Source organism: Methanoregula sp. (genome assembly GCF_041645475.1).
GTDB lineage: Archaea > Halobacteriota > Methanomicrobia > Methanomicrobiales > Methanospirillaceae > Methanoregula.
In genome coordinates, this window is the sequence record NZ_JBAZQA010000002.1 from 286,330 (window position 1) to 327,829 (window position 41,500).

Sequence of the window (41,500 nt, forward strand, 5' to 3'; positions counted from 1 at the left end):
TTGAACGCGGCGACCGGAGCAACTGACCCGGTATTCACGGTGATGAAATTCGTGCTCTTCTGGCTATTGCTGCCGGCAGCGTTCGTTGCTGTCAGGTCTACTGTATAGGTTCCAGCCGATGCGTAGGTGTGGACCGGGTTCTGCACCGTAGCGTTGGTTGCATCGCTGTCCCCAAAGTCCCAGAGCCAACTGGTCGGCGAATTGGTCGAAGTGTCGGTGAAGACAACCGTGAACGGTGCGGTACCGGCGGTTGAGGCTGACGTGAACGAGGCAACCGGTGCTGTGGCTCCCGGGTATTTCACCGCAAGCGTAGCGAGCGTTGTCTTGAATGAGTCTGATCCGAGGGTATACTGGAATACATTATCGGTTGCAGGGTTGACAGCACTGGTCACCGACCAGGTGTGGTTCTCGAAGTAGTTGATCGGGCTGACCGGGTCTGCATTTGGCTGGGTCACTCCGTTAAAGGTATATGAACCGTCTTTGCTCGACAGCGCCACATTATGCAGGGTTGCATCGGTAAATCCTGAAGGAATACCGGCGGTTCCGAAGGTTGTCGACGAACTTCCGGAATTGATCCAGTCCCCGCCGTGATTGACCCAGTATTTTACCTGGTCTGCGTCGCCATCGTTATAAGCAACAACGAGCGTGACTGCCTTGAGCCGCCCGTCAAACTGGGTCCCGGTCTTCTCGATTCTGACATGGACGGCCGGGTTCCGGGAGGTGATGAGGCTCGTGACATCGTACTCGGTCTCGTAATCCGAGTAGACCCGGTTGGTGTGATCGTTGAGCCAGTAGACCCTGCCATCCTTGGAGTAGGTGCTCATGCTCATGTTCTCCACGCCAAGGACGGTCTCGTACGTGCCGTCGCCGTTGCCGTCAAGCGAAGTGGTTGTCCGGGCGGGCATGTTCTGGGATCCGGAACCGGAGTAGACATTGACGTAGACGTGTGCCCACTGGATGTTCGTATACGCCGGGAGGGCGAACTGCTGGTCAAGATTCCGCGATGTGACCGTGTTTGCCCCGGGCTGGCTGGCGAATGCGACCGGCTGGAACGCACCCACGTACAGGTCACCGGATACCGTACCGTTCTTCGCGTTCGTGAGCGGCAGGGTTGTACCGGTGACCGGGCTGACAGTAACGAAATTCGTCTGGATCGTGGTGTTGGTTCCGCCCGTTCCCGTAGCGGTCAGGGTCACGTTATACGTGCCGGCATTCGTGTAGGTATGTGCCGGGCTCTGCAGGGTCGAGGGTGTGCTGTAATCGCCGAAGTCCCACGACCATGCGGTTATGCTGCCGGCCGTCTGGTCCGTGAACTGGACAATAAGCGGGAAGGTGCCGCTCGTGGGAGTCGCGGTGAAGGTTGGGATTGGATCGGTGGATCCGCCGGACCCGGCACTTACCGTGATATACCCGGATTTCACGAGCGAGTTGCTGCCAGCCGTATTCGTTGCCGTCAGACTGACCGTGTAGGTTCCAGCCGATGCGTAGGTGTGGACCGGGTTCTGGACTGTTGCGTTAACGGAACTGCTGTCGCTGAAATCCCACAGCCAGCTTGTCGGGGAGTTGGTAGACGTATCCGTGAAAATTGCTGTAAACGGCGCTGTTCCGGATGTCGGTGTGCCGGAGAATGCGGCAACCGGTACTGATACAGCCGTACCCTGATACTCAACGTTCAGGATTGCGAGGTATGGTTCCATACCCCAGCCTTCATTCGCGCTCCGCATCAGGACCATGTTGTTATCCGCGGTGAGGTATGGCGTGACATCGGTTGTATTCACCTTCACCTCGCCGGCTCCGGTAGTCCAGTACTGCGGCCATGACGTCCCGTTGAACAGCATTATGCCTTTGGCACTCCCGGCAGTAACTGATGTGATAACCTGTGCAGCTTTCACACGGCTCATATCGATCGATGCACCGGTGAACGGGGCATATGCTGTCGCGGTCTCTTCGGTTGTATAGTAATTGGATGATGCAAAGAGCATGTCGAAGCCTTCGCTGATGAAGATCTGCTTCTCGGTCGCGTTCGCATCTTCGTAGGTGACCACGAGGTTCATTCCCCGGACCGGTGCATATGCATGTGTGAATGCGGCACTGTTCCCGTTGGCATTGAACTGGCTGGTCACATTGAAGATGAACACGCCGTAGGCATAGTCCGAGTACGATCCCCAGCCTTTCTGTTCGCGATAGTGAACCTCATGAGGTACTGTAACCCCGTTGAAGGTCATGGTGGTTGTTCCCAGCATGTTGCCGGTATGGTCCCAGGTATACGGTACATAGAGCCGGACATCTTTTACGGTCGCACCGGCCGGGATCGGCAGGTTGGCTGCGGTCCAGGTTGTCGTATCCGATCCATACACGCTGTTTCCCAGGGAATAGATTGTATCCCCATGGATAGCGTAGGTCCTGTTTGTCGTGATATCCGGGTCGTCACTCCACCGGTGACCGGTGTATCCGTTCCGGATAACCGATGCTGTGTACGAGTATGCATTGTTGCCCTCATTGCTCTCGGCAACGGCACTTTCAGCATCGGCGGTCACCGTGACCGGGACGGATGCGCCGACAGTCCTGTCAACGCTGTCCGTTACACTGACAACGATACTGTTCCCGGCTCCCAGCTCCGTGACCCTGACACGGGTCACGTTCCCGTCAACATTGAAGGAAACATTGAATGATCCGATACCGCCTGTCCCTTGGTTCTTAACCGTGGCACTGATAGAGTTCGCGGGGTAGTGGGCGAACAGGTCCGGGGCCGGGGACGATGACGATGTCGGGATGGCAGAAACGGTGAGGTCTATCGTCGTTGGCACGTCTGCCGGTTCGTTCACGGCCGGTTCGGTATCGGCAAGCTGGCGCACGAACACCCAGTCGTAGTAGCCGGTTCTTCCTGAAGAGGTTGAGGAATACAAGTAAGCGGGCAATGTTGCTTGGGTAAAATTCATACTTCCGGTACTCGGAGGATTCGTTCCAACCGTCAACGTGGTTTGTGTTGAATTCCAAAGCAGTTCCGTGGTCAGATACTGATCGGGTAAAGATCCGATTGAACTGGTTTTGGATGTCTCATCGAAATATTGCGTAACCCCATTGACGTATGTCTTTAACGTTATCGCATGAGAAGATATGACACTAACTACTGTATAATTTCCACTATTGGATTCGCTTTGGAAACCTGCAGCTTGGTTATGTCCATACAGATTCCCATAAAATCGCAGCGATGCATTGTTGCGGAAATATGTATTGGACTGGATACCATTTCTTCCCTTAAGAGCTAACTGCGAATTGCTGACCGTATAAGTACCCGTACCGGAGACCCGTGACCACTTGGTCGTGTCCAAGGAGGATCCATTGAAATCATCGAACAGGGCAAAGGTTGCATCGCCATTCGCTGCACTCCCGATGGTGGCGTTCCCATAATAAATGTCGATGGGGACCGTGTTCGCGTACCCTGCCGGGATTGACGGCATCTTCACCCAGAAGGTGGCGTTGTCCGTGCCCACCGGGGTCTCCATCCAGTAGGTCAGAGAAGTGCCGTCACCGAGGGCGAACCGGACATCATTGAATGTGGGCTGGGCAATGCCCGGCAGGTGGATATTCTCCGAGGAATCCGTGCCGGTCGCGTTATAGAGTACGAATTTCACCGGGTAGTCCGTAAGGGTGGTGGCGGCCCCGTGGATGTTCGCCCGTGTGTGGCCGGTGAAATCGGACGGAGACCAGTCTGCGGCCGATGCGGATGCGCAGAGGAGCATGACCCCGATGAGGGCCAGCATCATGAGCCGGGAGGTGTTCAGATACGGGGCGGGAGGGGTCTCCCGCAGGAGCTGGGTATCATTTGAGGAAAAATTCATAATATTCCGGGTGAGAATTTAACATTTATTCATATATAAAGTAAGACTTTTTGAATTTTGGTAACACTAAATTAGAACAACCTGGTGTAAAACACAATCTGTACCACGGGTTTAACAGAGTGGGCGCCCATAACCCGGGCAGATCCCGTCCCGGTCAATATCCTGTCCGCATGATCCCGCGCTCCCGGAACGGGTAGTGCCGGAATCGCATCTCCGGAGGGAAGCCCATCTGTTCGTGAACTGCCGGATGCCAGAAGGCCCCGAAAAAAAAAGGTGAGGATTAATACTTGACTTTCAGGATGGCAACTGCCAGCTTATACCAGCTGTTGGTCCCGGCCCGGTCATAGGTAAAGTCGTTATCAGTGTCGATGTCAGCAGGATCAATAGGAGTAAACTGGTTGAGCCGGGCATAGCTGTTGGATCCGATCGTGCTCGGCGTCACGGATGCCGAGTTCCACGTGTAAACCCCATTGGCCGATGCAATGTCATCGGTATAGAGGGTGGCACTGGTGATGTAGTCGAGGTCCGGTATTCCATTGAAATTGGTTACCCCCACGTAACTTGGATCATCCTTGGTGCTCGGGTCCTGGCCTTCGTTAATCCAGTACTTTGTCTGCGAACCGCCTGCCTGGTTCCAGCCGTACACAAGTTTGGCTTCCTTTATGCGGCCATCGAACCGGCCGGAGACGTTAGTCGTGCTGATGTCCAGCGTCACAGTCGAAGCGGTAATATAGTTCGTCACATCGAAGACTGCTACATAGTCGCTTGTGACCCGGTTGAGCTTCACCAGGGGTGATGATACAGACGTGTTCGGAGCCATGCCGGTCGAGTTGACGTATGCCAGATCCAGCGGCTGTTTGTTGGCAAGAACTACCGGGGTACCCCCGCTCGGGGTGAGGGTGACGCTCAGGGTTCCCTGCCAGTTTTCAGTCATACTTGCGGTGTACGGCACAATGTACAGTCGCGCGAACTGGACATCGGAAGTTGTCAGTCCCGAGAATGTTGCAGTCGTGTTGTCGTTGTTGATCGGGTTGTCGGTCTTCCAGGTGTTGGCAAACTTTGCATCTACATCACCGGTAACGGTACCGGTAATTGCCTGGCTCGGCGCCGCGCCTTTCCAGTAGTTATCCGCCGACACCACGCCAGCGAACGACAGCATCGCCACGAGCACCAGCGCGATCATCAGCACATGGTTCCTGCGCGGTTTCGCTCCGCCATTGAGCAGGTAGGAGAACCTGCCAAGTCTGCTTTCATTGCTTGTTTTTTTCATTGAGAGTTCCTCGTATCCGCAAAACAAGGTTGCGGACGAAATGGAATCAGCTCACGAGCTATTTAACACTTTTTTTAACATTCTTAACACGAATTTATACAAATATTTTTTTTGTGCTACTAAACAGGGGTGGAATAAAGAAATGGAGAGGAGAGATGTCACCGTCTTTTCAGGAAAGACCTCTCTCCATCACCCGTATTTCCGAAAACTTACCCTTTCCCGAACTATCTGAAAATCTGAATCTGTTGTCAAAAAAAAGATCCCGCTATCCGCATTCCGGCAGCCTTTTAATCCCCTTGTGGGCAAAACATGGTGGCATGTCTCACCCCCAGCCGGAACTGCATTGTGGGGCATTCTATGACATCGTTTCCGCTCGTATTCTGGCAATCGGGGGCCGTATATCAGAGTTTTTCAGGCCAGATCCAATCCGGGCCTTTTACGGGCTTTTCCCGTTCGGTCCGGAAAGCGAGTCGGGAAATCAGGAGCCTGTAAGGGTCCGGAATGCCATTTGTGGGGGTAAATCCGGGTAAGGGCTTCATACCCGGTTTCATCTTTCAGAGTATCATTAAATACACATACATACACAGAGCTGATCATGTCCACAAAAACCATCAGCATAACCGAGGAGGCGTACGAGCGGCTCAAGGCATTAAAAAAAGACGAAAAGACGAGTTTCTCCGATGTGATCGTGCACTATTATCCGGTGAAACGGAAACTCTCTGATGTCCTTACCGAGCTGGGGGACTGCTCGGAGCTTGCGGATAATGTAGAAACGGTATCCCGCGAAATGCGGAAGGGCCGGATGCACGAGGTCACGTTCTGATGCCGGTTGCCGATACCTCGTTCCTTGTCGACCTGATGAGAAGAGATCCTGGCGCACTCCGGTCATATGCCGGATTTGAACAACAGGGGATTGCACTCTCCACAAGCGCAGTTACCGCTATGGAGTTATACAAAGGTGCATATGTTTCAAAAAATCCGGACAATCCCCTCAAGGTCAGGACCATCCTGGAATTATTCACTCTTCTGCCGCTTGACGAAACCGTGTACGAAGTTTTCGGCAGGATTGCGGCGGGTCTGTACCTTGCCGGTACCCCGGTCGGGGATTTCGATGAAGTGATTGCCGCAATAGCGCTTTGTCATGATGGAGAAATTATCACCCGGGACGCCCATTTTAAAAAGATCCCGGGCCTCACCGTCACCGGGTATTAATTTTTCAGCCGGTTCCGGTTAGTTCCCACCCCGTCCGGTTACTGCGCAGATCTGGTTCCTGTTATCCCTCATTTGTACAACGTATATGGATATTGCTGTAATACTGATTAAAAATTTTTCAGATTATCTGTACTCAAATAAAAAAGTTTATCCGAATTGGTATTATTAATTTTATAATACGTAATACAAAACGGGTAACAATTATGAATTTTCGCATTTTCAGTACGCTCGTCATCACCATTATACTCGCCGCAATCCTCATCGTCCCCGTGGCAGCCCAGTATGATTTCGAGGGGATCCCCCTCACGGTCCATGCGCAGGGTGCCGTGAACGGGGATGTTCTCACGTTCGGAAAATACGGCCTCAACAACCCCCCGTGCGAGCTCCAGTTCGAGCTCCCGGCCGCCCCCACGTATGCACGGGTTTATACCGGTGTCTGGGGAGGAACCGAAAAATATACCGGCTGGACGGAGCTCACCATCAACAACCTCCGGAAAGCAAAGTATGTATTAAACGGCGACCGGGACCGGAACCGGGAGGTGTACGAATCCGGTCACGGTATCTACTGGATCGGGTACGACACGACCGGAGTCCTGAAGAAGGGAAACAACGTGATCACGGTTGCGACCAGCAAGAACGATCCCGGCAACAAGCTGGACGGGAGGGTCTACGGCATCGTTGTCGTGGCCGTTGTTGAAGATCCGGCCGGAGGGTCAACCCAGTACTGGATCGCGGAAGGCAACGAAAATCTTCATGGCGAAGGATGGGCCGGGACCAATCCCACAAAGCACGATGAAACGAACGTGACGTTTTTTGGTGCTGACGTTCAGGGCATAACCCGGGCAAACCTTACCCTCCTCCTGCTTGCCGGCGGGAAAGGACAGCCGGATTACGTGCAGTTCAACAACCGCTACTTGGGAACACCTGTCCGGCCGGTCAAAGGTTTCAATGTCACCGATATCGGGGACGAAATTTCATTCAACGCGGACGGGGGAAGCGGCACCGAATCGCGGTACGTGGATGCAGAAACGTTCCGTGTCTCTCCCTCCGTACAAACCACAAATACCGTCCGATTCATACGGGGAATCGACCTGGATGGTGACGGGACCATTACCACTACGGGAGATTCTCCTGAGGGCGAGGATTATATCCACCCCGTGCTTGCAATCCTCTCCATAAAAAAGAGTGGCAACTCCCCGGCAACCGATCTCGCCATTGAAAGCCTGAGTGCCAGCAACGCGTACAACGGCGACGTGGCCACGCTGACTGCGGAAGTGCGAAGCTACGGTGTCCAGCCAAAAGATCCCGTGCCGGTTACCTTCTTCGTGGATGGCCGGGCTATCAACACCACGAAAACCGTCCTGCACCCGAGCGGGATAACCCTTGTCAGCGTACCCTGGGATGCGGTGACGGGATCGTATGCACTATCCGCTCAAGTGTCGGCCCCGGGGGATTCCCGGTCCGGTAACAATGCTGCAAACAACCAGGTCACGATCGGCACTCCGCCGGATCTTTCCGTTTCTGTGGGAGCACCGGCCCATAAGGACGCCGCACCCGGCACCGGTACCACAAAAGCGCCGCTCACCCTCATCCCGGTTGTTCTCGGGATCGGTGTCCTCGCATTCCTCCGGCGCCGGGGCCCGGGATCAGCACTTGTGGTATTTACTCTCACTCTTGCAATCTTTGCGGCCACGATCGGCCTGGTTGCTCCGGCTGAGGCAGTTTCGGATATCCAGGAGTATTCCCTGCCGGTCCAGATTGCCAACAACGGGGGGAGCGATGCCCCGTCCTTCGTGGTATCGGTATATCTTGACGGCGAAAAAATAGCCGACAAGCAGGTCAGCGATGGAATAAAAGCACATTCGTCAGTTTCGATTAACATTCCCATTTTTACCGCACCGGGCACTCATGACCTCAAAGTCGTAGCCGATGAAGCCGGCCTCGTAAAAGATCCGTCCCGGTCGAATAATCTTGTGCAGGGCCGCTATGATTTCCCGAAATAGGATCGCAGTGTCCATGGTTATGGCCCTGGTCCTCATGGCCCCCGTAGTGGCAACGTATGCCGGTGATAAACCGCTCACTACCGTGTATGCGGGAGAGGAGAATGGCGGGTGTATCTTCTCTGTCGGGAACAGCACGTACAGCGGAACGCTCCACCCGGGCGAGCATTACCCGGTCTCGTTTGAGGTAGATCTTCCAAATGATGCAACCGTCCGCTACCAGCGGTATTATCTCTACTGGGCCTGGAGCCGGAAAGACCAGCAGGCCGTCCATCCCGCTATAACGGCAACCCGCTGTCCGGGATCCGACCGCAGTGCAGCGCCGTTCGTGCGGTACGTTGACAACAAGGGGTTTTCGAGCGCAAGCGATTTCTATTCCGGCATGGACGCATTCACCTGCGGGAACCTGTCGCCCGGGAAAAACACGGTAACGTTTGAGATAGAAAATACCGGCGAGGGCAACAGCACGTTTGTTGTCCAGGGAGCCGGTGTCCTTGCCGTATATGAAAGCCCCTCGTCCCCCCCGGGTTTCATCGAGGTCCGGGAGGGATGCGACATGCTCTACAGCAGTTATGGCATAACCCCGGAAATGGCGACAAGCCGTATGGATTTCAGGGAAAACATCGACATTTCCCGGCTCTCGAAAGCAACACTTGAGCTGGTGGCGCCTTCGGGCGGGTATACCCGTTCGGATATCATCCAGAAAAATACCCTTTCAGTAAACAGTAAAAAAAGCGATACGCTTCCCCAGTTCATCACAACTGTCCTCAACCTTGTCTTTCCAGAAGCGCGGGGAAAGGAATGGGTGGATGTTTTTGACTCCGACCAGCAGCAGCAGATCGGGATCGAGACCCGCGACGTAACACCGTACCTTGTTGGCAAATCCAATTTTGCGGCGGTCCAGGACCGGGGGGATTATCTCCTCCTGACAAACGCGATACTGAAAGTAGACTATAATTGAGGAGATACCATGCCGGGAATTATTGAAGCAGACCAACTCACCAAAACCTACAAGGGAACTGTCCCTGCACTTACCAACGCGAGTTTCCATGTGGACAATGGCGAATTCGTAACCCTGATCGGGCGGAGCGGTTCGGGAAAAAGCACGCTCCTCAACATTCTCGGGTGTCTTGACCGGCCGGACTCCGGCCAGATTAAAATTGACGGAATAACAGTAGATTATAATGATCCGGCCCAGCTTGTCAATATCCGCAGATCCAAAATCGGGTTCATCTTCCAGCAGTTCAATCTCCTGCCCTACCTCACGGCCCAGGAAAATGTCGAGTATCCTCTCCTTTTCAATTACCGCGATCCTCAGACCCGGGCCCGGGCTGCAGGGGAACTGCTCCGGCGCGTTGGGCTGTATGACCGGCGGACCCATCACCCCTCGGAGCTGAGCGGGGGCGAACAGCAGCGGGTATCCATTGCCCGCGCCCTCATCAACAATCCCCCGATCGTATTTGCTGACGAGCCGACCGGGAACCTTGACCAGAAGACAAGCGAGGATATTTTCCGGCTGCTCCGATCCATCCGCGAAGAGAGCAAAACAACATTTTTCATTGTCACCCACGAGCGGGATTTTGGGGCATTTTCAGACCGTTCGTTCCAGCTTAAGGACGGGCAGGTGATCGATACATGGTAAAACTCCTTGATTACGCCCGGCTCTCCGCCCGGCAGCTCCAGAAAAAACGGATGCGCATCCTCCTGACAGCGATCGGGATTGCCATCGGCATCGCGGCAGTTGTCGGCATCATTTCACTCGGAGAAGGAATCCGCTACCAGGCCATCGAGACCGTAAAACAACAGTCGGATCTCTCGCTCATCGAAGTCACCGGCACCGTAAAGGATGGGACCGTCATTCCCATCACGGAATCCAAAGTGGCGCTCATACGGGCCATACCACATGCAGAATCGGCAGGCCCGGTGTACCGGGCCTCGTTCTCCACGCTCCGGCAGACATATCTCGGGGTAACGGGTATACGCGGGGAAGATTTCCAGGCCCTTTTCAAGCCATCGTTCTCATCGGGAGCATTCCCGGATCCTGGTTCCAACCAGGTTGTTCTTGGCTACGATGTAGCGGAAAAACTCCGGAAATACGAGGGCATCCGGTCGGGAGACCTGTTCACGGTCGTTATCCGCGACTATGACCAGAACGGTGCACCGATGGATCGCAAACTGGCGTTACGCGCGAGCGGGGTTCTCAGGGAACGGGGTGACTCGCTCGATAACATGGTGATCATGGATCTCGATGCCGTAAAAGAAATGTCGGGTGAGGATACCTCGTACAATTCGATCTACGTCCGGGTCGATGATCCCGAACATGTCTTTTCCGTAGTTGGCGAGATCCAGTTGCTCGGGCTTACGGCAACCGGCGCATTCCAGCAGATCGAGTCCGTGAACCGGTTCATGGACCTCGTCATCCTCTTCCTCTCCCTCTTTGCGGCCATCTCACTCGTTATCGGGGCACTCATGATCGTCAACACCATGGTCATGTCCGTATATGAGCGGACCCGCGAGATTGGTGTGAGCATGGCCGTAGGGGCTTCCCGGAGCGATGTTATGACGCTCATCTTAATGGAGTGTTTCTATATCGGGATCATCGGCGGGCTGCTCGGCGATTTCCTCGGGCTTGCGTTCTCTTTCTGTCTCAACACGCTTGGGAAATCGTACCTTATGACTCAGATGGGAGATCTCTTCTCCGGGTTTGCCCGGTACGATCTCTCGATCGTAACCCCGGGGATCCTTGTCATGGGGTTCCTTGTTGCGGTTATCCTCTCGCTCTTGTCGGGATTGTATCCCGCGATGAAGGCTGCCGCTCTCGACCCGGTCGAGGCAATCCACCACACGTGATACTATGAAAAAAATACTTCGAAGGTATGAACCGGATTATGGCAGATCCAGAAAAAACCACAGACCACGAGATGAACGAAAAATGATCCTTCAAATGAATTCCTGCAAACCCCCCCGGATACTTGCGATACTTATTGTCCTTTGCCTGGTCCTTGCAGCCGTGGCAGTATCCGGCTGCACAACCTCCCCGTCGTCGCCCACTTCAAAACTGCCGGCAGCATCGCAAACACAAAAAGGTGCTACGCCGGTTTCTTCTGTCACCACCGGCCCGAACTATACAATTCCCGTGGAGCGGATCATTGTAACGAACGCGAATTCTGCTGAACTTCTTATCGCGATCGGTGCCAAAGACCGGATTGTCGGCGTTTCCGATACGGTGAAGAACCACCCGGTTCTCGGCATGCAGTTTACCGATGTGCCGAGCATCGGGTCCTGGCAGACCCCGGATATCGAGAAGATCTTATCCCTCCACCCGGATGTTGTTATCTGTTATTCGAGTTACCTGCCCAGGAACATCGACAAGATAACTGCCAGCGGTATCTCAATACTTCCGGTCGATGCCTACAAGATCGATACGATGGCTGCTGATACAAAAAAACTCGGCAAGATTACCGGCAGGGATAAAGAGGCAGCGAAATACATAACCTTCCTTGAAAAATATGAATCCCTCCTCCAGTCCCGCACGGTTGGGCTGCCGGAAGCGGAGATGCCCCGTGTATATTTCGAATCCTATTCCGACTATTCCACCCTGACCGGCGGGTCGGGGGCGGATACGCTCGTAACTATGGCCGGGGGAAGGAACATTGCCGCACTGCTGCCCGTCTCGTCGCCGAAAGTGAATGCCGAGTGGCTGGTTGCCGAAGATCCCGACATAATCATCAAGACAATAGCCTCATCCCGGACGGATCAGGATTTCAAAGGACTGCAATCGAAAATCCGGAACCGGTCGGGCATCGGGAATACCAGTGCAGTAAAAAACGGCCGCGTGTACATCATCTCGAACGATATCGTTTATGGTCCCAGGGCCATCATCGGGGCGATGTATCTCGCAAAAATCCTTCATCCGGAACAATTCAGCGATATCCGGCCGGAAAAGATGCTCGATGATTATGCAGGGGATTTTGCACCCGGAACAAATACCACGCAGTGCATGTATCCGCAAATTGTCGGATGATACACCATGACACGCACATCACATTCCGCCATGGATCGATCCTCCGGGCCAACTCCGGTTTTGGGACGTCATCACCGGTCCCTGCATGCCATACCTCCGGCAGCAGGTTTATTGTTGCTTGTTGTGGGATTGCTCGTGCTGGTTCCGGTGGTCCACGCCAATACGTATGAAGGGGGTATACCGCTCATGACCGAGAAGAAGGGGGTCGTATCCGGTGGCCTCTGGTTCGATGCCTACCCGGGCTTCGCCACATCAGCCGAGAAATATTTTGTTGTCCCGAAACACACAACGATAGACTGGGCCAGGGTCTATGTTGGCGTCTATGCCGGTCACAAGCAGAACAATTACCCGGGTATCGCCCATGTCTCTCTCGACCGGGAAGGGGATGGAGATTTTGAAACACCGCTCGGGGATGAAGAACTCAACGTGCCCTACAAGTATCCGGGAACCGGGGGATCCGGGCCGGTCCGGGTGAACGACCATTGCAACCGGGTTACCAGCGATTACCTTATGTGGTACGATGTCGGGGATAAACTGTCTGGCAAACCTGTTGCCGTAAAAGTAAAAACGGAAAAAACCGGCAGCTCTTCCTTCGATGGCCGCATAAAATTCATTGCGCTTGTCGTTGCTTACAATGACGATGACCAGGATCTCGTGTACTACTGGGTCAACCAGGGACATGACCCCCTCAACTCTGAAGATGATGACGGGTATTATGGCGAGACTACGTTTGGCACATCCACGATCATTACAGAGAACGAAGAAGAGGAGGATAATCTGGAGGCTACCTTATCCACGCTTTACATGGCAAGCGTTGACGGGAAATATTCGTTCAATGGAGAAGATTTATCGACTGAAACACCTGCCGGTGCATACTTTGGATCAAATACATGGGATGTCCGGGATCAGATCATCCTTGGCGATGACAGCACCCTCAAGTACGAAGAGTCCGGGACCTATTACAAAATTCCCTTATCTCTCCTCACGGTCCGTATCCCGGAGCGGGATGCCGGCACCCTTGAAGTGACATCCAATCCGCCGGGGGCAAAAATCACTCTTGACGGAGAAGAATCCGACCGGGTGACCAATGCAACCATCACCGGTATCAGCACCGGGGAACATTCAGTTGAGGTCGAGCTGTCCGGAAACGTGAGTTACCGGAAACCCGAAGAAGCCACGGTTGTTGTCAAACGTAATGACGTATCCAGCGTGCACTTCCGGATCCCACCGATTAACGGATCGATAAAGATCACTTCGGAACCAAAAGGGGCATGGGTTTATCTTGACGGAGTAAACCAGTCCGTCCGGACAGATACCACGCTTGAAAATACCCCGGCTGGCAACCATACCGTAGCCCTGGTAAAAGACGGGTTTGAAAACCGGGAGATCCCGGTCACGGTGGGAGCGGTGAATCCGGGAGTGGTTGAGGAGACACTTATTCCCGGTTTTTCAAATTCAACGGCACTTATCAGTAACACCTCGGTTTCCAGCGGGTACAGCGGCACTGCCCTGACCCTGTACCGGCATGAAACCATTACCGGGGGTCTTACCATTGCAGATTCCAGTGCCTATTCCGGTCTGCTGGAAAAAAATTCGCGTAAGATTTATCCCGTTAATGTGAATCTCCCGAAAAATGCCACCGTAAAGGATGCCCGGCTGTATGTGTACACGACCTGGTGTTACAATACCGCCGAGCTCAAAGGAAAGCCGGCATCGCTCAGGGTGGATTATAATGACAACCCTTTGATCCGGGATATCGGTTATCTCGATCGGAAAGGATTTGGCACGTATGATTACCCGGCCGAAACCCATTGCTATTCGCTCGATCCTGCAACCCTCCAGAGCGGCACTTCCCAGATTGCCGTTGTGAACACCGGCCAGAACAAGGACACGTTTGCCGTTTACGGTGTTGTAATGGTGATCGTGTATGAAGATCCCGCCGCCCCGCCCACGGAGTACTGGATTGGTGAGGGATCGGATATGATCTATATCCACCCGGAGATCTCTGCCGATGCAGCGAATGCAACGACCCGCATGGTGTTTTCAGGCCGGAATGGCTCCCTGGATTCCGTGCACGGGTCACTGATCGCGATAAGTACCGCGTCCTCGGGCAGTGCCGGTGACGAGAACCGGGTCACCTTCAATGACCAGGCATGGACCAATTCGTTGACCGGAGGATCGTCGGCCATAAGCCTGGCCCGGCTCGATGTATCCGGCGTGGTTCTTCCCGAGGGTAATACAGCAACAATTGAGAGCCTTACTGCCTCAAACAAAGGGGATTACATGGAAAACCGCAATATAATCCTGTATATCCGTAATGTCAGCCCGGAAGGTACAGGGGATTCACCGTCATCATTCTCCCAGGTAAAACGGGAGAAAAAAGATATTATCTCAACTCCGGTTATAGCAAACGAGACCACAACTGAACCGGCAGAATCCGGCCCGATTGAAGTGAACATCGATCCTTCGAAAAAGACCTATGCCGTCAGGGTTCTCTCAAACCCGCCCGGAGGACTCATCTCTGTTGATTACCGTTACAGCGGAAAGACGACTCCGGCCACCATCGAACCTCTTGCCGGCGGCAATCACACATTTTCTATAGACTTAGAGGAATTCAAAACCGCAGAACAGAAAGTATTCATCACCAATAACGAAACCCTGAAATTCTCCCTTGATGTGAGCGGGTCTTCAGTATTTGAGAAGATGAAGGTAAGTAACGGGTCCGAGAACCTCCTTGACCAGGAATATTATGGCGGGGTTTATGTCACATCGAACCCTGAGAACGCTGATATTTACATTGACGGGAAAAAGACCAGCTTTGTTACCCCGGCTATCGTGTACGGTCTCAATGACGGAAAACATGTGGTCAAGGTAATGAAAGGATCCAGTAAAGCAAAAGTTGCTTTTCCCGTAGAATCCAAGGAGGTTTACACCGATGACGGGACTATTACGCCAATATCTTTCTCGGTGAATGAAAACCCGTATCTCCTTAACATATCGGTCACTTCGGATGAATTTTCCGGGCGGGAATTTACCCTCAACGGCATGCGGACGAAATATAAAATTCCCGTAACGTTAAACCTGCAATATTCATCGGAAAATTTTGTCACGATAAAAAAGGATGATGCGTACCTTTCCGTTCCCCTCACTATTTATAATTCGATTGAGCAAACCCAGGAACTTCGATCGATAACCTCTACCTACCATGATCTCTCTGTAGCATCCGAGCCCTCCGGTGCAGGTATCTATGTTGACGGTTATTCTACCGGTTATTCAACGCCGTACCTGATCCGGAACCTGTCGGAAGGTCACCATGTAGTCTATGTCACCAAACCCGGATATGTTCCTCTGTCCAGTACCGTGTGGATGAACAATGAAGATCTTGTCCGCCGGTTTATCCTTGAAGAATATCTCTACGGGATGCTGAAGATTACGAGTATTCCCGAGGGCGGAAAAATTTACATCAACAACAAGGATACCGGTGAGAAAACCCCGTTCACGTTCCAGTACATGGAGGCAGGACATTATACGATCAAAGTAGTCCAGAACAAGACTCAGGCCATTGCACAGGATGTTTCCGTAGAGCCTTTCAACTGCAGGGAAGTAAATCTCACCCTTAAGAAAAAAGGGGTAAAATATGGCACACTGTGATTGCGAAAAACACAAGTCACTTTTTTTATATCCGGATACCCGCGTCACCTGGTCGTTTGCGAGGAACAATAGCAGTTGTGTGGGTGGATGTTACCACTCATGTCGGTTACTATTCTGTGCATCCATCGGAACGATAACAAAATGTCCTTTCCTATGTTGTAAATTAGTATTTTTTAAAAATTCATACAAAAAAGTAAAATTATTATACCTTTCCCCCCCCAATGGTGATTTGGTGAGATGTATCACTGCAGTCAGTAGGTCAGGAAGCCGGCAGCTTACTTTCTCAATGCATGTCCTCTAACAACAGAATCCATAACAACTCTTCCCTTAATTCTCTTTTTGATAATATAAACAAATCACACCTATTCATACAAAATAAAAAATTTTTATTACTGGCCCCGGCATAATTGTATGCGGGGTGATGATACCTGCTCTTCATCTGTCTGCCCGGAGACCCCGACTGTCTGGTGAAGCGTGCTTTCTGATCTCATCCCCCGGATGTACTGTAAAAACCTGAGTAGTGGAGTTGAAAACCGGATGGGTGAAACCAGGAAAAAACCAGAAGTCAGAACGCCAGAATCCAAAAAGGCAGAACCGAAGAAAGACAATCCAAAACAGACCTCATCATCCAGACCTGCAGCAAAACCTGCTGTAAAATCCAAAAAATAACTTTTTCAAAAATTTGTCCGGACCTCCGGACCGCACCCTTGTCAGAAATGCGAAACGGGAAGGTGCCCGGTGTTTATCCATCCCCCGATTCCGGTCGTTCAGGAACACTTCCTTCTTCATGGTTCCCGGTTTCCCCGCCCCAAATCGGCCTGTACGGGCCCGGTTTTCTATCATCCCCTTACGGAAAACCGCGTATCGGGCCCCGATTGGGCATGCTGTCAGGAATCGTCCAATATGGCCGTTTTTGCCAAATGCATTGCGGAAACGCTACCAGAGAAGGGCATCCACTGCCTCTGGAATCGCATCCGGAAATGTCCTTTCCGGTTACCCATACGGCCGGAGTCTGACGGAGCGCGATTGTGAGGCTCATTTTTCGGAGGGGTTTTGCCGGATAGTAATGCTGGTATTGATTGTGCGGAAGGGTAATTGCCACCGACTATATCCATCGTTTCTTAACCCGGGAATGCAATCCTTGTTTTTAACAAAAATCTGTTCCATATCCAGATTTCAATTTTTTTCTGAAATATTTCAGATCTGATAACCAAAGAACAACCTTTTTAACATTTCTGGTGCTACACAATTGTATAATTGTAATACTGACTTTTAGGTGACCCCATGCACATACCCGATGCATTCATTCCCATCTGGCAGGGCGCAATCTACTGGATTGTCGCCCTTGTCTTTATCGCCCTTGCACTGCGGTGGGCAAAGAACGAAATGAACGAAGAGAAACTTCCGCTTGTTGCGGTCCTTGCAGCAGCCGTCTTTGCCCTCCAGTCCTTCAATCTTCCCGTCTCAATGGGAACAAGCGGGCATCTCGTGGGCGGGGCCCTCGTGGCAATAGTTCTCGGCTCGCCGTTTGCAGCCGTCTTCATCTTAACGATGGTGCTCATCGTCCAGGGCGTCCTGTTCGGCGACGGCGGCATCACGACCATGGGTGCCAACATCCTCAACATGGGCGTGATCGGCGGCTTTGTCGGGTTCTACTCGTTCAAAGGAATCATGGGCATAACGAGAAGCATGCCCGTTTCGGCATTCATCGCGGCCTGGCTCGCCTGCCTGATCCCGGCGCTGGCCTGCGCAGTTGAGATGTATTTTGCCGGTACGTTCCCGCTCCGGGAAGGGCTTATTGCCATGGGACTCTACCATGCGATCATCGGCATCATCGAAGGTCTGGTCACGGTGGCTGCCATCTACCTGATCACCAGTGCCCGCCCGGACCTTGTGGATACGGGAGTAAAACCAGCAGACGCACCGGGGGCTGGTACATCATGATGGATAACAAGACCTTCCTTGCAGCCGGCATCATCATCGCCCTCCTCATCGGCGTTGTGGCGGTCTTCACGGCCTCGGGTGATCCGGATGGGCTCGAAAGCACCGCACTCGTTGTCCAGGGACAAAAAACCATAACCGGAGCAACCCCTCCCGATGCCGAGATCAAGGAAGACCTGAACGGCAAGTTCGCCTACTCCTCACCCATGCCGGACTACTCGCTTGGGGAACAGATGGGATCGGCCGGAGGACTGGTTGCTATTGTCGTGGGTACGATACTTGCATTCATTGTGGTGCTTGGAATCGCCTATGGTATCAAGAGATGTTCTGGCAAACCGGCAAAATAAAACCAATAGGACTTTACCTTTTTTCAGCCCAGTTCCTATACTCATGCACCTGATCGAGACCCGCGACCTCTGCTATGTTTATCCCGGGAAAGTCACGGCCTTAAACAACATCAATTTCATTGCCCCGCGAAATGCCCGCATTGCGGTCATCGGATCGAACGGTGCAGGAAAGAGCACGCTTTTCAAGCACTTCAACGGTATTTTCAAACCAACCTCCGGTTCTGTGCTTGTCCGTGGCGAACCGATAACCAAACAGAACATAAAGGAGATCCGGAAATTCGTGGGCATCGTCTTCCAGAATCCGGACGATCAGATCTTCTCCCCGACTGTTGAGCAGGACGTTGCCTTTGGCCCCACCAACCTCGGGCTTGATGCAGAAACCATCCACCACCGCGTGCATGAATCCCTGCGGGTCGTGGGAATCGAGCACCTGGCCGGCCGGGTGCCGCACCACTTAAGCGGGGGCGAGAAGAAACGGGTTGCCATTGCCGGCGTGATTGCGATGGAGCCGGAAGTCCTCGTGCTCGATGAACCGACCGCGGGGCTGGATCCCAAGGGGGTTGCCGATCTCAACCGGTTCATCAACACCCTCTCATCCCAGTACGGTATGACGGTCATCTTCTCCACCCATGATGTAGGTCTCGTTCCCGAAGTTGCCGATTACATTTATGTCATGGACAAAGGACGGATCGTTGCTTCGGGAACCGTTGAGGAGATCTTCGTGCAGCCGGACATGCTCAAATCCGTGCGGCTGGATGTGCCGGTCCTGCCCCGGCTCCTCCGCTCCCTCCAGGAGAACGGGGTCGAAGTATCGATGGCCTACACGTATAACGAAGCCGAAGATGCGCTTCTTAAAGCATTTGGCAAACGATCATGATTGAAGAGCTCTTCCAGATCGAGCGGGATGCTTACCGCGACAGCATCATCCACCGGCTCGATGCCCGGGTAAAGATCGCAATCGCATTTGCTGCAATCATTGCGCTCGTTGCCGTGCCCTACTCGACCATGATCTATACGGTGGGGGCAATTTTCTTTCTGTTTTTCATCATCCTGTGGGGCTGCTCCCGGCTCTCCCCGCTCACATATATCAGACGTGCTCTTACCATTGTCTCGCTCTGGGGAATCATCATCTTCTTCCAGATCTTTTTGAAGAACAAGTATTACACCGATTATCACGTTGTCATGAACCTTCCCTTCGGGATCTGCATCTACGCCGAGTCCATTGAGTTTGCGTTCATCCTGCTTGTCAAGTTCGTGGTATGCATCTCGTTCATTATCCTGTTGTCCTCGACAACAAAGATGCACGACATGCTCGAAGGGGGGGCACGGATGGGGCTGCCGGCCGAATTTGCGCTTGCCCTCGGCATGATGATCCGGTACCTGTTCGTTTTCGGGTACATGTTCCGTAAGATCAACGAGACATTAAAGACAAAATGCTTCGATGCATTCGACCGCCATCTTCCCTACCGCTACCGGCTCACGCAGCTCGGGTACACGATTGGAACGATGTTCATCCGCTCGTACGAACAGGGCGAGCGGGTGTACACGAGCATGCTCTGCCGGGGGTACGGGAGGGACAGTTTTCTCTTTGTTGCACGAAAACCGTTACGGAGAACTGAATGGACCTTCCTGTCGCTGTCCCTGGCGTTTATCATCATCGTACCCGTGGTAACCTGGATAACCTCGTTTACCCTTTTCTGATCGTGCCCCTGCACAAACCTTTTTTTGATCTCCCCCTAAAAACACGGTCATGACGTACCCGTTCGGTCATGGTTTTGTAACAAGCATTGTCCTGATTGCACGACATTTTGCCCTTCCTCCTGCCCAGGCCTGGCCCGGGGCCGGGGATCATGTTGCCGGCCTCACCGTTCCGGAGAAATTCCGGGGAACGGAGATTGAGGAGCTCACGACCCTGCTCCGGAAAAAAGTGATCTGGCACCAGCCGGGAACCATGGATGCCGAGGATGCCCGGGACGTGGTGATAACGCTCAACCGGCTGATCGTTGCCCTCGATAAGGACCTGGGCATTGCGGATGCCTGCATCGGGGACTTTTTCTGACCAGAATGGATACCCCGGTCTTTAAATTTAAATAGAGGAATGACGTGTAACCTTCTTGCCAGAAAATAACCGCGAGGACCGGAAAAATCCCGTGAGAAACGGAGGTGCGTATATCGTGAGGACATTTGAGCTGAGAAAATTCGTTGCCCCTGAATTTATCTTCGGGACCGGTGCCCGCAGCCTTGCCGGGCGGTACGCGAAAAATTACGGGGCAAAAAAGATCCTCCTGGTGACCGACCCGGGGGTGGAAAAGACCGGCATTGTTAAGGATGTTACGCAAAGCTTGGAAACCTCCGGCATTGCCCATGAGCGGTTCACGCATGTTGTACCGAACCCCCGGGCTGCAAATGTCATGGAGGGTGCCGGCGTATTCGAAACGGGCGGGTGCAGCGCCATTGTAGCTGTTGGCGGCGGCTCGGTCATTGACTGTGCAAAGGGCATTGGCATCGTCTCCTCAAACCACCGGGATATCGCCGAGTTCGAAGGAGTTGACCGGGTGAGTGTACCCTGTCCCCCGCTCATCTGCATCCCGACAACGGCCGGATCGAGTGCCGATGTCTCCCAGTTCGCCATCATCACGGACCCGGCGCGGAACGTCAAGATGGCGCTCGTGAGTAAAGCCCTGGTTCCCGATATTGCGCTCATCGATCCGGAGACCCTCCTTTCGAAGCCCCCGGCGCTCACCGCCCATACCGGCCTCGACGTGCTTACGCACGCCATCGAAGCCTATGTCTCCAACGCGAGTTCACCGGTCACGGATCTCCACGCCCTGGAAGCGATCCGGCTTATCACAACGTACCTTCCGGGTGCCGTTGCACATCCCGGGGAGATCGGGTACCGGGGCGAGACCATGCTTGCGAGCCTCCATGCGGGCCTTGCCTTCTCCAATGCGAGCCTCGGGGCCGTCCATGCCATGGCCCACGCGCTCGGCGGCTCGCTCGATCTCCCGCACGGGCTCTGCAATGCCCTCCTCCTCGATTCCGTTATCGCCTACAATTACCCGGCATCGCAGGAACGGTACGATACCATCAATGATCTCATGAAGGCCTGCATGGGACCGGATAAAACCGGGCAGGAATCGCAGAACCTTACCGCCCGCATCCAGGAGTTCAGAAAAACCCTTGGCATGTGCGAAACCCTGGGATCGATCGGGGTCCGGCGCGAGGATATCGGTAATCTTGCAAAAAATGCCCTCCGCGATGTCTGCATGGCCACCAACCCCCGGCGTCCCGCAGAGGAAGATATCGAGGCAATCTATGCAGCCGCCCTCTGACAACAGCCGTGACTGGGACGCGATGCGGGAACGCATCATCGGGATGGGCGAGAGCTCCATCCATAAAAGTTATTACCCGCTCCTCCAGCAGCGCCTCGCTGACCTGGAACGGTTCCGCTCCCTCATTGACGAGACAAACGATCTCATCCTCGTTATCCAGGCCGGGGATGCGCCCGCCGTGGACGCAAACCGTGCCTGCAGCAACCTCCTTGGCTATCCCATGGACACGATCCGCACCATGCCGGTCGAGGCGCTGGTTGCTTTCGGAGAGCGGGACCGGTTCTGGTCCCTCATCAGCAGCGCCGCTGCATCCCGAACCCAGGAGAAGACCGAGCTCAATCTCATCTCCGCGGACGGACAGCAGTATCCCGTGGAACTCTCGATCCGGTTTGTTACGTTCGATGAGAACGACTATGGTGTGATCATTGCACACGATATCCGCGACCGGAAGATGTACGAAAGGGCTCTTCTCCGGGCCCAGAAGAAACTCAACCTGATCAACTTCTTCACCCGGAACGAGATCCAGAGCCAGGTCTTCATTGTCCGGGCATACCTGGATGTGCTCAAACAGATAGCAAAACACCCTGAAGAAGCAACGATCCTTGGAAAACTCAGTTCAACGATCACCGAGATCCAGCGCCATATCTCCTTTGCCGAAAATTACCGGGATGTGGGTGCACAGGAGCCGCTCTGGCAGAACTTCAGCGAAGTGGTCCTGTTAGCCCTCTCCCACCTCCCGCCGGTTACCCACTCCAGGGCGCCTGACTTAAAAAAGTACGAGATTCTCTCAGATACGCTACTTGAAAAAGGGCTGGTGCACCTCATAGAGTATCTCTACCTCCATGGCAGCATCACAGCGGAGATCACGATCACCCACAGCGCTTCCGCTGAAGGCCTGCTCCTCACGCTCGAAAAAGAGGGCACGGGCATTCCCGAAAGCGAGAAAGAGAACGTGTTCTCCTGGGAGAATTCCATTGACAAGACCCACAGTCTCTTTTTTATCCGGGAAGTTTTGGATATCACCGCCATTTCCATCCGTGAGGCCGGTGATCCGGGGCACCTCCGCTTCGAGATCCTGGCTCCTGCCGGAACGTTCCGGACTGCTACGGAAAGAGAGTCTCCGGGCTGATTTTTTCTTCAGCTTCTTTCCGCCTGAAAAACAGCTGGGATTACCCTTAATATCTGTGCAACCCAATATGTATTGTGATAACCACAGGGTATTATACCTGTATTTTTTTTAGGAGTTGTTTTCCTTGACTGAGACGTACGATGCATCGCATATCACCGTACTGGAAGGCCTCACTCCAGTCCGCGAGCGCCCGGCAATGTATATCGGGAGCACTGACACACGGGGGTTACACCACCTTGTGTATGAAGTCGTGGACAATTCCATAGATGAGGCACTCGCTGGTTTCTGTTCCCGGATCGCTGTCGTCATCAACCGTGACGGCTCCATCTCCGTTGTGGACAACGGGCGTGGTATTCCGGTGGACACGATGGAGAAGACCGGCAAGAGCGCCCTTGAAGTGGTGCTGACCGTCCTCCATGCCGGTGGAAAATTCGACAAGGCAACCTACCAGGTATCCGGGGGTCTCCACGGGGTTGGTGTCTCGGTTGTCAATGCCCTCTCCAACTGGCTCTCCGCAACGGTCTACCGCGACGGCCGGATCTACGAGATGCGGTTTTCCCAGGGAAAGATGACTTCCTCGCTTATGCAGCGTGAGGAAACGTTATCTGAGCTGCTCGTCCGGTACCAGCAGTGGTACGGCGAGCCGGCCCCGTTCACCCCCACGGAGGTCCCTCTCCCGGCAACGGCCGGGGGCCAGCAGGACCTCTCCGCAGCACCGGTCATCGATCCGGTCGAGACCGCCCGCGAGAATCGGGCCCTGTTCCTCTCGCAGTTTGGCGTGAAGATAACCGGTACCCGGATCCATTTTGTCCCGGATGCAACCATCTTCGAGACCACAACCTTCGACTACGATGTCCTTGCCCACCGGCTGCGGGAACTGGCCTTTCTGAATGCCGGCCTCACGATCATCCTCTCCGATGAGCGGACCAGCGACACGGCTACCTACTGTTACGCGGGCGGGCTCACCGAGTTCGTCAAGTATCTTAACGAAGGTGCCGAATGTCTCCACCCGACGCCAATCGATATCTCAAGAAAAGACCCGGAGAACAAGCTCGAACTCGAGATCGCCATGCAGTACACCACCGCGTACGATGAGAAGATCTACTCGTACGTGAACTCGGTCAATACCACTGAGGGCGGGACCCATCTCGAAGGATTCCGCAGCGCCGTCACCCGCACGATCAATACGGTAGCAAAGAGAAACGGCCTGGTCAAGGAGAACGCCACCCTCCAGCTTCGCGGCGAGGATGTGAGGGAAGGCTTGACCTCGGTTGTCTCGGTCAAGATGGCCAATCCCCAGTTCGAAGGCCAGACCAAGCGGAGGCTCGGGAACAGCAACGTCAAGGGTTTTGTCGATTCGCTTGTCTATTCGGCGCTGAGCGAATATTTCGATGAGAACCCGGCCGTCCTCAAGATCATTATCGAAAAAGCGCTCTCTGCGGCAAAAGCCCGGGAAGCTGCACGGAACGCCCGCGACCTTGCACGGCGCAAGAGTACCTTCGAGAGTGCAGGCCTTCCAGGAAAACTGGCCGACTGCTCGGAACGCGACCCGGCAAAGTCCGAGATCTATATTGTTGAAGGAGATTCTGCCGGTGGTTCGGCAAAAGGTGGCCGGGACCGGAAGTTCCAGGCCATCCTTCCCCTCCGGGGGAAAATCCTCAACGTGGAGAAGGCCGGCGAACACCAGATCTTAAAGAACGCCGAGATCCAGACCCTGATTTCCGCCATCGGGACCGGCATCGGCGAGAAGTTCGATACCGAGCGGGCCCGCTACCACCACATCGTGATCATGACCGATGCCGATGTGGACGGGGCGCATATCCGGACCCTGCTCCTCACGTTCTTTTACCGGTACATGCTCAAGCTCATCGAGGCCGGTTACGTGTATATCGCCCAGCCGCCTCTCTTCCGGATCTCGAAAGGAAGGGAAGAGGTGTACGTGTACAAGGAAGAGGAGATGCAGAAAGTCTCGGCCTCCATGGGCGAGAAAGGAGTCTCTGTCCAGCGGTACAAGGGTCTTGGTGAGATGAATGCCCAGCAGCTCTGGGACACGACCATGGACCCCGAGAACCGGATCTTCCGGCAGGTCACGATCGAGGACGCGATGGGAGCGAACGAGATCTTCAAGACCCTGATGGGTAAAGACGTGGAGATCCGGAAAAATTTCATCACCCGCCATGCAAAGGAGGTGACCAACCTTGACATCTGAGAAAGATCTGCCACCGGCATCGGGGCCGCTCACCCACAGGATCGAGCCGGTCAGCATCGAGCAGGAGATGAAGACCTCCTACATCAACTACGCGATGAGCGTCATCATCGGCCGGGCCATTCCCGATGTCCGCGACGGGCTCAAACCCGTCCACCGCCGGTCGCTCTTTGCCATGTGGGAGATGGGAAACACCTCCGACAAGCCCACCAAGAAGAGTGCGAGGGTTGTCGGTGAAGTGATGGGTAAGTTCCACCCGCACGGCGATTCGTCCATCTACGACACGATCGTCAAGATGGCCCAGCCCTTCTCGTACCGGCACATGCTCGTGCAGGGGCAGGGGAACTTCGGATCGGTCGACGGCGACTCTGCGGCAGCAAGCAGGTACACCGAAGTCCGGCTCTTCCCCTATGCAGAAGCTCTCCTTGAGGACATTGAAAAGGATACGGTCAAGCTCCTCCCGAACTACGATGAGTCGCTCGAAGAGCCCTCGGTCCTCCCGGCAAAAATCCCCAACCTTCTCGTGAACGGTACTGACGGTATTGCCGTTGGTATGGCAACCAAGATGCCGCCGCACAACTTACGGGAAGTCTGCGCAGCGGTGGATGCATACCTTACGAACCCGGAGATCCCGGTCGACGATCTGCTCCGCATCATGCCGGGCCCCGATTTCCCCACGGGCGGGGTTCTCATGGGCGTAGAGGGCGTCAGGAACATTTACGCCACCGGCCAGGGACGGGTCATTGTCCGCGGTGTTGCCAATATCGAGGAGTCTGAAGGCGGCAACCGGGGCGACCGGATCATTGTCACCGAACTTCCGTACCAGGTCAACAAGGCCCAGTGGATCACCATCATTGCAGAGATGGTCAAGGACAAGAAGATTGACGGTATCACGGACCTCCGCGATGAATCGGACAAGGACGGGATACGGGTTGTCTTCGAGCTCCGCAAGGGAACCATGGCGGCAGTCATCCTCAACAACCTGTACAAGAACACGGCGCTTGAGTCCAGTTTCTGGGCATCCAATCTTGCCATTGTTGACGGCCAGCCCAAGATCCTCAACCTTCACGGGCTCCTTGGGAATTTCGTCCACCACCGCATCGAAGTGATCCGGCGCCGGTCAGAGTTCGACTTGAAGAAGGCAGAGGACAAGGTCCATATCCTCAACGGGCTCCTGGTTGCTCTCTCGAAGATCGACCAGATCATTGCAGCGATAAGGGGATCCGATACCGTTGACAATGCAAGGAATGCCCTGATTGTCGGGTTCGGGCTTGACGAGCCCCAGGCAAATGCGATCCTCCAGATGCAGCTCCGTCGTCTCGCGGCACTGGAACAGCAGAAGATTATTGATGAGAAGGCAGGGCTCGTTGCCGAGATTACCCGGCTTGAGACCATCCTGTCGAGCGAGGCCAACATCAAGGACGAGATCCGCCGCGAGACGCGCGAGATCTCGACAAAGTTCGGGGATGCACGCAGGACACAGATCGCCCTTGATACGAGCGACCTCTCCAACGAGGATCTCATCGAGGACAAGACGGTTCTTGTCTCCATCACCACGGCAAACTACATCAAGCGCATCGACATCGACACCTACCGCCAGCAGAAGCGGGGAGGTCACGGTATAACCGGTATGACCACGAAGGACGAGGACTTCGTTGATTCGGTCTTTGTGGCCGGCATAAAGGATTACCTCCTCTGTTTCACGAACCTTGGCCGGATTTACTGGCTCAAGGTCTACCAGATCCCCGAGAGTTCAAGGATTGCAAAAGGAAAACCGATCGTCAACCTCCTCAACCTCAAGGACGAAGTGGTGACAACCGTTCTCCCGGTCCGCGAGTTCCGCGAGGACAAGAACCTCCTGTTCGCCACGAAATTAGGCCAGGCCATCAAGATCAAGCTCAACGAGTTCCGCTACCCACGGTCCACCGGTACCAACGCCATCCGGCTTCGGGAGAACGACTCGCTTGTCGATGTCATCCTGACAAACGGCAACAACGAGCTCATCCTCACCACCCGGTTCGGCCAGAGCCTCCGGTTCCACGAGGAGACCGTCCGGACGGTTGGCCGGAATGCCATCGGGGTCCGGGGCATGAAGCTCAAGGGCGAGGACACGATCGTGGCAGTCACGCTCCTTGAGAAGGACCACCTCCTCACCATCTCCGATGTCGGGTATGGCAAGCGGAGCGAGTTCGACGAGTTCCGGGGTCACGGCCGGGGAACCATGGGCGTTCGCAACATGCAGCTGGAACGCGATGCCGTGATCATCGAGTCGCGGGCCGTATCCGATACCGACGAGATCGTTGCGATGACCGCGTCAGGTGTTGTCATCCGCATGTCGGTAGGCGATTTCCGGATCATCGGTCGCGGGACCAAGGGAGTCCGGGTCATGCGTCTCGATGACAAGGATAAGGTTGTCGGCATTGCGTTTGTCCCGGCGGATCCGGAGGCCGTGATCGAAGCGGGACCGGATGCCGGAACACAACCGGAATCTGCGGCTCTTCCCCCCGCACCGGATAATTCCTTGGAATAATTCTTTTTTGGGTAATGTGCCAATCCAGCACCTAACATCTATCTTTTACAATAGTCCGCCCCCCCTTTGCGCCAGCCCTGCCCCCATTGGGGGCGGGGGCGCATGCGATTCCCCGGTAGTACCAAAAATCCCGATTCAGGTAATACAGCACTATCGCAACCGGGGCGCCATAGCGGCGGGGTGAAGCCCCTGGCGCGTCAGAATTTCCGCTCCAAAACGAATTTACTTTTTTGGATTAAATTTTAGGCAGGTTTTTTTTACCTTTTTTCACTCCGTAAACCCTTCCTGGATTCAGAGACTGGAATAGTACATTACCTTTCTTTTTTTTAGCTGGCTGCCCCGGATCGGAAGGGCTCACATCTCCATGAAAAAGGGGTGGGCCGGATATGACCCGTGGGGTGTTACCGTGCGGGTACTTGCGATTACGATAAATGTCATCCGATGTGGTGGATCCCGTAAAAAAAGGCCTGCCCCGTTCTGTCCCGGAGATGTCGAACCCGGGGAAGATTCGTTCATGGTTCCGTTTTTTTTGGAAGTCGAATCCTAAAAAAATATGATGTGACCCCCACGTTCCCCCCGTCGTAAAGGTATCCCGGGCGGTTCACCACCTCTTCCCTTACAATTTTTTTTCAGCAAAACACACTCCGGTGAATAAGACCGGGATTATTTCCCGGAGAAATGATTTTCATCCCCGGCGCAATACCGGCTCTCAGGAGAAATCATGTTCCGCACCACCCTGAAAATTACCTCTGAACGGGAAGGAGATATCCTCGACATTACCGGCCCTGTACGCGATGCGGTCAGGAAAAGCACTATAAAGACCGGTCTTGTCCACCTCTTCGTCACCCACTCGACCGCAGCCCTTACCACGATCGAATATGAGCCCGGGGTCCTTGCCGATCTCCGGCGCTCCCTTTCCCTAGTAGCCCCGGAGGACCTGCCCTATGCCCACGATACCCGGTGGGGGGATGGCAACGGCCGCTCGCATGTCAGGGCAGCCCTGGTGGGTCCTTCCCTGATGATTCCTCTGGAAAACGGTGAACTGCTGTGCGGTACCTGGCAGCAGCTCGTTCTCCTGGAACTCGATGTCAATGCCGGGCGGGAACGGACAATCATCTGCACGGTTACCGGCGGATAACCCGGTTTTTCCCGGCGTTTTTAACCATGTCTCCGTACTATCCATTGATGAAGACATGGTGTATCCCCCACCAAATTCTTTTATCCCCGTCAACGACATGGTACCAGTATGAGCGATGAGATCCGCGACCGGGTTGCCAGTATGTGCCGGCACCTCGATATTCCCCTGGTGGGTTTTGCGTCTGCCGGACAATGGGACAATCCCCCGTTCGAACCGTGGGTGCCCGCAGAGTTCCGCCCGAAAGCGATCTACCCCGAGACACGGACCGTGATTGTGATCGGCCTGCCGGTGAGCCTTCCGATCCTGGAGACCGCGCCCTCGATCCACTACCACGAACTCTATCGTACCGTCAACAGCCTGCTGGATATGCACGGGTACCGGATTGCCGAAGCCCTGACCCGGCTCGGCCATCCCTCGATCTGGATCCCCCGCGACGGGTACGGGTCCATAGGCATCCTGAAAGAACGGCCGGTTGCCTTCTTCTCCCACCGGCATGCCGCGTACCTTGCCGGTCTTGGCACGTTTGGGATCAACAACATGCTCTTAACGCCGGAGTTCGGGCCCCGGGTCCGGTTTGCCTCAATATTCACGTCAGCAGAGATAACCCCGGATCCGATACGGCAGGACAACCTCTGCACCCGCTGCATGCAGTGCGTGAATGCGTGCCCGGTCAAGGCCCTGGAAGGGCACGATTACCCGGAAAGCCTAACCGAGAAGAAGACCTGTGCGGCCCGGTCTGAAGCCCTCAACAACCGCTTCATCTCCCCGTGCGGGCTCTGCATCAAAGTCTGCCCGGTGGGAGAGGACCGGAAACGGTTCGGTCGCGAGGATATGGCCATGTACCATGAGGATGACACACGTTTTTCTGCCTATCACCAGGCCTGGAAACACGTGCGATCCTACGGGGGACGGTAAACCGGGGACGTTTCCCCGGCATTTTTTATTATTATTTAAATATCAGGAACTCTAATTCACGGGTATGAATTATATTCATCTCTCGCTCCTGCTCGTCCTTATTGTTGGAATTGCTGCGTCCGGGTGTACCAGCCCGCAACCTGCGCCCGCAACCCCGGTCCCGACCGCCCCGCCGTCGATCGTTCCCACAACACCCACCCCCGTTCCCACCCCGGCGTACCCGGCGAATCTTGCCGGCATGTGGGTAGTCAAGACGATGGCAATCCAGGGTGGTTCCGTCCCGCTCACCCCGACAACGGAGATCACCCTTACGTTAAATCCGGACGGTACTCTTACCGGCTACGGTGGCTGCAATAATTACTGGGCCACGTACAACCTGACTGGCGTAATGACCCCGAAAGGCAGCGGCATGACCGTCGGGCCTATCACGACTTCGAAGAAGTCCTGCATTGCAACCTCCAGTCAGGAAACCACGTATCTCCAGGGACTCCAGAATACCGGTGCCTATGTTGTGAACGGCTACCTGTTAACCCTCACCGACAAGTCCCAGAATGCCCTGGTATTCCAGCAGGCAGGCTCAATGGTTACAACCCAGTATTACCCCCAGCCTGCGTAACCTTTTTTTCCCGGCAGCCGGGTAACAACAATTCCGTCAGATCCGAACATGTTCCAAAGGCATTCTCCTGCGGCATTCTGGCATTGCACGCACACGTTTGCCTTGTGCCAGGGCCCCAATACGGAAATACCGGGAACCGGGCCGGGTTTTTTTCGGCCCGGCATCCGATTTATCGAGAGCAATGTAATAACACACATTATAAAAAAATTCATATAGGTTCTCGCTGTTCTATACAATTATCATTGGGAGTGATATCATGGGTGATACCAGCGGAAACGATCCACCATCATCGCTTACACCCCCGTCACTCCCCCGGGAAAACCGTGATAAAAATCCGATATACTCCGTCCTCTACGTTGACGACGAGCCAACCATCCTGGCCCCTACAAAAATCTACCTGGAAAAACACGGGAACTTCCTCGTCGAAACAACCACCAGCGTTCCTGACGCGCTGAATAAGATCAAGAATTTTTCGTACGATGTCATCATCTCCGATTACCAGATGCCTGGCACGGATGGTGTCCAGTTTTTAAAGATGCTCAGGAAAGCCGGTGACCCGGTCCCGTTCATCATCTTTACGGGAAAGGGAGACGAGGACGTTGTTATCGAGGCCTATGCCGAAGGGGCGGATTTCTACCTGGCAAAAGGCGGCAATCCCCGGGCAATGTACGTGGATCTCATCAACAAGATCGAGCAGATCGTCAACCGCCGGAGGGTGGAGAGCGCCCTTAAGGAGAGCGAGGAACTGTTCAGGACATTGTTCAACAACGCCAACGACTCGATCTTTGTCCACGAGATGTCTCCCGACGGACTGCCGGGCCGGTACATCATGGCCAATGATGTCGCCTGCAGCTGCCTCGGGTACACCCGCGAAGAACTGCTCCGGATGAGCCCGCAGGATATTGTTGCGCCAGCCTTTTTAGAAAAAATAGCCGTCTTGTCCCGGACCATTCACAAGCGGGGACACGCCACGTTCGACATAGTGTACAAAAAGAAGGATGGCACCGAGTACCCCGTTGAAGTGAATGCCCACCTCTTTGAACTGCATGCACGGCAGCTCACCCTCTCCGTTGCCCGGGATATCACGGAGCGCAAGCGTATGGAAAACGAGATCCGTTCAAGCGAGCAGCGGCTGCATGCAATCATCGACGGATCTTCCATACCCCAGTTCGTGATCAACCGGAATCACGAGGTCATCTACTGGAACAAAGCGCTGGAAAGCTACAGCGGTATTCAGTCGTATGACGTGCGGTACACGAAAAATCCCTGGAAAGCATTTTATCCCTCGCCCCGCCCGCTTCTCGTGGACCTGCTGGTTGACGGGAAACTGGAGGAAATTCCCATCCTCTATGAGGGGAAATACCGCCGGTCGCGCTATGTTGACGGCGCTTTTGAATTCACGGACTTCTTCCCGAAGTTTGGCAGGACCGGCACCTGGGTTCATGCAACGGCAGTCGTGATCAGGGATGACCAGGGCATCATTATCGGGGCGCTGGAAACCTTTGAGGATATCTCGGACCGGAAAAAAGCCGAGCAGGAACTCATGAGCAGTGAAAAATATCTCAAGACCATCTTCAACTCTGTCCAGACCGGCCTTGTGATAATCGCTCCTGACACCTACACCATCGTTGACGTCAACCCTGCTGCCGAGATGATGATCGGAAAAAAGAAGGTTGACCTCATAGGATCTGTCTGTTCTGCGATCCTCTGTCATACCGATACGAAATGCCCGGTAACCGATCCCGGCAAGAGCACCGATCTCATTGAATGTGTCCTTCTCAATGCCAACGGGAACCGGATCCCCATCTTAAAAACAGTAATGCCGGTCAGTATCACCGGAAAACCCCTGCTGCTGGAGAGTTTTCTGGATATCACTGACCGGAAGCGGGCAGAGGATGCCATGCAGACTGCCTATGCAGAGCTGGAGCAAAAAGTCCGGGAGCGGACCCGGGAGCTCGCCGATACGAACAGAGACCTCCATACGGAAGCCGGCGAGCGGAAGAAAGTGATGGAAGAACTCAAAGTCAGCGAGGAAAAATACCGGTCCCTTGTGGAACAGACCAATGATCTCGTCTTCCAGATCAATAGCGCGGGCGAGATCACCTACATCAGCCCGAATGTCTCGTCTATCCTGGGATATGCCGCGGAAAACGGCCTCGGGAAAAACCCGACAGACTTCATGCCAAAAGACCAGATGGGAATTTTCTCACGGATGCATGAGAGAAATGTCCAGGTCAAAGAACCGATATCCGGCGTTGAACTCACGTTTCTGGACAAACGGGGCATTCCGCATATCTTTGAGATCAACGGTACGCCCCATTTCGGCCCGGATGGCACTTTCATCGGCTTTAGCGGGATTGCACGGGACATCACCGAGAGAAAAGCCCTCCAGGATAAAGTGGAAGCCTCCTTAAAAGAGAAGGAGATCCTCTTAAAAGAGATCCACCACCGGGTGAAAAACAACATGCAGGTGATCTCAAGCCTCCTCAACCTGCAGGCCCGGCTCATCAAGGATGATGCGAGCAGGGAAGTTATAAGGGAGAGCCAGAACCGCGTGATGTCGATAGCCCTTGTGCACGAGAAATTATACCAGTCAAAAAATCTTGCCGAGATCGATTACCTGGATTATCTCAAAAAAATTGCCGATTATCTCATCCAGTCCTACGGGATACTCCCCGGGACCATAGAGATCCGGATTCATGCCGAGAACATCTTTATCCCCATCAACAAGGCGATCCCCTTAAGCCTGATCATCAACGAGATGATGTCCAACTCCATAAAGTATGCCTTTCCCCACAACCGGAAGGGCACGATTGAGGTTGATCTCACAAAAGAGGACGACCGCTTTATGCTTGTTGTGAGGGATGACGGGGTCGGTCTTCCGGAACATGTAATGCTTGACCAGACGGACTCCCTGGGACTGCAGCTCATCAACTCGCTTGTGGGACAGATCCAGGGGACCATCTCCCTGAACCGTACCGCCGGAACGGAATACCGGATTGATTTTACTATTGAACCCAGTGCAGGTGACCATTATTAGTGACGTAAAAATACTCATTGTCGAAGATGAAGCCGTAACCAGCATGGATCTCAGGAGCAGCTTAACCGATCTCGGGTATGTTGTCTGTGGCGTTGCAACAACCGGCGAGATGGCGGTGAAGTATGCCGGGGAGCTCCATCCCGACCTCATCCTCATGGATATCATGCTCGCCGGCAGGATGACCGGGATCGAGGCTGCCGATATCATCCGGGCCAAGTGCCGCACGCCGGTGATTTACCTGACGGCTTACAGTGATGACAGTTTCCTTGCCCGGGCAAAGATCACCGAGCCGTTTGGGTATATCCTCAAACCCTTCCGCGAACTGGAACTCAAGACGAATATCGAGATGGCTCTCTACAAGTACAAGATGGAAAGTGCCCTGCGGATGAGCGAGGAGACGACCCGCGTCCTCTTAAATGCCATTGTGGATATCATGTTCCTAGTCGATACCAACGGAAAGTTCCATGCCGTGAACACTGCTCTTGCCAAACAGGCCGGAAAGAAGGTGAGCGAACTCATTGGTTCGAATGTATCGGAACTCGTTACCCGGGGAATCCTTTCTCCCAAGATGGCGGGATGGAATGTCAACCCTACCCAGGTTATCCCCCGTCACTTTGAAGAAGAATTCAGTGGGAAATGGTTTGATGTCACCCTCTGTCCGGTCCGGAACCCCAAAAACGACATCGTCTTATATGCCGTGTATATAAGGAACATCACCCCTCACAAGAAACACGAGGAGCAGTCCCGGCAGAACGAGGAATATTTCCGGTCGCTTGTTGAAGATACCTCGGACATCATCGCTATCCTGAACAACGACACAACGCTCCGGCATGACAGCCCGTCAATCAACCGCCTGCTCGGGTATTCGGCCGAACACCTTGTGGGAAAACCCTTCTCCATCCTGCTTTCTGAAGAGGAACTGCCCGTCCTCGGTTGCCTCTTTGAGGAGATCATGAGCAACCCGGGAATGGTGAAACCCTTTAACCTGAAAGTGAAAAATGCAGACGGGGAATTTTTCTGCCTGGAGGGCATTATCAGCAACCTCTACGGGAACCCGGTGATCGACGGGATCGTGCTCAATGGCTGGATTAATCCCTGCTAAAAACCGGTTCACGAGAGTATTCTTCGCACAGAAAATCTTTTTTACGCTGGTTTTTAAAAAAATTATTCGGCCGGGCTCATCGTTTCTTTTGGGGTTTTTGGCAGTTCCCGGATCGATCTCCAGAGGAAGTACCCGACGATCCCGAACGTGATGAGGGGCGAGACCCAGAACGGGATGTGAACCCCGAAGCTGTCGATCACCATGATCATCCCAAGGATGAAGATCGAGTACATGGCCCCGTTCTTGAGGTACCGGTATTTCTTGATGTTCTCGACATTCCGGATGGTCAGTTCCCGGACCACAAATGCCCCGATGCCGTTCCCGATGAGGATGAGGGGCACAGCCATCGTGAAGGCGAAAGCTCCCACAACGCCGTCGATGGAGAATGTGGCGTCTATCACTTCGAGATAGAAGATCTTACTCAAATCCGACATGCCCGGGTTGTGCAGCATCTTTGCCTCTGCTATTTCGGCATTCTGCCGGAACCCGTGGACAATGAAAAATGCGGTTGACCCCATCACCGCACCAAACGCCATCAGCGGGTTTTTCGAGAGGGCAAACCAGACAAGACCCGCGAGCAGGACCGAGACTATGGCAAAGAACCAGACCCCTTTTGCAGCAAAGAACTTCTCGCTCTTCAGGCCGTAATTCTTGGTTTCAAGGAAGAGCCAGTGGAAGAAGAGGAAGAGGAGGAATGTTCCACCCCCGATTAAGAGAATCGGCGCTGACTGCTCGATAGCGGCAATCACGAGCGGGTCGCTTGAGAATGTTGCGGTCAGGGCGCCTAACGGGCCGAGTGACGGCGAGGACAGCCAGACAATGAGCCAGGGAAGGAGACCCCGCACGGCAAAGACGGCAATCAGGAGGCCCCAGACCAGGAACCAGCGTTTTGCCCGCTCGCTCATGGTGGAGAGGACTTCGGCATTGATGATGGCGTTGTCAATACTCGTTATCGTCTCGAACAGGACGAGGCCCGCGATGATGATCGTGATGGAGAAGAGGTCCATAAATCAGGAAAATATGGATCGTATCCCGCTATAAACACTCTGGCCATGCCGCTGGAAGTGGGATGACGGTCTGTCGCCAGAGTATCATCCTGTTTTCATGGCTCCCGGTTCACGTCATGAGGAACAACCATAGGTATTTCTTCTGGCTGGCAGAGATTTTTAACGAGCAACCAGGGGATTATATGGTGGCAAAAACCTCGGGTTCGCCCGAAGAAGACCTCTATCGTGATGCGGAGCTTCGGATACGGGAAGCGGTATCCCGCATACGGGCAGCTGAAACCAAAGGGGATCTTGGGATCCTCCTTGCAAAAGAAGTGCAGTCATTCTCCCTCTTCGATCTCCAGATCATTGGCGGGAAACTCAACAGCGAGGTCGAGAGACTTCCGTCCCCGTACCGTGAGGCGATCCGGCCCTATTTCCGCGAGCAGCTCTTCGGGAAACACCACGAGCTCATCAGGAAGTACCGCTCCGGGGTTTTTACCGGCATGAACGAGCCCCTCCGTAACAAAGAATTGTTCCATACGTTCTGCGATATTATCCCGGCCAGCTGCCTTTCCTGGGAGCAGATGCATGACCGCAATCCGAACTTCCACAACCCGAAGAACCGCCTCTTCTATTATCTCGTATCAGCGTTTGCGATGTTCGTGCTCGATGAGCCGGGACACCCGGTGGGGATGCCGTTTCCGGGAGGGTATACCGTGGAAAAGCGGGGCCGGAATTATTACTGCCTGATCCGGGATAAGGAAAAGGAAGTCCCGACATCCATCTGCAACTTCTGCCCAGCCCTCCAGAAAGAGGACTCCTAACGGACCCGGTAATGGCGGATGACCGGCTGCACCGGGTTGCGGGATGAGGAAAAAGAACCGGTGCAGGAAGCTGCACCGGCGTCCGGACGGGCGTTACCAGGCTTCGGGAAATGCCATGTTGGTGTAGATGTCCTCGAGCCGTGCCTTGTGTCCCCGCTCCATGTTGGCGAGCTGGGAGAAGAGGAGCTGGGTTTCGGTGTCAGCAGCCGCTTTTGCAAGCTGGGTATACATCTGCATTGCCTCAAGTTCCTTTTTGATGGCAATGACCAGGCCGTCGAGCGGCTTTAAGTCGATCGTCAGCTTCGGTGACGGGAGGGCATCTCCTACCTTGTAGTCATGCCCTGCAGCGAATTTCATTTTGCCTGCGTCCTTTGAGAGAAAACCCTGCAGGAACTCCCGGTGTTTCTTCTCCTCGCCGGCGAGTTCATCGAAAAGCGCTTTTAGGTTTTTGTCCTTAACCTTGTCGGCAATGCTGCGGTAAAACGTGTAAGCTTCCACTTCCCGGTCAATAGCGGTTGAAATGATCTTCTTTACATCTTCAGTCTTCATGTGCACACCTCTGGTTTTTAAACTCCTATTATGTGCGGTCGCATATAATACCTATGCATCCCTTAAGGATTACCATAAATTATCGTCCCGGTTCACATTCGTTGCGAAAGTGATCGTGCGGGATGCTGAAAGGATTCCAAATGATCCTGGGAGAAACCATTTCACATCCGGCCCGGAAAATGTACCCATGACCGGAAATCACGGGTTGCTTTATACCCTCGCCCTCTTCAAGCAGCGCTATACGCGGGGAACCTCCTGGACCCAGATCGTGCTCAACTTCGGGATTATCACGGCGAACGCAAAACTGTTCGAGGATTTTTTCTACATCCATTTGGGACTCACCCTGCCGATGGTCATTGCGCTCTCGGTGCCCATCTATATTCTCGTCTGTTACATCATCGGCCACTTCGATGAAAAGAGCGGGTTCTGGCAGATCGAGAACAACCTGAACTACCGGGTAACGCCGTATTCAGAAGAGATGCTCCATACCATCCGGGATATCAAGGACTATATCGATAAAAAAGCCTGAACGGGTCCTGTCCCGTGCCCCAGCCCGATTCCTTTTTTGCGGGGCCGGAAACAATCAGGGACGCGCTTTTCGTTGCCATGAATCCGGTTGGAATGCGCAAAAGCGGGAGGCCGGTGAATCACCACATAAAACCGGTGTCCGCCGGTATTCGGGCGGATGGATCCGGTGAAATGCAAAAAGGTAAGAAAATAAGGATCGTGTCAGTCGAGAGGAATCGTTTCCAGCTGCGACACGAGCTCCCAGATCCGTGTCCGCGCATGGATAGGCATATTGGGATCATTGGAGATTTCATCTATCTTGGAGATTGCTTCCGCGGCGCGTAGCCCCATCGCCTTGGAATTGTTCAGAAGCAGCGTCCGGGTCTCATCAGCTACACGCCGGATATTTCTGGGTATCGAACTGTCTTCCTGGATGTGCTGCAGCATCAGGATACAGTTTTCCATAGTTTTTTCAGGGTTGGGCATGGTATCACCTACCGGGTACCTGTAGTTAATATGCGTGACCGGCATATATAGGTTGAATATCAAACCGACGGTGACCTGATGGCTTTAAGAAAAGATGATGAAATTATGGCAGAGTACCTCCTCAAAGGAGGCAAAATGCTTGAAAAGTCCTGCAAGACCTGCGGCTGCCCGCTCTTTGAAGTCAAGGGCAAGACGCTCTGCGTTGTCTGTGCCGAGAACGGGCCTGCACAGAGTGCCGATACGCACTCCCATGCCGCCCCGGCAGCTGCCGCTCATGCCCACAACCATGAACACGGCGAGTCCTGTTCCTGTGGTATGGATCACGACGAGGATTCCTGCGAGTGCGAGAATGGCGATGAGAGCGGGCTCACGGAGGAGCTGGCCTTCACCATCCACTCGCTCTGCCTGCGCATCCAGAACGAGCGGGACCCAAAAGAGGTTCTCACCCTGATGAACGCAGTGAAGAGCGGGACCGAAGCGCTCGAAGTGCTCTGCAGACTCTGATTTTTTTCAACCGGTTCCCCCTCATGGGTTCCTTTTTTGTTTTTTGGATTCCTGACAAAAGGGAGCTGGTCCCGGCATGACGCCTGACCTGCCGGCTTTAAGCAGAACTTCGCTGTCCGGCCGCGTCCTTGTCTGGTACCTTTCCCTGATCGGGTTCTTTGCCATATTCTCGACAACCCTCTCCAAGAACCCGGTCCTCCCCCTCTTTGTCCAGGCATTAGGCGGGGGGGATTCCGTGCTGGGCCTCATTGCAGCGGTATCTCCGCTTGCCGGCATCCTCTTCTCCTTTCCGGTCGGCGTGATTGCGGATCATATCGGGACGCGGCGCCTTCTCGTTGCCTCCGGGGTCATCTTCTTCCTTGCCCCCCTTCTCTATCTCTTCGTTGTCGATCCGCTCTGGCTGATACCGGTCCGGTTCTTCCATGGCATGGCGACAGCAATCCTGGGACCGGTTGTTGCGGCCATCATTGCCTTGCGGTTCCCGGAGGAAAAAGGCGAGATGCTTGGCCGGTATTCCTCCGCAACGCTCGTTGGCCGGACCCTGGCACCGCTTGCCGGGGGGATCATCCTCTCGGTCTTTCTGTTCCTTCCGGGCCTGGTCCCGTACCGGCTGGTCTATGTTGCCGCCGCCCTTGCCGCAGTGCCCGTGCTGTACATGACGCTGGCGTACCGCGAGGAGGAGCCCGGATCGCTTGCGGTGCTCCGGTTCGGAGCGTTTCGGGAGAGCCTTGTGACATTCATCGCAAACCGCCACCTGCGGGCAACGGCAATGGCGGATATGGCCACGTACTTTGTCTTCGGGGCATTCGAGACCTTCCTGCCGGTCTATCTCTTCTCGCTGGGGTTTGGCGCCTGGCAGATTGGCGTCATCTTTGCCGTCCAGGTACTGATTATCGCCGCATCCAAACCGTTCTTCGGCAGGATCGCCGACCGAATTGACAAGCGCGTCCAGATCTGTTCGGGGCTGCTCGTTACCGGCTGCCCGGTTGCCCTGATCCCGTTCACCTCGGACTTCTTCAGTCTTCTCGTGCTGAGCGCGGTCTTCGGGGCCGGCATGTCGCTCTCAACGGTTGCGACCAGCGCGTACGTGGCAGACGTTGCGAAAAAGGAGCAGATCGGCGCATCGATGGGCGCCCTCTCCTCCATCATGGACATCGGGCATTCAGCCGGCCCGCTGTTTACGGGAGTCATCATCACTCTTGCCGGCTATACGGAGGGGTTCCTTGCCGGCTTTGTTCTCACGGTCATCGTCACCGCGATCTTTGTCCTGTCCGTCCGAAACAGAACCCCGGGTTCTTCCGGGTAATGCCGGTATCAGCGGTCACCGTTTTGGGGCAGGGGGTGAGGGGGTGGCTGAAATTTTTTCAAGCGGGTATGGGGGGGTCCGATCGTTTTGGAAAATAAATGGAGGGGGGGTAACCTGAGGACCCCCCACCTCAAATCGGGGAATGCACATCTGTTGCACACGAAACCTGGTTCCCGTTTCTGCAATCTTCCGGTGTGAGCGCCTCCCGCGATGCCCGCTCAAACCTGACCGGGAAAGCCCCCCGGGTCTGAAGTGGGGAGGGGGTCTCCCGCACACCTCCCCCCTATGCAGGAGGGGGGGTTCAATCGTTTTAGAAAATAAATGGTGGGGGGGTCAGCCGGGGACCCCCCCATGAGAGTGTGGGGTTGGGCAGATTACCGAAATAAGATTCCGGTAATTGAAGCTGCCGCGGGCCGCCCTTCTTGACGGCGACAGGGAATCAAAATTTTTTAGAGAGGGAAATTTATTCCCGTTGAATGATTGTTACGAGATCTTACACGATCGAGAACAGATTGATCGTATGTGATTTGTTGATAAATAATTTAAAAATCATTTTCTATTAAATTATGATAAAAACCTTGCTTTTAATCCATTGTGATTACTTTACGCGCAAAACGCCTCGTCGGGTTTTGCGCTACGCACTTACCTGCCCGTAACAATTAATTGTTATTACTCGACGGAGATTATTTCTTTTTGAGTGGATCAGATGCTCCTATCAACGTCTAAATTTTTTTTATCGCAATATACGGTAATAATCAAAAAATGATTTTCTTTTTATGAAATCAGCTCTCTATCTCACGACACATACGCACACAATTATAAAGAAATAAATAATTGGCATTGTGATATTTCCTTCATGGACTTTATTGACGAGATACGGGCGTTTGCGAAAAATATTCCTGCCCTTTCAGAAAAAATTGCCACTGAAGAAGGCACCAAAAATGCACTCATCATGCCATTTATCAGGATTCTCGGATATGATGTTTTCAATCCGAATGAAGTAAATCCCGAATTAATTGCCGATGTTGGAACGAAGAAGGGGGAGAAAGTTGACTATGCGATTATGAAAGAGGGCATTCCTGTAATTCTTGTCGAATGCAAAGCGGTCAATGCAGATTTAGGTAAAGAACATGCATCTCAGCTTTTCCGGTATTTTTCAGTTACTCCTGCTAAAGTTGGAATTCTTACCAATGGTATTGTTTATCAATTTTTCACGGATCTTGAAGCTAAGAACAAGATGGATCAGAAACCCTTCCTTGAAATTAATCTGCTTGACATCAAAGAGCCCTTGATTGCGGAGTTAAAGAAATTCACAAAACAAGGATTGAATCTTGACGAACTTGAAGATACAGCATCACAATTAAAGTACACACGTGAGATAATGCAGATAATCAACAACGAATTCTCAAAACCTTCTGAAGAATTTGTAAAATTTTTTGCAAAACAGGTATATCCAAAAACGTTGACGCAGCAGGCAAAGGATAAATTCACCCTGATCACCAAAGAATCATTGAATCAGTTTTTATCAGAGAAGATAAATGACCGGTTGAAATCTGCGATGGAACCGCCGACACCAATACAACCTTCCGGACAAAACACTGGTAGTTTACCACTACCTGTCGAAGAAGACACAGAAGAAATTATCACAACTGATGAAGAGTATGATGGCTATTATATTGTTAAAGCGATTCTAACGGAAACAATCGATCCTGCACGCGTCGTGATGAGGGATGCAAAATCTTACTGTGCAATCTTGTTTGACGACAATAATCGAAAACCAATTTGCCGGTTTTATTTCAATACCAAACAAAAATCTGTCGGAGTTTTTGACAATGAGACACGGTCTGAAAATAAAATACCAATCAATAACCTGAATGAACTTTTTAAAATGGCAGATCATTTTAAGAAAATTAGTAACTATTCAGCTCATCTCGGACGATCAAACCGGCAGATCAAAATATGAAGCTCACCACAATCAATAATAGATGGCCGTCAACCGTGAAGAGATTCTGAACTTATGCAGAACCAATCCGGAATCCA

General features: G+C 53.7%; 33 protein-coding genes (1 of these 33 cut by a window edge). 28 read left to right on the forward strand and 5 right to left on the reverse strand.

The window, feature by feature from the left end; all coding sequences use genetic code 11:
* Together WC598_RS03290 and WC598_RS03295 are read right to left on the reverse strand one after the other, a co-directional pair.
* Nucleotides 1-3,842: the 5' portion of a DUF2341 domain-containing protein gene (locus tag WC598_RS03290; RefSeq protein ID WP_372960040.1), read on the reverse strand. The gene continues 3,616 nt to the left of window position 1, outside the view; only the first 3,842 of its 7,458 coding nucleotides appear in the window; its start codon is at nt 3,840-3,842; the stop codon falls past the left edge of the window.
* A 280-nt stretch (nt 3,843-4,122) separates the two neighbouring features.
* The gene (locus WC598_RS03295; protein WP_372960041.1) at nt 4,123-5,112 is read right to left on the reverse strand and encodes a DUF3344 domain-containing protein; all 990 of its coding nucleotides are present in this window, start codon (nt 5,110-5,112) and stop codon (nt 4,123-4,125) included.
* Nucleotides 5,113-5,707: 595 nt separating this feature from the next.
* Here WC598_RS03295 and WC598_RS03300 point away from each other — a divergent pair.
* From WC598_RS03300 to WC598_RS03410, 23 genes are all read left to right on the forward strand, one after another.
* Nucleotides 5,708-5,935 carry an antitoxin VapB family protein gene (locus WC598_RS03300; RefSeq protein WP_372960042.1) on the forward strand — a complete coding sequence of 76 codons (228 nt, stop codon included), beginning with the start codon at nt 5,708-5,710 and terminating at the stop codon, nt 5,933-5,935.
* On the forward strand, nt 5,935-6,324 hold the full coding sequence (locus WC598_RS03305) for a type II toxin-antitoxin system VapC family toxin (protein ID WP_372960043.1): 390 nt from the start codon (nt 5,935-5,937) through the stop codon (nt 6,322-6,324). Before WC598_RS03300 ends, WC598_RS03305 begins: the two co-directional genes overlap by 1 nt.
* A 203-nt stretch (nt 6,325-6,527) precedes the next feature.
* Nucleotides 6,528-8,327 (forward strand): DUF3344 domain-containing protein, encoded by a 1,800-nt coding sequence (locus WC598_RS03310; RefSeq protein ID WP_372960044.1) that lies wholly within the window; start codon nt 6,528-6,530, stop codon nt 8,325-8,327.
* A 13-nt stretch (nt 8,328-8,340) separates the two neighbouring features.
* Nucleotides 8,341-9,285, forward strand: coding sequence for a DUF3344 domain-containing protein (locus WC598_RS03315; RefSeq protein WP_372960045.1), 945 nt, complete (start codon nt 8,341-8,343; stop codon nt 9,283-9,285).
* A gap of 9 nt (nt 9,286-9,294) precedes the next feature.
* On the forward strand, nt 9,295-9,966 hold the full coding sequence (locus WC598_RS03320; RefSeq protein ID WP_372960046.1) for an ABC transporter ATP-binding protein: 672 nt from the start codon (nt 9,295-9,297) through the stop codon (nt 9,964-9,966).
* Nucleotides 9,960-11,174, forward strand: a complete 1,215-nt coding sequence (locus tag WC598_RS03325) for an ABC transporter permease (protein WP_372960047.1) — start codon at nt 9,960-9,962, stop codon at nt 11,172-11,174. Before WC598_RS03320 ends, WC598_RS03325 begins: the two co-directional genes overlap by 7 nt.
* 94 nt (nt 11,175-11,268) lie before the next feature.
* Complete coding sequence (locus WC598_RS03330) at nt 11,269-12,348, forward strand: ABC transporter substrate-binding protein (RefSeq protein ID WP_372960048.1); 1,080 nt, start codon at nt 11,269-11,271, stop codon at nt 12,346-12,348.
* Between the two features lie 6 nt (nt 12,349-12,354).
* Entirely contained in the window at nt 12,355-15,999 is a 3,645-nt protein-coding gene (locus tag WC598_RS03335) for a DUF3344 domain-containing protein (RefSeq protein ID WP_372960049.1), read from the forward strand.
* A 474-nt stretch (nt 16,000-16,473) separates the two neighbouring features.
* Entirely contained in the window at nt 16,474-16,668 is a 195-nt protein-coding gene (locus tag WC598_RS03340) for a hypothetical protein (protein WP_372960050.1), read from the forward strand.
* 615 nt (nt 16,669-17,283) lie between these two features.
* Nucleotides 17,284-17,943 carry a cobalt transporter CbiM gene (cbiM, locus tag WC598_RS03345; protein ID WP_372960051.1) on the forward strand — a complete coding sequence of 220 codons (660 nt, stop codon included), beginning with the start codon at nt 17,284-17,286 and terminating at the stop codon, nt 17,941-17,943.
* On the forward strand, nt 17,940-18,287 hold the full coding sequence (locus tag WC598_RS03350; RefSeq protein ID WP_372960052.1) for a PDGLE domain-containing protein: 348 nt from the start codon (nt 17,940-17,942) through the stop codon (nt 18,285-18,287). The genes cbiM and WC598_RS03350 overlap by 4 nt, the downstream gene beginning before the upstream one ends.
* Before the next feature lie 43 nt (nt 18,288-18,330).
* Nucleotides 18,331-19,164 (forward strand): ATP-binding cassette domain-containing protein, encoded by an 834-nt coding sequence (locus tag WC598_RS03355; RefSeq protein WP_372960053.1) that lies wholly within the window; start codon nt 18,331-18,333, stop codon nt 19,162-19,164.
* Nucleotides 19,161-19,988 (forward strand): energy-coupling factor transporter transmembrane protein EcfT, encoded by an 828-nt coding sequence (locus WC598_RS03360; RefSeq protein ID WP_372960054.1) that lies wholly within the window; start codon nt 19,161-19,163, stop codon nt 19,986-19,988. The genes WC598_RS03355 and WC598_RS03360 overlap by 4 nt, the downstream gene beginning before the upstream one ends.
* Before the next feature lie 49 nt (nt 19,989-20,037).
* Nucleotides 20,038-20,346 (forward strand): hypothetical protein, encoded by a 309-nt coding sequence (locus WC598_RS03365; protein WP_372960055.1) that lies wholly within the window; start codon nt 20,038-20,040, stop codon nt 20,344-20,346.
* A gap of 55 nt (nt 20,347-20,401) precedes the next feature.
* Complete coding sequence (ercA, locus tag WC598_RS03370; protein ID WP_372960056.1) at nt 20,402-21,619, forward strand: alcohol dehydrogenase-like regulatory protein ErcA; 1,218 nt, start codon at nt 20,402-20,404, stop codon at nt 21,617-21,619.
* On the forward strand, nt 21,603-22,748 hold the full coding sequence (locus WC598_RS03375; protein WP_372960057.1) for a PAS domain S-box protein: 1,146 nt from the start codon (nt 21,603-21,605) through the stop codon (nt 22,746-22,748). Before ercA ends, WC598_RS03375 begins: the two co-directional genes overlap by 17 nt.
* 124 nt (nt 22,749-22,872) lie before the next feature.
* Nucleotides 22,873-24,957, forward strand: coding sequence for a DNA topoisomerase subunit B (locus WC598_RS03380; RefSeq protein WP_372960058.1), 2,085 nt, complete (start codon nt 22,873-22,875; stop codon nt 24,955-24,957).
* On the forward strand, nt 24,947-27,484 hold the full coding sequence (gene gyrA / locus WC598_RS03385) for a DNA gyrase subunit A (RefSeq protein ID WP_372960059.1): 2,538 nt from the start codon (nt 24,947-24,949) through the stop codon (nt 27,482-27,484). Before WC598_RS03380 ends, gyrA begins: the two co-directional genes overlap by 11 nt.
* Nucleotides 27,485-28,205: 721 nt before the next feature.
* Nucleotides 28,206-28,622 (forward strand): secondary thiamine-phosphate synthase enzyme YjbQ, encoded by a 417-nt coding sequence (locus tag WC598_RS03390; RefSeq protein WP_372960060.1) that lies wholly within the window; start codon nt 28,206-28,208, stop codon nt 28,620-28,622.
* 108 nt (nt 28,623-28,730) lie between these two features.
* Nucleotides 28,731-29,537 carry a 4Fe-4S binding protein gene (locus WC598_RS03395; RefSeq protein ID WP_372960061.1) on the forward strand — a complete coding sequence of 269 codons (807 nt, stop codon included), beginning with the start codon at nt 28,731-28,733 and terminating at the stop codon, nt 29,535-29,537.
* A gap of 64 nt (nt 29,538-29,601) precedes the next feature.
* The gene (locus WC598_RS03400) at nt 29,602-30,153 is read left to right on the forward strand and encodes an META domain-containing protein (RefSeq protein ID WP_372960062.1); all 552 of its coding nucleotides are present in this window, start codon (nt 29,602-29,604) and stop codon (nt 30,151-30,153) included.
* A gap of 256 nt (nt 30,154-30,409) precedes the next feature.
* Complete coding sequence (locus tag WC598_RS03405; protein ID WP_372960063.1) at nt 30,410-33,193, forward strand: PAS domain S-box protein; 2,784 nt, start codon at nt 30,410-30,412, stop codon at nt 33,191-33,193.
* Complete coding sequence (locus WC598_RS03410; protein ID WP_372960064.1) at nt 33,180-34,295, forward strand: PAS domain S-box protein; 1,116 nt, start codon at nt 33,180-33,182, stop codon at nt 34,293-34,295. Before WC598_RS03405 ends, WC598_RS03410 begins: the two co-directional genes overlap by 14 nt.
* A gap of 62 nt (nt 34,296-34,357) precedes the next feature.
* Here WC598_RS03410 and WC598_RS03415 read toward each other — a convergent pair whose 3' ends face one another.
* Complete coding sequence (locus WC598_RS03415; protein ID WP_372960065.1) at nt 34,358-35,302, reverse strand: DUF475 domain-containing protein; 945 nt, start codon at nt 35,300-35,302, stop codon at nt 34,358-34,360.
* A 62-nt stretch (nt 35,303-35,364) separates the two neighbouring features.
* Between WC598_RS03415 and WC598_RS03420 the strand changes: the two genes are divergently transcribed.
* Nucleotides 35,365-36,108 carry a DUF2115 domain-containing protein gene (locus tag WC598_RS03420; RefSeq protein WP_372960066.1) on the forward strand — a complete coding sequence of 248 codons (744 nt, stop codon included), beginning with the start codon at nt 35,365-35,367 and terminating at the stop codon, nt 36,106-36,108.
* A 93-nt stretch (nt 36,109-36,201) separates the two neighbouring features.
* Here the strand turns inward: WC598_RS03420 and WC598_RS03425 are convergent, their stop codons facing one another.
* Complete coding sequence (locus WC598_RS03425) at nt 36,202-36,657, reverse strand: ferritin family protein (RefSeq protein ID WP_372960067.1); 456 nt, start codon at nt 36,655-36,657, stop codon at nt 36,202-36,204.
* A 187-nt stretch (nt 36,658-36,844) separates the two neighbouring features.
* Here WC598_RS03425 and WC598_RS03430 point away from each other — a divergent pair, with 187 nt between their 5' ends.
* A complete protein-coding gene (locus tag WC598_RS03430; protein WP_372960068.1) occupies nt 36,845-37,186 on the forward strand; it encodes a hypothetical protein in 342 nt (113 codons plus the stop codon).
* Between the two features lie 200 nt (nt 37,187-37,386).
* Here the strand turns inward: WC598_RS03430 and WC598_RS03435 are convergent, their stop codons facing one another.
* Nucleotides 37,387-37,650: a UPF0147 family protein gene (locus WC598_RS03435; protein WP_372960069.1), complete on the reverse strand. Its 264-nt coding sequence runs from the start codon at nt 37,648-37,650 to the stop codon at nt 37,387-37,389.
* A gap of 78 nt (nt 37,651-37,728) precedes the next feature.
* Here WC598_RS03435 and WC598_RS03440 point away from each other — a divergent pair, with 78 nt between their 5' ends.
* The 3 genes from WC598_RS03440 (at nt 37,729) to WC598_RS03450 (ending at nt 41,423) form a co-directional block, all read left to right on the forward strand.
* Nucleotides 37,729-38,154, forward strand: a complete 426-nt coding sequence (locus WC598_RS03440; RefSeq protein ID WP_372960070.1) for an Sjogren's syndrome/scleroderma autoantigen 1 family protein — start codon at nt 37,729-37,731, stop codon at nt 38,152-38,154.
* Nucleotides 38,155-38,230: 76 nt separating this feature from the next.
* On the forward strand, nt 38,231-39,460 hold the full coding sequence (locus WC598_RS03445; protein ID WP_372960071.1) for an MFS transporter: 1,230 nt from the start codon (nt 38,231-38,233) through the stop codon (nt 39,458-39,460).
* Between the two features lie 856 nt (nt 39,461-40,316).
* Entirely contained in the window at nt 40,317-41,423 is a 1,107-nt protein-coding gene (locus WC598_RS03450) for a type I restriction endonuclease (RefSeq protein ID WP_372960072.1), read from the forward strand.
* The last annotated feature ends 77 nt before the right edge of the window (nt 41,424-41,500 follow it).

Coding starts and splice junctions, on each gene's coding strand:
- WC598_RS03295 (WP_372960041.1), bottom strand. CDS start 5,112: ATGAAAAAAACAAGCAATGAAAGCAGACTTGGCAGGTTCTCCTACCTG.
- WC598_RS03300 (WP_372960042.1), top strand. CDS start 5,708: ATGTCCACAAAAACCATCAGCATAACCGAGGAGGCGTACGAGCGGCTC.
- WC598_RS03305 (WP_372960043.1), top strand. CDS start 5,935: ATGCCGGTTGCCGATACCTCGTTCCTTGTCGACCTGATGAGAAGAGAT.
- WC598_RS03310 (WP_372960044.1), top strand. CDS start 6,528: ATGAATTTTCGCATTTTCAGTACGCTCGTCATCACCATTATACTCGCC.
- WC598_RS03315 (WP_372960045.1), top strand. CDS start 8,341: ATGGTTATGGCCCTGGTCCTCATGGCCCCCGTAGTGGCAACGTATGCC.
- WC598_RS03320 (WP_372960046.1), top strand. CDS start 9,295: ATGCCGGGAATTATTGAAGCAGACCAACTCACCAAAACCTACAAGGGA.
- WC598_RS03325 (WP_372960047.1), top strand. CDS start 9,960: ATGGTAAAACTCCTTGATTACGCCCGGCTCTCCGCCCGGCAGCTCCAG.
- WC598_RS03330 (WP_372960048.1), top strand. CDS start 11,269: ATGAATTCCTGCAAACCCCCCCGGATACTTGCGATACTTATTGTCCTT.
- WC598_RS03335 (WP_372960049.1), top strand. CDS start 12,355: ATGACACGCACATCACATTCCGCCATGGATCGATCCTCCGGGCCAACT.
- cbiM (WP_372960051.1), top strand. CDS start 17,284: ATGCACATACCCGATGCATTCATTCCCATCTGGCAGGGCGCAATCTAC.
- WC598_RS03350 (WP_372960052.1), top strand. CDS start 17,940: ATGATGGATAACAAGACCTTCCTTGCAGCCGGCATCATCATCGCCCTC.
- WC598_RS03355 (WP_372960053.1), top strand. CDS start 18,331: ATGCACCTGATCGAGACCCGCGACCTCTGCTATGTTTATCCCGGGAAA.
- WC598_RS03360 (WP_372960054.1), top strand. CDS start 19,161: ATGATTGAAGAGCTCTTCCAGATCGAGCGGGATGCTTACCGCGACAGC.
- WC598_RS03365 (WP_372960055.1), top strand. CDS start 20,038: ATGACGTACCCGTTCGGTCATGGTTTTGTAACAAGCATTGTCCTGATT.
- WC598_RS03375 (WP_372960057.1), top strand. CDS start 21,603: ATGCAGCCGCCCTCTGACAACAGCCGTGACTGGGACGCGATGCGGGAA.
- WC598_RS03390 (WP_372960060.1), top strand. CDS start 28,206: ATGTTCCGCACCACCCTGAAAATTACCTCTGAACGGGAAGGAGATATC.
- WC598_RS03395 (WP_372960061.1), top strand. CDS start 28,731: ATGAGCGATGAGATCCGCGACCGGGTTGCCAGTATGTGCCGGCACCTC.
- WC598_RS03400 (WP_372960062.1), top strand. CDS start 29,602: ATGAATTATATTCATCTCTCGCTCCTGCTCGTCCTTATTGTTGGAATT.
- WC598_RS03405 (WP_372960063.1), top strand. CDS start 30,410: ATGGGTGATACCAGCGGAAACGATCCACCATCATCGCTTACACCCCCG.
- WC598_RS03415 (WP_372960065.1), bottom strand. CDS start 35,302: ATGGACCTCTTCTCCATCACGATCATCATCGCGGGCCTCGTCCTGTTC.
- WC598_RS03420 (WP_372960066.1), top strand. CDS start 35,365: ATGACGGTCTGTCGCCAGAGTATCATCCTGTTTTCATGGCTCCCGGTT.
- WC598_RS03425 (WP_372960067.1), bottom strand. CDS start 36,657: ATGAAGACTGAAGATGTAAAGAAGATCATTTCAACCGCTATTGACCGG.
- WC598_RS03430 (WP_372960068.1), top strand. CDS start 36,845: ATGACCGGAAATCACGGGTTGCTTTATACCCTCGCCCTCTTCAAGCAG.
- WC598_RS03435 (WP_372960069.1), bottom strand. CDS start 37,650: ATGCCCAACCCTGAAAAAACTATGGAAAACTGTATCCTGATGCTGCAG.
- WC598_RS03440 (WP_372960070.1), top strand. CDS start 37,729: ATGGCTTTAAGAAAAGATGATGAAATTATGGCAGAGTACCTCCTCAAA.
- WC598_RS03445 (WP_372960071.1), top strand. CDS start 38,231: ATGACGCCTGACCTGCCGGCTTTAAGCAGAACTTCGCTGTCCGGCCGC.
- WC598_RS03450 (WP_372960072.1), top strand. CDS start 40,317: ATGGACTTTATTGACGAGATACGGGCGTTTGCGAAAAATATTCCTGCC.